This is a genomic window from Massilia putida (assembly GCF_001941825.1).
Classification (GTDB): domain Bacteria; phylum Pseudomonadota; class Gammaproteobacteria; order Burkholderiales; family Burkholderiaceae_D; genus Telluria; species Telluria putida.
Window position 1 is genome coordinate 3,604,608 of record NZ_CP019038.1, and the last position, 57,671, is coordinate 3,662,278.

The 57,671-nt window shown below is 62.4% G+C and carries 46 protein-coding genes, 4 tRNA genes and 6 rRNA genes (2 of these 56 cut by a window edge); 31 read left to right on the forward strand and 25 right to left on the reverse strand.

Translation table 11 applies throughout. The features are described from left to right. The 4 genes from BVG12_RS18235 to BVG12_RS18250 form a co-directional block, all read left to right on the forward strand. Nucleotides 1–597 carry the final stretch of a DUF5682 family protein gene (locus BVG12_RS18235; RefSeq protein ID WP_075793639.1) on the forward strand. It extends 1,614 nt beyond the left edge of the window, so only the last 597 of its 2,211 coding nucleotides appear in the window; the start codon falls outside the window, past its left edge; it ends in the stop codon at nucleotides 595–597. Continuing rightward, the gene (locus BVG12_RS18240) at nucleotides 587–1,729 is read left to right on the forward strand and encodes a VWA domain-containing protein (protein ID WP_075793640.1); all 1,143 of its coding nucleotides are present in this window, start codon (nucleotides 587–589) and stop codon (nucleotides 1,727–1,729) included. Before BVG12_RS18235 ends, BVG12_RS18240 begins: the two co-directional genes overlap by 11 nt. Before the next feature lie 60 nt (nucleotides 1,730–1,789). Continuing rightward, nucleotides 1,790–2,260, forward strand: a complete 471-nt coding sequence (locus tag BVG12_RS18245) for a DUF6328 family protein (RefSeq protein WP_075793641.1) — start codon at nucleotides 1,790–1,792, stop codon at nucleotides 2,258–2,260. A 334-nt stretch (nucleotides 2,261–2,594) separates the two neighbouring features. Then, the gene (locus tag BVG12_RS18250) at nucleotides 2,595–3,071 is read left to right on the forward strand and encodes a YbhB/YbcL family Raf kinase inhibitor-like protein (RefSeq protein WP_075793642.1); all 477 of its coding nucleotides are present in this window, start codon (nucleotides 2,595–2,597) and stop codon (nucleotides 3,069–3,071) included. On the opposite strand, the gene BVG12_RS18255 is transcribed toward BVG12_RS18250, so the two are convergent. After that, the gene (locus BVG12_RS18255; protein WP_075793643.1) at nucleotides 3,065–3,964 is read right to left on the reverse strand and encodes a LysR family transcriptional regulator; all 900 of its coding nucleotides are present in this window, start codon (nucleotides 3,962–3,964) and stop codon (nucleotides 3,065–3,067) included. The genes BVG12_RS18250 and BVG12_RS18255 overlap by 7 nt on opposite strands. Before the next feature lie 115 nt (nucleotides 3,965–4,079). On the opposite strand from BVG12_RS18255, the gene BVG12_RS18260 reads away from it, so the two are divergent. Further along, nucleotides 4,080–4,940 carry an aldo/keto reductase family oxidoreductase gene (locus BVG12_RS18260; protein WP_075793644.1) on the forward strand — a complete coding sequence of 287 codons (861 nt, stop codon included), beginning with the start codon at nucleotides 4,080–4,082 and terminating at the stop codon, nucleotides 4,938–4,940. A gap of 119 nt (nucleotides 4,941–5,059) precedes the next feature. Here BVG12_RS18260 and rrf (BVG12_RS18265) read toward each other — a convergent pair. The 8 genes from rrf (BVG12_RS18265) to BVG12_RS18300 form a co-directional block, all read right to left on the reverse strand. Beyond that, nucleotides 5,060–5,172, reverse strand: a 5S ribosomal RNA gene (rrf, locus tag BVG12_RS18265). Nucleotides 5,173–5,295: 123 nt separating this feature from the next. After that, nucleotides 5,296–8,188, reverse strand: a 23S ribosomal RNA gene (locus BVG12_RS18270). A 227-nt stretch (nucleotides 8,189–8,415) separates the two neighbouring features. Then, nucleotides 8,416–8,491 (reverse strand) — tRNA-Ala (locus tag BVG12_RS18275). Nucleotides 8,492–8,595: 104 nt separating this feature from the next. Then, nucleotides 8,596–8,672: transfer RNA gene (locus BVG12_RS18280), tRNA-Ile, on the reverse strand. A gap of 82 nt (nucleotides 8,673–8,754) precedes the next feature. Further along, nucleotides 8,755–10,283 (reverse strand): 16S ribosomal RNA (locus BVG12_RS18285). Together the 16S, 23S and 5S rRNA genes with 2 tRNA genes alongside form the textbook arrangement of a ribosomal RNA operon. A gap of 434 nt (nucleotides 10,284–10,717) precedes the next feature. After that, a complete protein-coding gene (ampC, locus tag BVG12_RS18290) occupies nucleotides 10,718–11,866 on the reverse strand; it encodes a class C beta-lactamase (protein WP_075793645.1) in 1,149 nt (382 codons plus the stop codon). An 88-nt stretch (nucleotides 11,867–11,954) separates the two neighbouring features. Then, nucleotides 11,955–12,716, reverse strand: a complete 762-nt coding sequence (locus tag BVG12_RS18295; protein ID WP_075793646.1) for a LytR/AlgR family response regulator transcription factor — start codon at nucleotides 12,714–12,716, stop codon at nucleotides 11,955–11,957. Nucleotides 12,717–12,719: 3 nt separating this feature from the next. Then, the gene (locus BVG12_RS18300) at nucleotides 12,720–13,826 is read right to left on the reverse strand and encodes a sensor histidine kinase (protein ID WP_075793647.1); all 1,107 of its coding nucleotides are present in this window, start codon (nucleotides 13,824–13,826) and stop codon (nucleotides 12,720–12,722) included. Between the two features lie 152 nt (nucleotides 13,827–13,978). Here BVG12_RS18300 and bla point away from each other — a divergent pair, with 152 nt between their 5' ends. Further along, the gene (gene bla, locus BVG12_RS18305) at nucleotides 13,979–14,845 is read left to right on the forward strand and encodes a subclass B3 metallo-beta-lactamase (protein WP_075793648.1); all 867 of its coding nucleotides are present in this window, start codon (nucleotides 13,979–13,981) and stop codon (nucleotides 14,843–14,845) included. Continuing rightward, nucleotides 14,842–15,738 (forward strand): alpha/beta hydrolase, encoded by an 897-nt coding sequence (locus BVG12_RS18310; RefSeq protein ID WP_075793649.1) that lies wholly within the window; start codon nucleotides 14,842–14,844, stop codon nucleotides 15,736–15,738. The genes bla and BVG12_RS18310 overlap by 4 nt, the downstream gene beginning before the upstream one ends. 120 nt (nucleotides 15,739–15,858) lie before the next feature. Here BVG12_RS18310 and rrf (BVG12_RS18315) read toward each other — a convergent pair. The 5 genes from rrf (BVG12_RS18315) to BVG12_RS18335 form a co-directional block, all read right to left on the reverse strand. Then, nucleotides 15,859–15,971, reverse strand: a 5S ribosomal RNA gene (gene rrf / locus BVG12_RS18315). 123 nt (nucleotides 15,972–16,094) lie between these two features. Then, nucleotides 16,095–18,987: ribosomal RNA gene (locus BVG12_RS18320) — 23S ribosomal RNA — on the reverse strand. A 227-nt stretch (nucleotides 18,988–19,214) separates the two neighbouring features. Beyond that, a tRNA-Ala gene (locus BVG12_RS18325) sits at nucleotides 19,215–19,290 on the reverse strand. 104 nt (nucleotides 19,291–19,394) lie between these two features. After that, nucleotides 19,395–19,471 (reverse strand) — tRNA-Ile (locus BVG12_RS18330). 81 nt (nucleotides 19,472–19,552) lie between these two features. Then, a 16S ribosomal RNA gene (locus tag BVG12_RS18335) occupies nucleotides 19,553–21,081 on the reverse strand. 412 nt (nucleotides 21,082–21,493) lie between these two features. Between BVG12_RS18335 and BVG12_RS18340 the strand changes: the two genes are divergently transcribed. The 11 genes from BVG12_RS18340 to BVG12_RS18390 all read left to right on the forward strand — a co-directional run bounded on the left by BVG12_RS18340 (nucleotide 21,494) and on the right by BVG12_RS18390 (nucleotide 31,506). Next, on the forward strand, nucleotides 21,494–22,984 hold the full coding sequence (locus BVG12_RS18340; RefSeq protein ID WP_075793650.1) for a B12-binding domain-containing radical SAM protein: 1,491 nt from the start codon (nucleotides 21,494–21,496) through the stop codon (nucleotides 22,982–22,984). A 97-nt stretch (nucleotides 22,985–23,081) separates the two neighbouring features. Continuing rightward, nucleotides 23,082–24,209 (forward strand): MlaE family ABC transporter permease, encoded by a 1,128-nt coding sequence (locus BVG12_RS18345; RefSeq protein WP_075793651.1) that lies wholly within the window; start codon nucleotides 23,082–23,084, stop codon nucleotides 24,207–24,209. Beyond that, nucleotides 24,209–25,096 (forward strand): ABC transporter ATP-binding protein, encoded by an 888-nt coding sequence (locus BVG12_RS18350; RefSeq protein ID WP_083685192.1) that lies wholly within the window; start codon nucleotides 24,209–24,211, stop codon nucleotides 25,094–25,096. Before BVG12_RS18345 ends, BVG12_RS18350 begins: the two co-directional genes overlap by 1 nt. 1 nt (nucleotide 25,097) lies before the next feature. Next, a complete protein-coding gene (locus BVG12_RS18355) occupies nucleotides 25,098–26,045 on the forward strand; it encodes an MlaD family protein (protein WP_075793652.1) in 948 nt (315 codons plus the stop codon). Nucleotides 26,046–26,059: 14 nt separating this feature from the next. Next, a complete protein-coding gene (locus BVG12_RS18360; RefSeq protein WP_229503649.1) occupies nucleotides 26,060–26,671 on the forward strand; it encodes an ABC-type transport auxiliary lipoprotein family protein in 612 nt (203 codons plus the stop codon). Then, a complete protein-coding gene (locus BVG12_RS18365; protein ID WP_075793654.1) occupies nucleotides 26,668–27,795 on the forward strand; it encodes a VanZ family protein in 1,128 nt (375 codons plus the stop codon). The genes BVG12_RS18360 and BVG12_RS18365 overlap by 4 nt, the downstream gene beginning before the upstream one ends. Before the next feature lie 54 nt (nucleotides 27,796–27,849). Beyond that, nucleotides 27,850–28,176 (forward strand): (2Fe-2S) ferredoxin domain-containing protein, encoded by a 327-nt coding sequence (locus tag BVG12_RS18370; protein WP_075793655.1) that lies wholly within the window; start codon nucleotides 27,850–27,852, stop codon nucleotides 28,174–28,176. A gap of 14 nt (nucleotides 28,177–28,190) precedes the next feature. Beyond that, on the forward strand, nucleotides 28,191–28,820 hold the full coding sequence (locus tag BVG12_RS18375) for an alpha/beta hydrolase (RefSeq protein ID WP_075793656.1): 630 nt from the start codon (nucleotides 28,191–28,193) through the stop codon (nucleotides 28,818–28,820). A 98-nt stretch (nucleotides 28,821–28,918) separates the two neighbouring features. Continuing rightward, a complete protein-coding gene (locus tag BVG12_RS18380) occupies nucleotides 28,919–30,067 on the forward strand; it encodes a D-alanyl-D-alanine carboxypeptidase family protein (RefSeq protein WP_075793657.1) in 1,149 nt (382 codons plus the stop codon). 187 nt (nucleotides 30,068–30,254) lie between these two features. Continuing rightward, nucleotides 30,255–31,184, forward strand: a complete 930-nt coding sequence (locus BVG12_RS18385) for an aldo/keto reductase (protein WP_075793658.1) — start codon at nucleotides 30,255–30,257, stop codon at nucleotides 31,182–31,184. Between the two features lie 13 nt (nucleotides 31,185–31,197). Further along, on the forward strand, nucleotides 31,198–31,506 hold the full coding sequence (locus BVG12_RS18390; RefSeq protein ID WP_075793659.1) for a metal-sensitive transcriptional regulator: 309 nt from the start codon (nucleotides 31,198–31,200) through the stop codon (nucleotides 31,504–31,506). A gap of 33 nt (nucleotides 31,507–31,539) precedes the next feature. On the opposite strand, the gene pssA is transcribed toward BVG12_RS18390, so the two are convergent. Continuing rightward, nucleotides 31,540–32,319 (reverse strand): CDP-diacylglycerol--serine O-phosphatidyltransferase, encoded by a 780-nt coding sequence (pssA, locus tag BVG12_RS18395; protein WP_075793660.1) that lies wholly within the window; start codon nucleotides 32,317–32,319, stop codon nucleotides 31,540–31,542. A gap of 146 nt (nucleotides 32,320–32,465) precedes the next feature. Between pssA and BVG12_RS18400 the strand changes: the two genes are divergently transcribed. Continuing rightward, nucleotides 32,466–33,449, forward strand: a complete 984-nt coding sequence (locus tag BVG12_RS18400) for a CAP domain-containing protein (RefSeq protein ID WP_307189075.1) — start codon at nucleotides 32,466–32,468, stop codon at nucleotides 33,447–33,449. A 6-nt stretch (nucleotides 33,450–33,455) separates the two neighbouring features. Next, entirely contained in the window at nucleotides 33,456–34,067 is a 612-nt protein-coding gene (locus BVG12_RS18405) for an Hpt domain-containing protein (RefSeq protein WP_083685195.1), read from the forward strand. 34 nt (nucleotides 34,068–34,101) lie between these two features. Here the strand turns inward: BVG12_RS18405 and BVG12_RS34105 are convergent, their stop codons facing one another. The 7 genes from BVG12_RS34105 to rpmH all read right to left on the reverse strand — a co-directional run bounded on the left by BVG12_RS34105 (nucleotide 34,102) and on the right by rpmH (nucleotide 39,387). Further along, entirely contained in the window at nucleotides 34,102–34,314 is a 213-nt protein-coding gene (locus BVG12_RS34105; protein ID WP_075793662.1) for a hypothetical protein, read from the reverse strand. 321 nt (nucleotides 34,315–34,635) lie between these two features. Further along, on the reverse strand, nucleotides 34,636–35,214 hold the full coding sequence (locus tag BVG12_RS18415) for a DUF1439 domain-containing protein (RefSeq protein WP_083685198.1): 579 nt from the start codon (nucleotides 35,212–35,214) through the stop codon (nucleotides 34,636–34,638). A gap of 63 nt (nucleotides 35,215–35,277) precedes the next feature. Then, nucleotides 35,278–36,657, reverse strand: coding sequence for a tRNA uridine-5-carboxymethylaminomethyl(34) synthesis GTPase MnmE (gene mnmE / locus BVG12_RS18420; RefSeq protein WP_075793663.1), 1,380 nt, complete (start codon nucleotides 36,655–36,657; stop codon nucleotides 35,278–35,280). A 184-nt stretch (nucleotides 36,658–36,841) separates the two neighbouring features. Continuing rightward, complete coding sequence (yidC, locus tag BVG12_RS18425; RefSeq protein ID WP_075793664.1) at nucleotides 36,842–38,497, reverse strand: membrane protein insertase YidC; 1,656 nt, start codon at nucleotides 38,495–38,497, stop codon at nucleotides 36,842–36,844. A gap of 9 nt (nucleotides 38,498–38,506) precedes the next feature. Beyond that, nucleotides 38,507–38,767 (reverse strand): membrane protein insertion efficiency factor YidD, encoded by a 261-nt coding sequence (yidD, locus tag BVG12_RS34725; protein ID WP_075793665.1) that lies wholly within the window; start codon nucleotides 38,765–38,767, stop codon nucleotides 38,507–38,509. Next, entirely contained in the window at nucleotides 38,764–39,219 is a 456-nt protein-coding gene (gene rnpA / locus BVG12_RS18435) for a ribonuclease P protein component (RefSeq protein ID WP_075793666.1), read from the reverse strand. The genes yidD and rnpA overlap by 4 nt, the downstream gene beginning before the upstream one ends. A gap of 33 nt (nucleotides 39,220–39,252) precedes the next feature. Continuing rightward, nucleotides 39,253–39,387 carry a 50S ribosomal protein L34 gene (gene rpmH / locus BVG12_RS18440; protein WP_075796440.1) on the reverse strand — a complete coding sequence of 45 codons (135 nt, stop codon included), beginning with the start codon at nucleotides 39,385–39,387 and terminating at the stop codon, nucleotides 39,253–39,255. Nucleotides 39,388–39,744: 357 nt separating this feature from the next. On the opposite strand from rpmH, the gene dnaA reads away from it, so the two are divergent. The 3 genes from dnaA (at nucleotide 39,745) to gyrB (ending at nucleotide 45,073) form a co-directional block, all read left to right on the forward strand. Next, entirely contained in the window at nucleotides 39,745–41,157 is a 1,413-nt protein-coding gene (dnaA, locus tag BVG12_RS18445) for a chromosomal replication initiator protein DnaA (protein WP_075793667.1), read from the forward strand. Nucleotides 41,158–41,248: 91 nt separating this feature from the next. Further along, the gene (gene dnaN / locus BVG12_RS18450; RefSeq protein WP_075793668.1) at nucleotides 41,249–42,355 is read left to right on the forward strand and encodes a DNA polymerase III subunit beta; all 1,107 of its coding nucleotides are present in this window, start codon (nucleotides 41,249–41,251) and stop codon (nucleotides 42,353–42,355) included. Nucleotides 42,356–42,568: 213 nt separating this feature from the next. Further along, nucleotides 42,569–45,073 carry a DNA topoisomerase (ATP-hydrolyzing) subunit B gene (gene gyrB / locus BVG12_RS18455; protein ID WP_075793669.1) on the forward strand — a complete coding sequence of 835 codons (2,505 nt, stop codon included), beginning with the start codon at nucleotides 42,569–42,571 and terminating at the stop codon, nucleotides 45,071–45,073. A gap of 62 nt (nucleotides 45,074–45,135) precedes the next feature. Here the strand turns inward: gyrB and BVG12_RS18460 are convergent, their stop codons facing one another. From BVG12_RS18460 to BVG12_RS18470, 3 genes are all read right to left on the reverse strand, one after another. Further along, the gene (locus BVG12_RS18460; protein ID WP_229503650.1) at nucleotides 45,136–45,705 is read right to left on the reverse strand and encodes an HNH endonuclease; all 570 of its coding nucleotides are present in this window, start codon (nucleotides 45,703–45,705) and stop codon (nucleotides 45,136–45,138) included. A gap of 47 nt (nucleotides 45,706–45,752) precedes the next feature. Next, nucleotides 45,753–46,871: an acyltransferase family protein gene (locus BVG12_RS18465; protein ID WP_075793670.1), complete on the reverse strand. Its 1,119-nt coding sequence runs from the start codon at nucleotides 46,869–46,871 to the stop codon at nucleotides 45,753–45,755. 267 nt (nucleotides 46,872–47,138) lie between these two features. Beyond that, nucleotides 47,139–48,350: an extracellular catalytic domain type 2 short-chain-length polyhydroxyalkanoate depolymerase gene (locus BVG12_RS18470; protein WP_075793671.1), complete on the reverse strand. Its 1,212-nt coding sequence runs from the start codon at nucleotides 48,348–48,350 to the stop codon at nucleotides 47,139–47,141. A 207-nt stretch (nucleotides 48,351–48,557) separates the two neighbouring features. Here BVG12_RS18470 and BVG12_RS18475 point away from each other — a divergent pair, with 207 nt between their 5' ends. From BVG12_RS18475 to BVG12_RS18510, 8 genes are all read left to right on the forward strand, one after another. Then, the gene (locus BVG12_RS18475) at nucleotides 48,558–50,951 is read left to right on the forward strand and encodes a TonB-dependent receptor (protein ID WP_075793672.1); all 2,394 of its coding nucleotides are present in this window, start codon (nucleotides 48,558–48,560) and stop codon (nucleotides 50,949–50,951) included. After that, nucleotides 50,951–52,075 (forward strand): glycerophosphodiester phosphodiesterase, encoded by a 1,125-nt coding sequence (locus tag BVG12_RS18480; protein ID WP_075793673.1) that lies wholly within the window; start codon nucleotides 50,951–50,953, stop codon nucleotides 52,073–52,075. Before BVG12_RS18475 ends, BVG12_RS18480 begins: the two co-directional genes overlap by 1 nt. 37 nt (nucleotides 52,076–52,112) lie before the next feature. Beyond that, nucleotides 52,113–52,745 carry an HAD hydrolase-like protein gene (locus BVG12_RS18485; protein WP_075793674.1) on the forward strand — a complete coding sequence of 211 codons (633 nt, stop codon included), beginning with the start codon at nucleotides 52,113–52,115 and terminating at the stop codon, nucleotides 52,743–52,745. 227 nt (nucleotides 52,746–52,972) lie between these two features. Next, nucleotides 52,973–53,425, forward strand: a complete 453-nt coding sequence (locus BVG12_RS18490) for a MarR family winged helix-turn-helix transcriptional regulator (protein ID WP_075793675.1) — start codon at nucleotides 52,973–52,975, stop codon at nucleotides 53,423–53,425. Beyond that, nucleotides 53,422–55,461: an FUSC family protein gene (locus BVG12_RS18495; protein WP_075793676.1), complete on the forward strand. Its 2,040-nt coding sequence runs from the start codon at nucleotides 53,422–53,424 to the stop codon at nucleotides 55,459–55,461. Before BVG12_RS18490 ends, BVG12_RS18495 begins: the two co-directional genes overlap by 4 nt. Before the next feature lie 11 nt (nucleotides 55,462–55,472). Next, a complete protein-coding gene (locus BVG12_RS18500; protein WP_075793677.1) occupies nucleotides 55,473–55,679 on the forward strand; it encodes a DUF1656 domain-containing protein in 207 nt (68 codons plus the stop codon). A gap of 7 nt (nucleotides 55,680–55,686) precedes the next feature. Next, entirely contained in the window at nucleotides 55,687–56,613 is a 927-nt protein-coding gene (locus BVG12_RS18505; RefSeq protein ID WP_229503651.1) for an efflux RND transporter periplasmic adaptor subunit, read from the forward strand. Between the two features lie 10 nt (nucleotides 56,614–56,623). Next, on the forward strand, nucleotides 56,624–57,671 hold the 5' portion of the coding sequence (locus BVG12_RS18510) for an efflux transporter outer membrane subunit (RefSeq protein WP_083685745.1). Its footprint extends 479 nt past the window's final position; the window shows 1,048 of its 1,527 coding nt (coding positions 1–1,048); its start codon is at nucleotides 56,624–56,626; its stop codon lies off the right edge, out of view.

Sequence of the window (57,671 nt, forward strand, 5' to 3'; positions counted from 1 at the left end):
CCGTACGGCTTGCGCGGCGTCGCCGACGATGCGGCGGCCGGCTTGCTCGGCCAGGTCATCGCGGCCGACCAGGCCGTACGCCTGCTGCAGAACGAGACGCATGCGGCGGCGTGGTTCGACGCGCTGGAAGCGGGCGCCACGAGCGATCTGTCGCATCCGCTGCTGGCGGGACGGTGCGGCCGCATCCTCACCGAACAGGGACGCTGGGATGCGGAGCGCGCCGCGCGCCAGCTGTCGTTGCGCTGCTCGCCGACCATCGCGCCGCTCGTCACGGCGCACTGGCTCGAAGGTTTTTTGCAAGGGAGCGGCGCGCTGCTCGCGCACAGCGACGCGCTGTGGACCATCGTGAACGGCTGGCTGCTCGCGCAGCCGGACCATGTCTTTACGGAGCTGCTGCCACTGCTGCGCCGCACGGTCGCCACGTTCAGTGGGCCGGAGCGGCGCGAGCTGGGCGAGCGTGCGGCGCAGGCGGGCGGCACGACCCCGAGCGCTGCGCCGGCAGCGGCCGTCGACCCGATCCGGGCACGGCGCGTGCTGCCGATCCTGCACACGTTGTTCGGCACCCGCGCCGCCCAGGAGACTATCCATGACGCATGAAAAAGAAGCGGCGCGGCGCTGGCGCCTCGTGCTGGGCCAGGACGCCAACCAATCGCTGTCGCTGGGCGCGCACGATGCCGCCATCGACGCCGCGCTGGACGCGTTGTATGGCGCCGGTCCCGATACGCGCGGCGGAAGCCTGGGCGGATCGGCGCCGCGCGTGGCGCGCTGGCTGGGCGACATCCGCCAGTATTTCCCGTCCAGCGTCGTACAGGTGATGCAGAAGGATGCGTTCGACCGCCTGGGTCTGCAGCAGATGTTGTGCGAGCCGGAAATGCTGGCGGCCGTCGAGCCGGACGTGCACCTCGTCGCCACGCTCCTCAGCCTGAACCGCGTGCTGCCGAACAAGACGCGCGCGACGGCCCGCGCCGTCGTGGCGAAAGTCGCCCTTGACCTGGAAAAGAAGCTGGCGACGCCGATGCGCCAGGCCGTCGCGGGCAGCCTGAATCGTGCCGCGCGCAACCTGCGGCCGCGCCACCAGGACATCGACTGGCTGCGTACCATCCGCGCCAACCTGCGGCATTATCAGCCGGACTACCGGACGATCATCCCGGAGACACGCATCGGCTACGGCCGGCGCGGGCGCTCGCTGCGCGACATCGTGCTGTGCGTGGACCAGAGCGGGTCGATGGCACCGTCCGTCGTATACGCGAGCGTGTTCGCGGCGGTCCTTGCCGGCATCAAGGCGGTGACGACGTCGGTGGTGGTGTTCGACACGGCCGTCGTCGACCTGACGCCGCTGCTGCACGATCCGGTCGAGGTCCTGTTCGGCACGCAGCTGGGCGGCGGCACCGACATCAACCGCGCGCTCGCCTATTGCCAGGGCCTCGTCACGCGGCCGCAGGACACGATCTTCGTCCTGATCAGCGACCTGTACGAGGGCGGTAACAATGCCGAGATGCTGAGGCGCGCGGCGAGCCTCGTCGGCAGCGGCGCGCAGGTGATCGCGCTGCTCGCACTGGACGACAGCGGCGCCCCTTCCTACGACCGCAACAATGCGGCGAAGCTGGCCGCGATGGGCATTCCCTGCTTTGCCTGCACGCCCGACCTGTTTCCCGACCTGATGGCGGCCGCGATCCAGCGGCACAGCCTCGAACAATGGGCATCAGCGGCCGGCATCGTACATGCGTGATGACAGACGTCAATCGTGCGCACAGTTGAACACAGCCGTAATTGGCGCTACTGTGACCCCATGGACGATCAAGCCTCTCAACAAGAAAAGAACCATCAGACAATGCGCGACATCATCGAAGAGGCGCGCTGCATTCTTCCTGGCCTGCAGGCGGTGTTCGGTTTCCAGACGATCGCCGTGTTCAACGAACGGTTCAACGACCTCGCGCTGTATGCACAGGCGTGTCACATGGTCGGCCTCGCCTTGATGGTCATTGCGATGGCCCTCCTGATGACGCCGGCCGTGTACTACCGCGCCCAGCATGGCTATGCGACATCGCTCATGGTCAAGGTGTCGCGCAGAGCCATCCGGGGTGCGCTGATGCCACTGGCTCTTGGCCTGTCGCTCGACATGTTGACGGTTGTGTCGCTTGCAACCGACACGCTGTCGCTCAGCATCGCTGCCGCAGTTGCTTCCCTCTTCCTGTTTGTGGGACTCTGGTATCTGATCCCGCGCCGTGATCCGATCCAGGTCAGCGAACCGCAATCCTGACGCCAACGTTGCCACGGCAGCGTTGTGTGAGGCGCCGAACAGATGAGGGCGCTTGCACCCGGATAATACCCTTGTGTTCACGGCATCGTGGACAAGGATTTTACGAACTGGGCGACACTGGCCTACCTTCAAGTTCCGATATCGGGGGGAGCACAGACGGTGGCGAGTGTTTGCCCAGCCGTTCATACAGCGGCGCCGCGATGGTCATGCGGCCGCTGTGACGGCTGGTGGCGGCCGGCGTGGCGGCGGGACACGAATACCCGCTCGCGCCGGCGCAACCCGCGTCGTTTGCCGATGTCCAAGCGTATGGGTTTCAGACGCAAAGGAGGCAAGCATGAGCCTGACCCTGACCTCGGCCGACTTCACGCCCGGCGGTCCCATCCCGGCCATTCACACCTGCGACGGTACAAACATATCGCCGGCGCTGTCCTGGTCCGGCGTCCCGCCCGACACCCGCAGCCTCGTCCTCATCGTGGACGACCCGGACGCGCCCGATCCCGCGGCCCCGAAAATGACCTGGGTCCACTGGGTTCTCTACAACCTTCCACCGCAAGCGAATCGTCTATCCGCCGGGATACGCGAAGCCGACCTGCCGCCGGGCACACAGGCTGGCCTGAACGACTTCAAGAACACGCGCTACGGCGGGCCCTGTCCGCCCGTGGGACGGCATCGCTACGTGCATAAACTGTACGCGCTCGACACGGTCCTGCCCGACCTGCGTCACCCGACCAAGGCACAGGTCGAAAAAGCGATGCAAGGTCATGTGAAGGCGCAGGCGGAGCTGATCGGCACGTACCAGCGCGGTCACTGATCCGCGCGGATGAAATCGACGAACGCGCGCAGGGGCGCCGGAACGAGTCTGCGCCCCGGATAGTAGAGATATGGGCCGGAAAAACGCGGCCACCACGGTTCCAGAACGGGCTCGAGCTGGCCGCGCTCGATGTACGGGCGCAGCCAGTCCTCGAACAGGTAGACGATGCCTGTGCCGGCGACGGCCGCGTCGATCTTCAGGTCGAGGGCGCCGCCGACCTGGACCAGCAATTGTCCGGGCGGATCGATCGTCACCGTCTCACCGTCGCACTCGAACGTCCAGCGGATGACCGCACCGCTGGCGAAGCGGGCGCGCATGCAGGCGTGGTCCAGCAAGTCGCGGGGATGTTGCGGCCGGCCGCGCCGGTCGAGGTAAGCCGGCGCCGCCGCTGCCGCCATGCGCTGGACTCTCGGCCCGATCGGCACGGCGATCATGTCCTGCTCGAGCTTTTCTTCATAGCGGATGCCGGCATCACAACCGGCCGCGAGCACGTCGACGAAGCTCTCGTCCGCGATCACCTCGAGACGGATCTCCGGATACGCGGCGAGAAAGCGCGGCACGATGGACGGCAGGACGAGCCGCGCCGCGCTCATCGGCACGTTCAAGCGCAGCGTGCCGGTGGGCGTGTCGCGAAAACCGTTGACGACGTCCAGTGCGCTCTCGACTTCGTTGAGCACCGGGTCGAGCCGCGCGAGCAGGCTGCGGCCCGCTTCCGTCGGCACGACGCTGCGCGTGGTGCGGTTGAGCAGCCGGACGCCGAGCTTTGTTTCGAGACGCCGCACCGCATCGCTGAGACCGGACGCGCTGCCGCTCGTGGCCCGCGCCGCATCGCGGAAACCGCCGGCACGCGCGACGGCGACGAAGGCCGACAGGTCGCCGAGATCGACTTTCATGTGTTTTCCATTGTCCGTTCAGACGTACAACCCATGCGGATTATGCCGGATTGTACTGGGATTGTTGCCGGCTTATCGTGGATGCACTGTTCACTATTTATCAAAGGAGAACCTCATGTCCAGTATCGATCGCGCCGGCACCTATCAGCTCGGCGACCGCACCGTCCGGCGCCTCGGCTATGGCGCGATGCAATTGGCCGGTCCCGGTGTGTTCGGGCCACCCCGGGATCCCGACGCCGCCCGCGCCGTGCTGCGCGAAGCGGTGGCGCTCGGCGTCAATCACATCGACACGTCGGATTTCTACGGGCCGCACGTCACGAACCAGTTGATCCAGGAGGCGCTGCAACCGTATCCCGACGATCTCGTCATCGTCACCAAGATCGGTGCGCGGCGTGATGCGCAAGGTGGCTGGCTGCCGGCTGTCTCGGCGCAGGAGTTGCGACAGGCCGTGCACGACAATCTGCGCAATCTCGGCCTGGACGTGCTCGAGGTCGTGAATTTCCGCAGCATGTTGGATGTGCATGGTCCGGCGGAAGGATCGCTTGAGGCGCAGGTGACGGCGCTGGCGGAATTAAGGGAAGAAGGGCTGATCAAACACGTCGGCCTGAGCAACGTGACGATGAAGCAGGTCGAGGACGCGCGGCGCATCGTACCGGTCGCGTGCGTGCAAAACATGTACAACCTCGTCCACCGTAATGACGACGACATGATCGATGCGTTGGCGCGTGACGGCATTCCTTATGTGCCGTTTTTTCCGCTGGGCGGTTTTTCGCCGCTACAGTCGGAGACGTTGTCGGCCGTCGCGGCCGGGCTGGATGCGACACCGATGCGGGTGGCGATCGCGTGGCTGTTGCGACGTTCGCCGAACATCCTGCTGATTCCTGGGACGTCCTCGGTTGCGCATCTGCGCGAGAACATGGCGGCGGCGGCGCTCGTGTTGCCGGACGAGGTGATGGCGAAGCTGGAGCGGATGTAAGAAGCACGAAGCCCGCTCAGGCAAGGATGGGTGGTGCCGATCCGGCCGGGCGGGTTTCGTGTTACCGAAAGCAAAAAGCCCGCTCAGACTGAACTGAGCGGGCTTCTGCGGAATAACTAGCCTGACGATAACCTACTTTCACACTGGTTGCAGCACTATCATCGGCGCAAAGTCGTTTCACGGTCCTGTTCGGGATGGGAAGGGGTGGTACCGACTTGCTATGGTCATCAGGCATAACTTGTACGAGTGCCGCAGCTTGAATGCATGCGTCACTCTGAATCTGGAAGAAGTGGTTTTAATCTGTTGTGTCAACAAACAGCTGAACCCTTGCATTGGCAATGACTGCCAAGGTTATAGGGACAAGCCGTACGGGCAATTAGTATCGGTTAGCTTAATGCATTACTGCACTTCCACACCCGACCTATCAACGTCCTGGTCTCGAACGACCCTTCAAGGAGCTCAAGGCTCCGGGAAATCTCATCTCAAGGCGAGTTTCCCGCTTAGATGCTTTCAGCGGTTATCTCTTCCGAACTTAGCTACCCGGCAATGCCACTGGCGTGACAACCGGTACACCAGAGGTTCGTCCACTCCGGTCCTCTCGTACTAGGAGCAGCCCCCTTCAAATTTCCAACGCCCACGGCAGATAGGGACCAAACTGTCTCACGACGTTTTAAACCCAGCTCACGTACCACTTTAAATGGCGAACAGCCATACCCTTGGGACCGGCTACAGCCCCAGGATGTGATGAGCCGACATCGAGGTGCCAAACTCCCCCGTCGATATGAACTCTTGGGAGGAATCAGCCTGTTATCCCCAGAGTACCTTTTATCCGTTGAGCGATGGCCCTTCCATACAGAACCACCGGATCACTATGTCCTACTTTCGTACCTGCTCGACTTGTCGGTCTCGCAGTTAAGCACGCTTATGCCATTGCACTATTAGCACGATGTCCGACCGTACCTAGCGTACCTTCGAACTCCTCCGTTACACTTTAGGAGGAGACCGCCCCAGTCAAACTGCCTACCATGCACTGTCCCCGACCCGGATCACGGGCCAAGGTTAGAACCTCAAACGAACCAGGGTGGTATTTCAAGGTTGGCTCCACGAGAACTGGCGTCCCCGCTTCAAAGCCTCCCACCTATCCTACACAGATTGGTTCAAAGTCCAATGCAAAGCTACAGTAAAGGTTCATGGGGTCTTTCCGTCTAGCCGCGGGTAGATTGCATCATCACAAACATTTCAACTTCGCTGAGTCTCGGGAGGAGACAGTGTGGCCATCGTTACGCCATTCGTGCAGGTCGGAACTTACCCGACAAGGAATTTCGCTACCTTAGGACCGTTATAGTTACGGCCGCCGTTTACTGGGACTTCAATCAAGAGCTTGCACCCCATCATTTAATCTTCCAGCACCGGGCAGGCGTCACACCCTATACGTCCACTTTCGTGTTTGCAGAGTGCTGTGTTTTTATTAAACAGTCGCAGCCACCAGTTTATTGCAACCCTTTCACCCTCATGGAGTAAACCATTCAAGCTACCGGGGCGTACCTTATCCCGAAGTTACGGTACCAATTTGCCGAGTTCCTTCTCCCGAGTTCTCTCAAGCGCCTTAGAATACTCATCTCGCCCACCTGTGTCGGTTTGCGGTACGGTCTCGTATGACTGAAGCTTAGAGGCTTTTCTTGGAACCACTTCCGATTGCTTCGTGTCACAAGGACACCCGTCTCGACCCCTTGAATTACGCGCCCGGATTTGCCTAAGCGCCTTCTATGAGTCAAAAACCAGCTATTCCAACAGCTGGACAACCTTCCGCGATCCGTCCCCCCATCGCATCATACGACGGTGCAGGAATATTAACCTGCTTCCCATCAGCTACGCATCTCTGCCTCGCCTTAGGGGCCGACTCACCCTGCTCCGATGAACGTTGAACAGGAAACCTTGGGCTTTCGGCGAGAGGGCTTTTCACCCTCTTTATCGCTACTCATGTCAGCATTCGCACTTCCGATACCTCCAGCATCCTTTACAAGACACCTTCTCAGGCTTACGGAACGCTCTCCTACCATATGGATCAAAGTATAAATACTAAGAAACATATCCGCAGCTTCGGTGACTGGCTTAGCCCCGTTACATCTTCCGCGCAGGACGACTCGATCAGTGAGCTATTACGCTTTCTTTAAATGATGGCTGCTTCTAAGCCAACATCCTGACTGTTTTAGCCTTCCCACTTCGTTTTCCACTTAGCCAATCTTTGGGACCTTAGCTGGCGGTCTGGGTTGTTTCCCTCTTGACGCCGGACGTTAGCACCCGACGTCTGTCTCCCAAGCTCGCACTCATCGGTATTCGGAGTTTGCAATGGTTTGGTAAGTCGCAATGACCCCCTAGCCATAACAGTGCTCTACCCCCGATGGTGATACTTGAGGCACTACCTAAATAGTTTTCGGAGAGAACCAGCTATTTCCAGGTTTGTTTAGCCTTTCACCCCTACCCACAGCTCATCCCCTAATTTTTCAACATTAGTGGGTTCGGACCTCCAGGGCGTGTTACCGCACCTTCATCCTGGCCATGGGTAGATCACCTGGTTTCGGGTCTACACCCAGCGACTGTCGCCCTGTTCGGACTCGATTTCTCTACGGCTCCCCTATTCGGTTAACCTCGCCACTGAATGTAAGTCGCTGACCCATTATACAAAAGGTACGCCGTCACCCCACGAAGAGGCTCCGACTGTTTGTATGCACACGGTTTCAGGATCTATTTCACTCCCCTCCCGGGGTTCTTTTCGCCTTTCCCTCACGGTACTGGTTCACTATCGGTCGATTACGAGTATTTAGCCTTGGAGGATGGTCCCCCCATCTTCAGACAGGATTTCTCGTGTCCCGCCCTACTTGTCGTACGCTTAGTATCACCGTTCGGATTTCGTGTACGGGGCTATCACCCGCTATGGCCGCCGTTTCCAAGGCGTTCCACTATCCGATCGACTATCACGTACAAGGCTCATCCCATTTCGCTCGCCACTACTTTGGGAATCTCGGTTGATTTCTTTTCCTGCAGCTACTTAGATGTTTCAGTTCGCCGCGTTCGCTTCGCATACCTATGTATTCAGTATGCGATGACCTAAAAGGCCGGGTTTCCCCATTCGGAAATCTGCGGATCAAAGTGTGTTTGCTCACTCCCCGCAGCTTATCGCAAGCTACTACGTCCTTCATCGCCTGTAATCGCCAAGGCATCCACCATGTGCACTTATTCGCTTGTCCCTATAACGTTGGCCCCTGCATGAGTGTCAGGGAACGTCATATCGACAAGGATTCAGCTTACTTTGTTTGTTGATACATACAGATTACTACCCTAAGTGTTCGATACATTTTTCAACGTATTGAACGCTTAAAGAAAACTTTACTTCTTCCAGATTGTTAAAGAACGAGAACTACACTTATCGAAACTCAGTGTTGCCAAGCTTTGATAAATGCAGTGAACAGAGAGTTGGTGGAGGATGACGGGATCGAACCGACGACCCCCTGCTTGCAAAGCAGGTGCTCTCCCAGCTGAGCTAATCCCCCAGAATCATCACAAAAAAGTACACATCTACTTTTTTGTGGATCGAGGTAAAAATCCCTGGCAGAGCCAGATGATTTTTACAGACTAAACCCGACGATGATAACCATGGTGGGTCTGGTTGGATTCGAACCAACGACCCCCGCGTTATCAACACGGTGCTCTAACCGACTGAGCTACAGACCCGAACTGTTCTCGTTTAACTTTATTAACAGCCGATAAGCGTAGGCGCTTGATGACCGAGCTTGCGCTCGTGGTGCCACTCTAGAAAGGAGGTGATCCAGCCGCACCTTCCGATACGGCTACCTTGTTACGACTTCACCCCAGTCACGAATCCTACCGTGGTAAGCGCCCTCCTTGCGGTTAAGCTACCTACTTCTGGTAAAACCCGCTCCCATGGTGTGACGGGCGGTGTGTACAAGACCCGGGAACGTATTCACCGCGGCATGCTGATCCGCGATTACTAGCGATTCCAACTTCACGCAGTCGAGTTGCAGACTGCGATCCGGACTACGATACACTTTCTGGGATTAGCTCCCCCTCGCGGGTTGGCGGCCCTCTGTATGTACCATTGTATGACGTGTGAAGCCCTACCCATAAGGGCCATGAGGACTTGACGTCATCCCCACCTTCCTCCGGTTTGTCACCGGCAGTCTCATTAGAGTGCCCTTTCGTAGCAACTAATGACAAGGGTTGCGCTCGTTGCGGGACTTAACCCAACATCTCACGACACGAGCTGACGACAGCCATGCAGCACCTGTGTTCAGGCTCCCTTTCGGGCACCCTCCAATCTCTCGGAGGTTCCTGACATGTCAAGGGTAGGTAAGGTTTTTCGCGTTGCATCGAATTAATCCACATCATCCACCGCTTGTGCGGGTCCCCGTCAATTCCTTTGAGTTTTAATCTTGCGACCGTACTCCCCAGGCGGTCTACTTCACGCGTTAGCTGCGTTACCAAGTCAATTAAGACCCGACAACTAGTAGACATCGTTTAGGGCGTGGACTACCAGGGTATCTAATCCTGTTTGCTCCCCACGCTTTCGTGCATGAGCGTCAGTCTTGACCCAGGGGGCTGCCTTCGCCATCGGTGTTCCTCCACATCTCTACGCATTTCACTGCTACACGTGGAATTCTACCCCCCTCTGCCAGACTCCAGCCTTGCAGTCTCCAACGCAATTCCCAGGTTAAGCCCGGGGATTTCACGTCAGACTTACAAAACCGCCTGCGCACGCTTTACGCCCAGTAATTCCGATTAACGCTTGCACCCTACGTATTACCGCGGCTGCTGGCACGTAGTTAGCCGGTGCTTATTCTTCAGGTACCGTCATTAGAGTCGGATATTAGCCGACCCCGTTTCTTCCCTGACAAAAGAGCTTTACAACCCGAAGGCCTTCTTCACTCACGCGGCATTGCTGGATCAGGCTTGCGCCCATTGTCCAAAATTCCCCACTGCTGCCTCCCGTAGGAGTCTGGGCCGTGTCTCAGTCCCAGTGTGGCTGGTCGTCCTCTCAGACCAGCTACTGATCGTCGCCTTGGTGAGCCTTTACCTCACCAACTAGCTAATCAGATATCGGCCGCTCCAGGAGCATGAGGTCCGAAGATCCCCCACTTTCATCCGTAGATCGTATGCGGTATTAGCGTAACTTTCGCTACGTTATCCCCCACTCTTGGGTACGTTCCGATATATTACTCACCCGTTCGCCACTCGCCGCCAGGTTGCCCCGCGCTGCCGTTCGACTTGCATGTGTAAAGCATGCCGCCAGCGTTCAATCTGAGCCAGGATCAAACTCTTCAGTTTAATCTCTGTTTTGACACTTTCGTGTCATGTCGCTCACTCAAAATACTGACCGTTACTCATTGCTGAGCAACGTATTTCTTTTGCGTGAACATTTGATAATTTAAGCATTCAGTATCGCCGAAGCGATACTGGCACCTCATCAAACGCCCACACTTATCGACTGTTGATTGTTAAAGAACTTCGTGTTCGGTACTGCCTTGCTGTGCCTGCGAATCGTTGTGTTCGTCAGCAGCAGAGAAGTGAGATTATGCAGTGTTTCGCTTAACTCGTCAACCCCCATTTTTCTGCAACACAAGCGGCGTTATCAATCTACCTATCTCAACTGTTTGATTTAGCTGAACTTTTCTTGCGCTGCAGAAGCAGGACGCGAACTATAGCAAAACCCCTGGCCATCGCGCAAGTGGCGTTTGTCGTATTCGTGCGTATTGACGGCATCACGGCGCCAGCTGTCCAAGGATCGAATAAGCGGCCTGAACCCGGGCCGGAATCGGGTAATTCTTATTGGCCAGCATGACGATCCCGACGCGTTGTTCCGGCACGAACAGCACATAAGCGCCGAACCCGCGCGTGGCACCGGTCTTGTTGAACAGCGTCCCGGGCGGAGGCGCCTGCGGCGGCTGCAGCCGGGTGGCCGGATTCGGCTGGGCGCTCATCGTCGTCGAATTCCCCGCCTGCAGGGCGGCCAGCGTCACCGGTGCGCGATACTGCTCCCATCCGAGTCCCTGCACCGTGTCGCCGATGCGGTAGTAACCCGTGTGCGTGCAATCGATGGCGCGCCGCATCGACGCCGGCAGGCCGTCCGCGTCGATGTTCTCCTGGACGAAGCGGATCATGTCGGCGCTACTGGCCTTGACGCCGTACGTTTCCGCATCGAACATGCCCGGGCTGACGCGCACCGGCCGATCGGTCTTGTCGTAGCCCCAGGCATAATCGCCCATCGCGGCGGACGGTACGCGGATATAACTGTGCTTCAGACCCAACGCGGGGAACAGCCGGCCTTCGACCGCGTCGGCAAAATCGACGCCCAACGCGCGCGCCGTCACATGCCCGAACAGGCCCAGGCTCGGATTCGAATACCGGCGCTGCGTGCCGGGTGCAGCGTCGGGCCGCCACGCGCGGAAGTAGGCGATCATCTGCGCATCCGTCTCGACTTCATCCGGAAATTGCAACGGCAGTCCGCCCGGCGTATAAGTGCCCAGTTCAAGCACGCTCGCGCGGTCGATCCGGCTTCCCTTCAACTGCGGCATGTAGGTGCCGGGATGGTCGTCGAACGACAGCTTGCCGAGGCCCTGCGCATAACAGGCCAGCGTCGCCGTGACGGTCTTGCTGACGGAGCCCAGTTCGAACAGGGTATTCTCGGTGACGGGCACGTGCCCCTCTTTCGACGCCTCGCCGTAATTGAAGAACATCGCGTGGCCATCGACGGTGACGGCGACCGCCATCCCGGGCACGTCGTGCTGCGCCATCAACGGTCGGATGGCGCCGTCGACGGCCATACGCACGGCGGCTTCATCGACGGCACCCGCCGTCAACGGCGGCAGAGACAGGCATGCGAGGGCAATGGAGCGAAACAGAATGGACAAAGCGTTCTCCGGTTCATGGTGACCGAGCCAGTATAGGCAGGCGCTCCCGCCGCAAACAGTGCAGCCGTCCCGGCAAAACGGCACTTCGTCACATCGCCGACTTCAGCGCACTCAGATAACGTTCGCTGACGGCGACCGCGGCACCGCAACGCAATGTGAGCCGGTAGCCGCCGTCGCCGACCGTATCCAGGCGCGCGATCTCGCCGCGTCTGACGATCACGCCGCGGTGCACGCGGAGGAACTCGTCGGGCGCGAGCAGCGTCTCGAGGCGGTTGAGCGTGATGCGATGCAGGACCGTGCGCCCCGCCAGGTGCAGCTCGACGTAATTCCCGGCCGATTCGATCCACAGGATATCCGCCACGAGGATCTGTTCGATGCGGCCGACGGAGCGCACGTTGATCCGCTCCAGGGCCGCCTTGTCCGGGTTCGCGCCGGCGTCGACATAATCGCGCAAGGCCGCACCATAGGCTTCACGCTGACGGTGTCCCAGCATCGCGCCGATGCGCTCGACGGTCTGGCCGAGGCGTGCATCGTTCAAGGGCTTGAGCAGATAGTCGAGCGCGTGGACCTCGAACGCGTCGACGGCGTGTTCGCTATAGGCCGTCACGAAGACGATCAGCGGCGGCGCGGATACGCGGCTGATCTCGCGCGCGAGCACGAGCCCCGATTCGGCCGGCATCTGAATGTCGAGGAAGATGACGTCGACTTCCTGCGCGGCCAACGCCGCGCGCGCTACCGCGGTGCCATCGCATTCGGCCACGAGCCGCCAGTCGGGATGCGCGGCCAGGGCCAGGCGCAGATTGGCGCGGCTGGGCAGCTCGTCGTCGACGATCAGGTAACGCACCGTCATCGCTTACTCCCGCTCCAGCGGCAGGCGCACTTCGGCCACGAAGCGGCCGTCCTGCAGGTTCGTGCGCAGCGACGCGGTGGGATGCATGAGGCGCAGCCGCTCGCGCGTGTTCGCCAGCCCAAGGCCCGCGCCGGGATTGGGGGAAGCGTGCCCGCCGGTGGGATTCGTGACCCGGATCGTGAGCGCCTCCTCATCGGGCACGAAGGACAGGCGGATATCGCTCGGGCCATCGTGGCAATCGAGGTCGTGGCGCAGCGCGTTCTCGATCAGCGGTTGCAGCAGCAGCGGCGGACAATCGACGTCGTGCAGCAGCCTGTCTTCGCCATCGATGCGCACCTGCAGCCGCGCGCCGTAACGCAGGCGCTGCAGGTCGAGGTAATCGCGCACGAACTGCAGCTCGGCGGCGACCGTGACCGTGTTGCGCACGCTGGCCGACAGCGCATAGCGCAGCAGATCGCTCAGGCGCCCGATGCCGCCGAGGGCCAGCGTGCGGTCGCCTTCGCGCACCAGCGCGCTGATCGCATTCAACGCATTGAACAGGAAGTGAGGCTCGAACTGCGCGCGCAGGGCCAGCATGCGCTGTTCTTCCAGCGCGAGACGCAGGTTGAGCATGTCGGTCTGGCTGCGCTGCCAGGCCAGTTCGCGCTCGCGCGCCTGGCGCCAGTAATGGATGGCGAGGATCGCTGCAAACGTGCCAGTGGTCGAGAACCAGCCGACGAGCAGCATCTTCATCAGGATCCGGCGTGCGTCGTCGAGACTCGCGATGTGCAGGTAGCCGCGCAGCCACGCCATATACGTCCATTGCGCGGGCTGGAACACGAGCACGAGACCGACGAAGAGCAGGAACACGTTGTGCGGACGGGCGATCAATGCGGGCCAGCGCGCGAGCGTCATGCTCAGGCCCGCGCTCAGGACGATCAGCGGCACCGCGTACTCGACGAACCACGTCACCAGCAGGGATGGATAGTGGCTGTCGACGCCGAGGCGCAGGTTGTCGCTGTAGGTCTGCAATGCGCCGAGGGCGCTGATCGCGGTCCACAGCAGTACGACGATGACGACGGTCCTGGCCGCGGGCGGTATCGATGGCGGAGAGATGGCGTGCTGCTTCATCGGAAAAGTATAGCAGCGGGCCTGCCAGCCGATGGCCGGCGGACAGCCGCTTCGTCACGTGGAAGCGGCGATTCGTCACGCAGGCCAAGCCGTGGCGCCGGACCGGTTGCAGAATCGTCGACGCATCATCTTTATCAACTCACCAGCTACCCATGAAAAACACGATACGCCTTGCCGCCGCGCTCCTGTTCGGCGGCGTCTCCGCTACCGCCACCGCAGGCATGGATGAGTGGCTCGCGCCGCAGGATCCATTCGCCCTTTACGGCAACACCTATTACGTCGGCACACACGGCATCAGCGCCGTGCTGATCACGTCGCCGGCGGGCCACATCCTCATCGACGGCGGACCGCCTGATGCGGCCGGCCAGATCGCGGCGCACATCCGCGCGCTCGGCTTCAAGGTCGAGGACATCCGCTACATCCTGAGTGGACACGAGCACTTCGACCACGCCGGCGGCATCGCCGCATTGCAGAAGATGAGCGGCGCCGTCGTGCTGGGCAGTCCGGCGTCCGTCGCCGTGTTGCGCACCGGGCAGCCGGACAAACGTGACGCGCAGTATCCTAGCCTCGTGCCGATGGTCCCCGTCGCCAACACGCGCCCCGTGCGCGATGGCGACGTGGTCAAGCTTGGGCCGCTCGCGGTCACCGCGCATTTCACGCCCGGGCACACGCCCGGGGCGACCAGCTGGACCTGGCAATCGAGCGAAGGCGGCAAGACGATGCACATGGTGTACGCGGACAGCCTCACCGCCATCGCCGCCGATCACCGCAGTTTCAGCAGGAACCCGCTGTATCCGGACGCGCGGGCGGACGTCGAGCGTTCGATCGCCGCGGTCGACGGCCTGGAATGCGACGTGCTCGTGAGCGCACATCCGGAATTTGCTGACTTGTGGGAGAGGAAGGCCCGGCAACCCGAATTCGGAAACGAGGCCTTCGTGGATCGCGACGCATGCCACAAGTACGCAACGGCCGCGCGTGCGTGGCTGGCGAAGACGCTGGCGGCCGAGGCGCAGCCATGACGGTGATGCGCGGGCTGCTGTTGGCATGCTGTTTCGCATCCAGCCTGGCCATGGCCGCGGTGCCGATGTCGTATGTGCTCGACGACACGGAGGTGCGCGACGTGCACGCGCGCGCGCTGAACCGCGACTATCAGGTATTCGTTGCGCTGCCGGATTCTTATCGTTCATCGAACCGGCGCTACCCCGTGTTGTTCGTCACCGATGCCAATTACGCGTTCCCGGTCGCACGCGGCATCGCGCAACGTCTGGCCAAGCATGCGGGCATGGAAGACGTCATTGTGGTCGGCCTGTCGTATTCGAAAGGCGACAGCCCGGTGTACAGCCGTCGCCGCGATTACACGCCGGCCGTGCCGCGGCGCCAGGACTATGTCTCCGATATGGCGGGACGCACGCCGGCGTTCGGCGAGGCGCAAGCCTATGGCCGATTCATCGCCGCCGACGTGTTCCCGCTGATCGCTGCGAACTATCGCGCCGACATGAACCGCAAGATCTTTGTCGGCCATTCATATGGCAGCCTGCTCGGTCTGCAATTGCTGCTGAGCGAGCCGCGTACATTCGACCATTACATTCTCGGCAGCCCTTCGCTGTGGTTCGACCAGGGCGTGATGTTCGATCGCGAACTGGCGTACGCAAACGGGCACAAGGACATGCCAGCCTCCGTGTTTTTCGGGATCGGTGGACGGGAGACACTGCCCAAGGACCGGACACGGTCGCGGACGGAAGAGAATGCGGACATGGTCGCGGATTTATGCGACTTCGATGCGGCGCTCAAATCGCACCATTATCCGAACCTGAAGAGCAGGCTCGAGGTGTTTGCGGACGAGGACCATGCGAGCGTCTTTCCGCTGGTGCTGACCCATGGGTTGCGCGGATATCTGAAGAGGGTGCGCTAGAAAAGCACAAAGCCCGCTCAGGCAAGGATGGGCGGTGCCGATCCGGCCGGGCGGGCTTCGTGTTACCGAAAGCAAAAAGCCCGCTCAGATTGAACTGAGCGGGCTTTTGCGGAATAACTAGCCTGACGATAACCTACTTTCACACTGGTTGCAGCACTATCATCGGCGCAAAGTCGTTTCACGGTCCTGTTCGGGATGGGAAGGGGTGGTACCGACTTGCTATGGTCATCAGGCATAACTTGTACGAGTGCCGCAGCTTGAATGCATGCGTCACTCTGAATCTGGAAGAAGTGGTTTTAATCTGTTGTGTCAACAAACAGCCGAACCCTTGCATTGGCAATGACTGCCAAGGTTATAGGGACAAGCCGTACGGGCAATTAGTATCGGTTAGCTTAATGCATTACTGCACTTCCACACCCGACCTATCAACGTCCTGGTCTCGAACGACCCTTCAAGGAGCTCAAGGCTCCGGGAAATCTCATCTCAAGGCGAGTTTCCCGCTTAGATGCTTTCAGCGGTTATCTCTTCCGAACTTAGCTACCCGGCAATGCCACTGGCGTGACAACCGGTACACCAGAGGTTCGTCCACTCCGGTCCTCTCGTACTAGGAGCAGCCCCCTTCAAATTTCCAACGCCCACGGCAGATAGGGACCAAACTGTCTCACGACGTTTTAAACCCAGCTCACGTACCACTTTAAATGGCGAACAGCCATACCCTTGGGACCGGCTACAGCCCCAGGATGTGATGAGCCGACATCGAGGTGCCAAACTCCCCCGTCGATATGAACTCTTGGGAGGAATCAGCCTGTTATCCCCAGAGTACCTTTTATCCGTTGAGCGATGGCCCTTCCATACAGAACCACCGGATCACTATGTCCTACTTTCGTACCTGCTCGACTTGTCGGTCTCGCAGTTAAGCACGCTTATGCCATTGCACTATTAGCACGATGTCCGACCGTACCTAGCGTACCTTCGAACTCCTCCGTTACACTTTAGGAGGAGACCGCCCCAGTCAAACTGCCTACCATGCACTGTCCCCGACCCGGATCACGGGCCAAGGTTAGAACCTCAAACGAACCAGGGTGGTATTTCAAGGTTGGCTCCACGAGAACTGGCGTCCCCGCTTCAAAGCCTCCCACCTATCCTACACAGATTGGTTCAAAGTCCAATGCAAAGCTACAGTAAAGGTTCATGGGGTCTTTCCGTCTAGCCGCGGGTAGATTGCATCATCACAAACATTTCAACTTCGCTGAGTCTCGGGAGGAGACAGTGTGGCCATCGTTACGCCATTCGTGCAGGTCGGAACTTACCCGACAAGGAATTTCGCTACCTTAGGACCGTTATAGTTACGGCCGCCGTTTACTGGGACTTCAATCAAGAGCTTGCACCCCATCATTTAATCTTCCAGCACCGGGCAGGCGTCACACCCTATACGTCCACTTTCGTGTTTGCAGAGTGCTGTGTTTTTATTAAACAGTCGCAGCCACCAGTTTATTGCAACCCTTTCACCCTCATGGAGTAAACCATTCAAGCTACCGGGGCGTACCTTATCCCGAAGTTACGGTACCAATTTGCCGAGTTCCTTCTCCCGAGTTCTCTCAAGCGCCTTAGAATACTCATCTCGCCCACCTGTGTCGGTTTGCGGTACGGTCTCGTATGACTGAAGCTTAGAGGCTTTTCTTGGAACCACTTCCGATTGCTTCGTGTCGCAAGGACACCCGTCTCGACCCCTTGAATTACGCGCCCGGATTTGCCTAAGCGCCTTCTATGAGTCAAAAACCAGCTATTCCAACAGCTGGACAACCTTCCGCGATCCGTCCCCCCATCGCATCATACGACGGTGCAGGAATATTAACCTGCTTCCCATCAGCTACGCATCTCTGCCTCGCCTTAGGGGCCGACTCACCCTGCTCCGATGAACGTTGAACAGGAAACCTTGGGCTTTCGGCGAGAGGGCTTTTCACCCTCTTTATCGCTACTCATGTCAGCATTCGCACTTCCGATACCTCCAGCATCCTTTACAAGACACCTTCTCAGGCTTACGGAACGCTCTCCTACCATATGGATCAAAGTATAAATACTAAGAAACATATCCGCAGCTTCGGTGACTGGCTTAGCCCCGTTACATCTTCCGCGCAGGACGACTCGATCAGTGAGCTATTACGCTTTCTTTAAATGATGGCTGCTTCTAAGCCAACATCCTGACTGTTTTAGCCTTCCCACTTCGTTTTCCACTTAGCCAATCTTTGGGACCTTAGCTGGCGGTCTGGGTTGTTTCCCTCTTGACGCCGGACGTTAGCACCCGACGTCTGTCTCCCAAGCTCGCACTCATCGGTATTCGGAGTTTGCAATGGTTTGGTAAGTCGCAATGACCCCCTAGCCATAACAGTGCTCTACCCCCGATGGTGATACTTGAGGCACTACCTAAATAGTTTTCGGAGAGAACCAGCTATTTCCAGGTTTGTTTAGCCTTTCACCCCTACCCACAGCTCATCCCCTAATTTTTCAACATTAGTGGGTTCGGACCTCCAGGGCGTGTTACCGCACCTTCATCCTGGCCATGGGTAGATCACCTGGTTTCGGGTCTACACCCAGCGACTGTCGCCCTGTTCGGACTCGATTTCTCTACGGCTCCCCTATTCGGTTAACCTCGCCACTGAATGTAAGTCGCTGACCCATTATACAAAAGGTACGCCGTCACCCCACGAAGAGGCTCCGACTGTTTGTATGCACACGGTTTCAGGATCTATTTCACTCCCCTCCCGGGGTTCTTTTCGCCTTTCCCTCACGGTACTGGTTCACTATCGGTCGATTACGAGTATTTAGCCTTGGAGGATGGTCCCCCCATCTTCAGACAGGATTTCTCGTGTCCCGCCCTACTTGTCGTACGCTTAGTATCACCGTTCGGATTTCGTGTACGGGGCTATCACCCGCTATGGCCGCCGTTTCCAAGGCGTTCCACTATCCGATCGACTATCACGTACAAGGCTCATCCCATTTCGCTCGCCACTACTTTGGGAATCTCGGTTGATTTCTTTTCCTGCAGCTACTTAGATGTTTCAGTTCGCCGCGTTCGCTTCGCATACCTATGTATTCAGTATGCGATGACCTAAAAGGCCGGGTTTCCCCATTCGGAAATCTGCGGATCAAAGTGTGTTTGCTCACTCCCCGCAGCTTATCGCAAGCTACTACGTCCTTCATCGCCTGTAATCGCCAAGGCATCCACCATGTGCACTTATTCGCTTGTCCCTATAACGTTGGCCCCTGCATGAGTGTCAGGGAACGTCATATCGACAAGGATTCAGCTTACTTTGTTTGTTGATACATACAGATTACTACCCTAAGTGTTCGATACATTTTTCAACGTATTGAACGCTTAAAGAAAACTTTACTTCTTCCAGATTGTTAAAGAACGAGAACTACACTTATCGAAACTCAGTGTTGCCAAGCTTTGATAAATGCAGTGAACAGAGAGTTGGTGGAGGATGACGGGATCGAACCGACGACCCCCTGCTTGCAAAGCAGGTGCTCTCCCAGCTGAGCTAATCCCCCAGAATCATCACAAAAAAGTACACATCTACTTTTTTGTGGATCGAGGTAAAAATCCCTGGCAGAGCCAGATGATTTTTACAGACTAAACCCGACGATGATAACCATGGTGGGTCTGGTTGGATTCGAACCAACGACCCCCGCGTTATCAACACGGTGCTCTAACCGACTGAGCTACAGACCCGAACTGTTCTCGTTTAACTTTATAACAGCCGATAAGCGTAGGCGCTTGATGACCGAGCTTGCGCTCGCGGTGCCACTCTAGAAAGGAGGTGATCCAGCCGCACCTTCCGATACGGCTACCTTGTTACGACTTCACCCCAGTCACGAATCCTACCGTGGTAAGCGCCCTCCTTGCGGTTAAGCTACCTACTTCTGGTAAAACCCGCTCCCATGGTGTGACGGGCGGTGTGTACAAGACCCGGGAACGTATTCACCGCGGCATGCTGATCCGCGATTACTAGCGATTCCAACTTCACGCAGTCGAGTTGCAGACTGCGATCCGGACTACGATACACTTTCTGGGATTAGCTCCCCCTCGCGGGTTGGCGGCCCTCTGTATGTACCATTGTATGACGTGTGAAGCCCTACCCATAAGGGCCATGAGGACTTGACGTCATCCCCACCTTCCTCCGGTTTGTCACCGGCAGTCTCATTAGAGTGCCCTTTCGTAGCAACTAATGACAAGGGTTGCGCTCGTTGCGGGACTTAACCCAACATCTCACGACACGAGCTGACGACAGCCATGCAGCACCTGTGTTCAGGCTCCCTTTCGGGCACCCTCCAATCTCTCGGAGGTTCCTGACATGTCAAGGGTAGGTAAGGTTTTTCGCGTTGCATCGAATTAATCCACATCATCCACCGCTTGTGCGGGTCCCCGTCAATTCCTTTGAGTTTTAATCTTGCGACCGTACTCCCCAGGCGGTCTACTTCACGCGTTAGCTGCGTTACCAAGTCAATTAAGACCCGACAACTAGTAGACATCGTTTAGGGCGTGGACTACCAGGGTATCTAATCCTGTTTGCTCCCCACGCTTTCGTGCATGAGCGTCAGTCTTGACCCAGGGGGCTGCCTTCGCCATCGGTGTTCCTCCACATCTCTACGCATTTCACTGCTACACGTGGAATTCTACCCCCCTCTGCCAGACTCCAGCCTTGCAGTCTCCAACGCAATTCCCAGGTTAAGCCCGGGGATTTCACGTCAGACTTACAAAACCGCCTGCGCACGCTTTACGCCCAGTAATTCCGATTAACGCTTGCACCCTACGTATTACCGCGGCTGCTGGCACGTAGTTAGCCGGTGCTTATTCTTCAGGTACCGTCATTAGAGTCGGATATTAGCCGACCCCGTTTCTTCCCTGACAAAAGAGCTTTACAACCCGAAGGCCTTCTTCACTCACGCGGCATTGCTGGATCAGGCTTGCGCCCATTGTCCAAAATTCCCCACTGCTGCCTCCCGTAGGAGTCTGGGCCGTGTCTCAGTCCCAGTGTGGCTGGTCGTCCTCTCAGACCAGCTACTGATCGTCGCCTTGGTGAGCCTTTACCTCACCAACTAGCTAATCAGATATCGGCCGCTCCAGGAGCATGAGGTCTTGCGATCCCCCACTTTCATCCGTAGATCGTATGCGGTATTAGCGTAACTTTCGCTACGTTATCCCCCACTCTTGGGTACGTTCCGATATATTACTCACCCGTTCGCCACTCGCCGCCAGGTTGCCCCGCGCTGCCGTTCGACTTGCATGTGTAAAGCATGCCGCCAGCGTTCAATCTGAGCCAGGATCAAACTCTTCAGTTTAATCTCTGTTTTGACACTTTCGTGTCATGTCGCTCACTCAAAATACTGACCGTTACTCATTGCTGAGCAACGTATTTCTTTTGCGTGAACATTTGATAATTTAAGCATTCAGTATCGCCGAAGCGATACTGGCACCTCATCAAACGCCCACACTTATCGACTGTTGATTGTTAAAGAACTTCGTGTTCGGTACTGCCTTGCTGCGCCTGCGAATCGTTTTGTTCGTCAGCAGCAGAGAAGCGAGATTATGCAGTGTTTCGCGATGATCGTCAACTTCTTTTTTCGCCCCACCGAAGCGTTCAGAGCCGTTTAAAGGCCTGTCGTTTGCGACGAGGGACCGAATGATACCAGCGTCGCAAACGGCCCGCAAGTCCCGCTACAATGTGCGCTTTGCCGTTCTCCCCGCACCGCCATGACCATCCTGCTCGCCACCCTCAACGCCCGCTATGCCCACGCTTCGCTCGGGCTGCGCTACCTCTTGGCCAATATGGGAGCGCTGCAGGAGCAGACGAGCCTGATGGAATTCGTCATCGGCGCCAAAACGGTGGAGGTCGTGGAACGCCTGCTGGCAAAGCAGCCGCGCATCGTCGGCTTCGGCATCTATATATGGAACGTCGAGGAGACGACGAAGGTCGTCGCGATGCTCAAGCGTGTCGCGCCCGAGGTGACGGTCGTACTGGGCGGGCCGGAAGTCTCGCACGAGACCGGCGAACAAGAGATCGTGCGCCTGGCCGACTACGTCGTCACCGGCTGGGGCGACATCACCTTCCCCAAGCTGTGCGGCGAGATCCTGCACGGACCCAAGCCGATCATGAAGGTGCATGCGGGCGTCCAGCCGCCGATGGCCGACATCGCGCTGCCCTACTCTTTATATAGCGACGAGGACATCGCCCACCGCACCATCTACGTGGAAGCGTCGCGCGGCTGTCCGTTCAAATGCGAGTTCTGCCTGTCGTCGCTGGACAAGACGGCGTGGCCGTTCGGGATCGACACCTTCCTGGCGGAGATGGAGACGCTGTACCAGCGCGGCGCCCGGCTCTTCAAATTCGTCGACCGCACGTTCAACCTGAACGTCAAGACGAGCCAGCGCATCATGCAGTTCTTCCTCGATAAGATCGCGGCCCATCCGGACGACCCGGTCTACGCCCACTTCGAGCTGGTGCCCGACCACCTGCCGGAAGCGCTGAAGGCGACGATCGCGCAGTTCCCGCCCGGCGCGCTGCAGTTCGAGATCGGCATCCAGAGCTTCAACCCGGACGTGCAGACGCTCGTGAGCCGGCGCCAGGACAATGCCAAGGCCGCGGACAACATCCGCTGGCTGACGACGCACTCGCACGCGCACATGCACGTGGACCTGATCGCCGGCCTGCCGGGCGAAGACGTGGAGTCGTTCGCGCGCGGCTTCGACCAGCTCGTGGCCCTCGGCCCGCACGAGATCCAGTTCGGCATCCTCAAGCGCCTGCGCGGCACGCCGATCATCCGCCACACGGAACCGTACAAGATGGTGTACGACCCGTATCCGCCGTACACCGTGCTGGCCACGGACCGCATCGACTTTCCCACCATGCAGCGGCTCGTGCGCTTTGCGCGCTACTGGGACCTGGTCGCGAACTCGGGCCGTTTCGCCCATACGATCAAGGTGCTGCTGGGCGACAGCCCGTTCGCCAACTTCATGGCCTTTTCGGACTGGATCTACACGCAGCTCGATGCGACCCACCGCATCGCGCTCGATCGCCTGGCCAAACTGGTGCAGGCCTGGCTGCAGCGCCAGGGCATGCCGGCTTTCGAGGCCGCGGCCCTCGTCGCGAGCGACTACGCGGGCAGCTCGCACAAGCCGGCCGAGAAGACGGCGCAAGCCAAAGCGGCCGCGCCCGAGCGCCAGGTCCGCCATCTGGCCGCGTAAACACGGAACTCGACGGCAATGTGCGCCACCGAACGCTCCACGGCACGCTAGCGTCGCGCTGGTGGCGGCAGTCGCGAATCTCTTTTACACTGCCGCAATGCAGATTGAAAATGCGCCAACATTAACCATCGAGCATCCGAACGCCGGCGCGGAGCAATCCGTGGTGGCGCGCGGCGTATGGCAAGTCCACGCATTCTCGCGGCGCGGTTTCAAGGACATCGAAAAGACGATGACGTCCCTCGTGGGCAAGCCGGTCGCGTGGGACTTGTCGGAGATCGTCAGCCTCGATCACATCGGCGCCCAATTGTTCTGGAGTTCCTGGGGCAAGCGCCGCCCCGAGCATTTGAAACTCGACCCGCGCCAGGAAGAGCTGTTCGACCGCATCGAAAAATCCGGCCACATCGATCTGCCGCGCGCCCGCAAGAGCCGCCTGCAATGGGTGATCACGCTGGGCAGCGGCGTGCTCTCGTTCTTCGAACACCTGCGCGGCGCGATCACCCTGATCGGCCAGGTCGTGCAGGACATCGGCCGCTTCATCCGCCATCCGCTGTCCGGACCGTGGCGCGAGATCTCGGCCAACATCTACCACTCCGGGTTCCAGGCGCTGGGCATCACGGCGCTCGTGGGCTTCCTGATCGGCGTCGTGCTGTCGTACCTGTCGGCGCAGCAGCTGCGCATGTTCGGCGGCGACATCTACCTCGTCAACATCCTCGGCATGAGCATCATCCGCGAACTGGGCCCGCTGCTGGCGGCGATCCTCGTCGCGGGCCGCTCCGGTTCCTCGATCACGGCGCAGCTGGGCGTGATGCGCGTGACGGAGGAACTCGACGCGATGCTCGTGATGGGCATCTCGCACGGCTACCGCCTGATCATGCCCAAAGTGGTCGCGCTCGCGCTGGCGATGCCGCTGCTGGTCGTGTGGACGGATGCGATGGCCCTGATCGGCGGCATGGTCTCCGCGAAGATCGAACTGGGCCTGACGATGCGCTACTTCGTGCAGAAGCTGCCGTCGGCCGTGCCGATCGTGAACTACACCATCGGCCTGGGCAAGGGCGTCGCGTTCGGCATGCTGATCACGCTCGTCTCGTGCCACTTCGGCCTGCGCATCAAGCCGAACACGGAAAGCCTCGGGCGCGGCACGACGACGTCGGTCGTCACCGCGATCACCGTCGTGATCCTGGCCGACGCCGTGTTCGCGATCGTCTTCTCCGGGGTGGGCTTCTGATGGAGAACCCGGCCCAAAAATCAGGCCCGCAGCCCGCTGCGAAAGGCGAGCGCCCGCCGCAGCAGCTGAACCGCAAGCCGGACGAAGACGTCGGGCCGCCGGTCGTCCAGATCCGCAACCTGTGGACGCGCTTCGGCCGCACCGTCGTGCACCAGGACCTGAACCTCGACATCTACTCGGGCGAGATCCTGTCCATCGTCGGCGGTTCCGGCACCGGCAAGACCGTGCTGCTGCGCCAGATGCTCGGGCTGGAGCGCCCGTCCAGCGGCTGCGTCAGGGTGTTCGGCGAGGACGTCAGCAGCGCCAGCCCGGAACAGCTGCAGCGCATGCGCAACCACTGGGGCATGCTGTTCCAGCAGGGCGCGCTGTATTCGGCGCTGACCGTGTTCGACAACATCGCCCTGCCGCTGCGCGAGCTGCGCGCCCTGCCCGAGGAGGTCGTGCGCGACGCCGTGCTGCTCAAGATGGACATGGTGGGACTCGGTCCCGGCGACGCGAACAAGATGCCGTCCGACCTGTCGGGCGGGATGATCAAGCGGGCGGCCCTCGCGCGCGCGCTCGCGCTCGAACCGCAGCTGCTGTTTCTCGACGAGCCCACGGCGGGCCTCGACCCCGACCTGTCGGACTCCTTCGTGGCGCTGATCCAGACCCTGCACAGCGAGCTGCACCTGACCGTCGTGATGGTCACGCACGACCTGGACACGCTGTTCGCCCTGTCCTCGCGCATCGCCGTGCTGGCGGAAAAACACGTGATCGCGGTGGGCCCGTCGTGCGACGTGCTGCGCGTGCAGCATCCCTTCATCAAACACTTTTTCCTGGGGCCGCGCGGCCAGCGGGCGCTGGAAGTGCTGGAAGAGCGCATCGCAAGAAAGGAGTCGGAAGACTGACATGGAAAACAGATCGTATGCCCTCATGACGGGCTTCTTCACGGTCGCGCTGCTGGTGGCCGCCATCCTGATCGGCCTGTGGCTGAACCGCGACCGCACCGAGACGCACCCGTACGAAATCGTCACCACGCAGACCATCCCCGGCCTGAATCCGCAGGCGACCGTGCGTTACCGCGGCCTGGAAGTCGGGCGCGTGGACGACATCGTGTTCGACCCGCGCGTGACGGGCCAGATCCTCATCAAGCTCTCCATCGACGAAGGCGCGCCCGTCACGACGACGACGTTCGCCTCGCTCGGCTACCAGGGCGTGACCGGCATCGCGTTCATCCAGCTGGACGACGACCGCACGGGCTCCCCGCTGCTGAAAAGCGAGAAGGGCCACGTGGCGCGCATCCCGCTGCGTCCCGGCCTGCTCGACCAGCTCGAGAAGCGCGGCCTCGCGATCCTGGAAAAGACGGAACGGATCACGGACAGCCTGAACAACATCCTCAGCCAAGACAACCAGGACAAGCTCACGGGCGCCTTCGACAGCATCAACAAGGCCGCCGCCGCGTATGCCGACATCCCGGCCCAGCTGCAGCCGACGCTGGCCCGCCTGCCCGCGCTGACGGATAAACTCGACCGCACGATGGGCTCAGTGCACGACTTGTCGACCAGCGCCACCGCCGCCGCGCGCAACTACGACCGCCTCGCGACGAGCCTGCAGGCGCCGGGCGGTCCGCTCGAACGCGCCAGCACCGCCATCGATTCGCTGGGCGGCGTGACGTCCGACCTCGAGCTGCAGACGCTGCCGCACGTGGTCGACATGGCCGACGAGGCGAAGACGTCGCTGCGCGCCGTGCGCCGCACCGTGACGAGCCTGGGCGACCGCCCGCAAAGCATCCTGTTCGGCGCCCCGGCGGCCGACCCCGGCCCGGGCGAACCCGGTTTCGTCCCCCCGACCAAATGAGGAATCCAGCGACCATGCATCCGACCCGCTTCATTCTCGCCGCGGCCCTGGCCCTGATCCTGTCCGGCTGCGCTTCGCAAAAAGGCCAGCCGACGACGCAATTCGACTTCGGCCCGGCCGCGCCGGCATCGGCTCAAACGCAGGCGCCCCGCGCGCTCGGTCCGGTGGTCGTCACCGACGTCACCGGCTCGAGCGCCCTGGACAACGAACGCATGTTCTACCGCCTGACCTATGCCGACCCGCTGCAGGCGCGCACCTATGCGAACAGCCGCTGGACGGCGAATCCGCTGCAATTGCTGACCCAGCGCTTCAAGACGCGGCTCGCGCAGGCGGGCGCGCGGGTGCTGTCGGAGACCGACGCCTCCATCGGCATCCCGCTGCTGCGCATCGACGTCGACGAATTCGTCCAGGACTTCGGCGGCGTGAGCCAGAGCACGGGCACCGTCGCCGTGCGCGCCTCCGTGTTCCGGGGCCATACGCTCGTCGACCAGCGCAGCTTCCGCCAGGCCGTCCGCGCAACCAGCGCCGACGCGGCAGGCGGCGCGCGGGCGCTGGCAGCCAGCACCGACGCCATCGCGGCCGACATCGTGACCTGGCTGGGTACCTTGAATACCGAGCGACGATGACCGATACGGAAGACGAGGCCAGCTCCCGCGCCTCGCCGGTGGCGCGCGCGGCGCTGCTGGCTTATTTTCTGCTGATCGTCTACGCCAGCTGGTATCCGCTGTCCGGCTGGCGCAGCAACGGGCTGTCGCCGTTCGCCTTCCTCAACCTGCAGATGCCGCGCTGGTGGACCGGCTTCGACGTGATGGTCAACATCGTCGGCTACATGCCGTTCGGCGCCCTGATCGTGCTGGCGCTGCATCCGCGCGTGCGCGGCATGTGGGCCGTGGTCGTCGCGGCCGTCGTCGGCCTGCTCGTGTCGGGGACGATGGAAACCGTGCAGAACTACCTGCCCAGCCGCGTGCCGTCGAACCTCGACCTGCTGACCAATGCCGCCGGCTGCCTCGCCGGGGCGCTGCTCGGCGCCTGGTTCGCGCCCATGCTGCTGGACCGCAGCCGTTTATACCTGCTGCGGCAGCGCTGGTTCGCGGCGCACGCGAGCCAGGGACTGGTACTCGTCGCCCTGTGGCCGCTGGCCCAGGTCTATCCGCAGAACTACCTGTTCGGCAACGGCCAAGTGCTGCCGCTGCTGTCGGAATGGCTGTCCGAATGGCTTGACACGGACATCGACCTCGTGACCATGCTGCGCGGCGACGTGCCGATGAGCGTGGAGCAGTACTGGCTGTCCGAGACCATCATCACCGCGTGCGGCATGACGGGCGCCGCCCTCACCCTGCTGTGCCTCACGCGCCGCAACGCGCCCCGGCTGCCGCTGATGCTGGCGCTGGTCGGGGCCGGCATCGTCGTCAAGACGCTCGCGAGTTCGCTGTTCTTCGCGCCGGACAATGCGTTCGTCTGGGTCACGCCGGGCGCCGAGGGCGGCTTTCTGATCGGCCTGATCATGCTGGCGGGTCTGGCGTTCGCGCCCGAGGTCGCGCAGCGCCGGCTGGCCGTCGTGACGCTCGTGCTGTCGCTCATCGTCGTCAACACAATCCCGGCCAACCCGTATTTCGTCTCGACGCTGCAAGCCTGGCAGCAGGGTAAATTCCTGAATTTTAACGGGGCCGCCCAGTTCCTCGGCATGGCCTGGCCGTTCATCGCGGTGTGGTTCCTGCTGCTGCCCTCGCACCGGCTGAACCGGCCCTGAATTGGCCCCGATAACGGCGTATCATAGTAAGGATACAGCCCATCCGGAATCGACATGAACGACGACAAACCCTTTTATCGACATCACGTGTTCTTCTGCCTGAACGAACGCGAAGGCAAGGACTGCCGCCCCAGCTGCGGCAAGAGCGGCGCCGAAGCCGCGCAGCAGCACGCGAAGAAACGCGTCAAGGAACTGGGCCTCTCCGGCCCGGGCCAGGTGCGCATCAACAAGGCCGGTTGCCTGGACCGCTGCGAGGAAGGCCCCGTCGTGGTGATCTACCCGCAGGGCACGTGGTACACCTACGTGGACAACACCGACATCGACGAAATCATCGACCGCCACCTCGTCAAGGGCGAGGTGGTCGAGCGCCTGAAGATCTGAGGCCGACGCACGCAATGAACAAGAATTCGCACAAGTTTTACCTGACCGGCCCCGCCGGCAAGATGGAATGCCTGCTGGACGAACCGGAGGGCGCGCCGCGCGGCATCGCCCTCGTCGCGCATCCGCACCCGCTGTACGGCGGCACCATGGACAATAAAGTCGCGCAGACGCTGGCCCGCGCCTTCGTCGGTCTCGGCTACGTGACGGCACGCTTCAACTTCCGCGGCGTGGGCGAGTCCGAAGGCGTGCACGACGAAGGCCGCGGCGAAGTGGACGACATGGAAGTCATGCTCGACCACATGATCGAACAGTATCCGGGCCTGCCGTACGCGCTGTCCGGCTTCTCGTTCGGCACCTTCGTCCAGGCCCAGCTGCAGCAGCGCCTCATCGCCCAGGGCCGCCCGGCCGAGCGCCTCGCGCTGGTCGGCACGGCTGCCGGCAAATGGCCGATGCCGGCGGTCCCGGCCGACACGATCCTGATCCACGGCGAACTTGACGATACGATACCGCTCACGCACGTGTTCGACTGGGCGCGCCCGCTCGACATTCCCGTCACCGTGATTCCCGGCGCCGACCACTTCTTCCACCGCAAGCTCGTCCACATTAAAAATCTTGTCGCGCAATTGTGGCGGCGTGACATTTGAGCCGAACGCTGGCCTATAATGATGCGATCTTCTTTTAAGGCAATGCTTACGGGCATTGCCATCGCGTCATCTCACAGTTCACCTCGAGTTTGCTTCCCATGAAAAAGTTAATCGCGGCCTTCGCCGCCAGTGCCCTCCTGATGTCGGCCGCCCAAGCGCAGCAGGTGCCGGCCCCGCAAATCGCCGCCCGTTCGTGGCTCCTGCTGGATGCCACCAGCGGCCAGGTCATCGCTTCGCAGGATCCGGACATGCGCATCGAGCCGGCCTCGCTCACGAAGGTCATGACCGCCTACGTCGTCTTCGAAGCCCTGCGCGACAAGAAGATCACGCTGGACCAGATGGTCAACGTCTCGGTGCATGCATGGAAGGTCGACGGCAGCAGCTCGAAGATGTTCATCGACCCGGCCACGCCGGTGAAAATCCAGGACCTGCTGTACGGCCTGATGATCCAGTCCGGCAATGACGCCGCGGTGGCGCTGGCCGAAGCCGTGGCCGGCGACGAAGCGACCTTCGTCACCTTGATGAACCGCGAAGCCCAGCGCATGGGCATGAAGAACACCCACTTCGCCAACCCGCACGGCCTGCCCAGCCCCGAGAACTACTCGACGGCGCGCGACCTGTCGATCCTGGCCTCGCACGAAATCCAGGACTTCCCGCAGTTCTACAAGATCGACTCGATCAAGGAATTCACGTACAACAAGATCAAGCAGCAGAACCGCAACCGCCTGCTGTGGCTGGACCCGACCGTCGACGGCCTCAAGACGGGCCACACCGAAGCCTCGGGCTATTCGATGATCGCATCGGCACACCGCCCGAACGGCCCGGCCGGCGAGCGCCGCCTGATCTCGGTGCTGTCCGGCGCGACGTCGGACGGCAACCGCACGGCGGAAAGCCAGAAGCTCTTGAACTGGGGCTTCCAGAACTTCGACACCGTCAAGCTGTATACGAAAGGCCAGGCGATCCTCACGCCGGAAATCTGGAAGGGCTCCCAGTCGACCGTGAAGATCGGCTTCCCCAACGACGTGTGGGTGACCGTGCCGAAGGGCGTGGCCCAGAAGATGAAGCCGGTCCTGGAACGCAAGGATCCGCTGGTTGCGCCGCTGGCCCTGAACAGCCGCGTCGGCACGCTGAAGATGAACGTCGACGGCAAGCCGCTGCTGGCGCTGCCGGTGGTGGCGCTGGAAGAAGTGCGCGAAGCGTCGATCTTCGGCCGTGCGTGGGATTCGATGCGGTTGTGGATGAAGTAATTCCGGCTTAATCGACTACTCAAAACGCCGTCGCTCCCGGCATTGCCGGAACCGACTTCCCGCGCAGGCGGGAACCCATACTGAGCATCCTCGTTCACGTCAGCATGGGTTCCCGCTTTCGCGGGAACGACGTTTTTGCAGGGTTGCTTTCGCTATAATCATCTAATTATCAACCTGGAAAACCGCAATGACCCCAGCCCTCCCCCGCGACCTGTCCTGTCCGCGCATCGCCACCCGCAAGACCGGCGGCCTCGAACTGTCCCGCATCGTCGCCGGCATGTGGCGCATGGTCGAATGGGGCATGACGGTGGAGCAGCGCATTGCCTTCATCGAGCAATGCATCGCGCTGGGCGTCACGTCGTTCGATCATGCGGACATCTACGGCAACTACGGCGTCGAAGGCCTGTTCGGCGAAGCTCTGCGCGCCCAGCCGTCGCTGCGCGACCGCATGCAGCTGATCAGCAAGTGCGGCATCAAGCTGCTGTCGAATAAACGCCCGCAGCACGCCATCCAGCACTACGACACGAGCGCCGCGCACATCGTCGCATCCGCCGAGGAATCGCTGCGCCAGCTGCACACCGACCGCCTGGACCTGCTGCTGATCCACCGTCCCGACCCGCTGATGGACTTCGACGAGATCGCGCAAGCCTTCACGCGCCTGAAGCAGGACGGCAAGGTGCTGCACTTCGGCGTGTCGAATTTCAGCCGCCACCAGTTCGAGGCACTGAACCGCCGCATCGAGCTGTCGACGAACCAGGTGGAATTCTCGCCGCTGCACGTGGCGCCGATGTTCGACGAGACCTTCGACGGCCTGCAGGACAAAGGCGTCGCGCCGATGATCTGGTCGCCGCTGGCCGGTGGCCGCCTGTTCACGGCCAACGACGCGAACGCCGAGAACCTGCGCCTCGTGATCAAGGACATCGCCGACCGCCTGCACCAGCCGTTCGCCAGCGTGGTGTTCGCGTGGATCATGCAGCTGCCGTCGCGCCCCATTCCGCTGACGGGCAGTGGCCGCATCGAGGCGGTCTCGGTCGCCGTCGCCGGCACGACGTTCCAGCTGTCGCGCGCGGACTGGTTCGCGATCCTGCGCGCCGCGCGCGGGCACGAGGTCGCATAGGCGACGCGCCGCCATGGCCGAACCGCTCAAGATCGTCGAAGGCCGCGCCCTGACGGCGCAGCAGAAGAAGGATCTGCTGAACCGCCTCGCGCGCGTGGAGGGTCAGCTGCGCGGGGTCCAAAAGCTGATCGCGCTGGCCGACGGGCCGTCCGATTGCGACGCCGTGGCCCAGCAGATGGCGGCCGCGCGCAAGGCGCTGGACCGCTCGTTCGTGCAGCTGCTCACCGCCAGCATCGTGACCCATACGGGCAATGCGGGCGACGTCGAGGAAGCGAAGGTGGCGGCCGCGCATCTGGCCGCGCTGTTCGACAAGTTCGCGTAGGGTGGACGGGTTCTCCCGTCCGCCCTACGTAAATCATTCGTCGTCGTACACCTTCGGCGGCGCGATCTTCGTCCACCCACTCTTCCACGCGATGTTCAGCAGCAGCGTCGCGCCAATATAAAACACGAAGAACAGCGCAAAGAAGCGCGTCTGCAGCAGCGCCAGCAACACGACGCAGACACCCAGCGCGACGAAGGTCGCCTTTTTCGGCTGCTTGGAGCTGGGGAAGCGGATCGTCGACACCATCAGCGTCCCGACCGCGATCATCAGGAGCATGACGAGGAAGGCGCCGACCATGTCCGCCACCGGGTCGGGCCAGGCGACCACCACCGAGGCCACGCAGGCCGCGCCGGCCGTGATCGGCATGCCGACGAAATAGCGCGGGTCGGTCTTCCCGACCATCACGTTGAAGCGCGCCAGGCGCAGCGCGCCGCAAGCGACGAACACGAAGCAGGCCAGGCCGCCCATGCGCACGAGGGTCGGGTGCGCGGCACCCATCTGGGCGAAGCCGTAGCAGTACAACAGCAGGCCGGGGGCGCAGCCGAAATTCATCACGTCGGCGATCGAATCCAGTTGCACGCCGAACGCCGACTGCGTATTGGTGGCGCGGGCGACGAAGCCGTCGAGGGCGTCGAACACGCCGGCCAGCACCAGCAGGATCGCGGCCAGGCGATAGTCGGACGGATCGCCCACGGGGGCATTGTCGACCGAGATCACGATGCTGCCGAAACCGCAGGCGATCGACAGCAGGGTCACGAAACTGGGCAGGGCAAACTTGGCGCGCGCAAGGCGCTGCTGGCGGGTAGCGTTCACTAGGATACGTTAAAAGCGGAAGAAGGGCTTATTTTACATGGGCTTATGCTGAGGCCGCGATTGTCGGTGCGATCGTCACCAGGCGCCGATTTCGCCTAGAATGGAAGCTCTTTGTACTCCGGTCCGGCCGACGTTGGGAGTTTTACATGATGAATAAAATACATCGGGTGCGGCAAATTGCTCTCGCCTGCACCGCGGCGTGGGTGCTGGTCGCCTGCGGCGGCGGTGGTGGCGGTGGCGGCGGCGGCAGCGGCGGCAACACTGCCGGCGCCTCGAACGGCGCGCCGTCCACTGGGTTCTCGGGACAGGACGCCTCGGCGCCCGTCGCGACCAACAACATCGCCACCGACGGCCTGAACTGGATTAACTACCGGCGCAGCCAGATCGGCATGCCGGCCCTCGCACACAACGGCGTCATCGACGTCGCGGCCCAGGGCCATTCGGACTACCAGCGCATCAACAACACCGTGACCCACACCCAGACGGCCGGCAAGCAAGGCTTCACGGGCGTGGACCTGGAGGCGCGCCTGAAGGCCGCCGGCTACACGTTCAGCGGCAGCAACGCGATCGGCGAGGTCATCTCGGCGACCTCGAACGGTTCCGGCTTCTACATGGCGGAGGAATTGATCACGGCGATTTATCACCGCTTCGTGATCTTCGAGCCCGTGTTCAAGGAAATCGGCACCGGCGCGGCGGCGACGTCGAACAACTACAATTATTTCACCGCCGACTTCGTCACCAACAACGGCTACGGCAGCGGCATCCCCGCCGCCACGATCGTGACGTGGCCATTCAACGGCCAGACGCAGGTGCCGGCCACTTTCAACAGCGATTACGAGGAGCCGGATCCGGTGCCCGACCGCAGCGTGGTCGGCTACCCGGTCAGCGTGCACACGAACCTCACGCGCAAGCTGACGGTCCAGAGCTTCACGATCCGCGCGCACGGTGCCGGCACCGACCTGTCGACGCGCCTGCTGGCCCAGGGCCAGGATGCGAACACGACCACCCAGTCGGCGGCGGCGATCGTCCCGCTGGCCCCGCTGGCGGCGGCCACGACCTACGACGTCACCTTCACCGGTGCCGTCGACGGAACGCCGGTCACCCGCGGCTGGTCGTTTACGACAAAATAAGGCCTGATGAACAGTCCCGACCAACGCCCCCTGCCGGATGCAGCCAATGGCCCCGCGGTGAATCACGCGGGCGGCGTCGCACGCCTGATGGGCGACGGCGCGTTGTTCGGGCGCGTCCTGGCGCGCTTTCGCAACGAGTACCGCCAGGCCGCGGCCGGCATCCGCGCCGCGCACGACCAGGGCGACACCGTGCTGGCGCTGCGCCTCGTGCACACCCTCAAGGGCGCCGCCGGCATGATCGAGGCGGTGCCGCTGCGGCGCCAGGCGGATGTCGTGGAACGGATGCTGCACGCGGGCACGGGCGACGTGCACGGCAGCCTCGTGCGCCTGCAGGACGAACTGGAGCGGGTGCTGCGCGAACTGGACATCCTGGCCAGCACCCTGCCCGAACGCCATCCCGCGGCACCGGCACAGCGCGATCACGGCGACACCGTCGACCGTCTGATGCTGCTGCTCGATGAAGGCAATGGCGATGCGGTCGACCTCGTGCGCGAGGCCGGGAGCGCACTGGCGGCACAACTGGGGGAAGACCATTACCACCAGGTGGCGGGTCTGGTCGAAGGGTTCGATTTCGACGGTGCCCTGGCGCTGCTGCGCGCACGGGCCGACGGCGGCTGACCGGAGGCGCGACCGCGGTGCGCGGTGCCGCGGCTCAGCGGTTGTATTCCGCTTCTTCGTCGAACGAGTCGGCGCAGGATTTGCCGCAGAAACGGCGGACGCTGTCGAGCGGCTTTTCGCAATACCAGCACGAGCCCTTGGGCGGCAGGCTCTGACGGGTCGGCACCGACGTCGTGCCCATGGATGCCGCGACCATCGGCTCGACAGGCACGCTCTTGTCCGGAACACTTTCCTGTATCGTTTCCAAGATTACCCCCTTACCGGCAGCACGTCAGTAACGCAGAGATTACTTTAGTGGAACACCATGTGCATGAGAAAGCGCAAGCGCGCTTGTGCCCGCTTCTGCGGTACGTGCCGTTGCCAACTTTCAAACCAGTGTGCGCCGTTTGCGCTACCTCTGCAACGCCTGCTGCCGCACAGTTTTAAAGAAACAACAGTCACAGTGCCCCGACGTCATCGTCACCGATGCCGGACCATCCAACTGCCCGAAATAATAGCAGTATCGGCAACCCGTGCACGGGGCCGTTCAATCGTGCGAGGCTGTCGTGTCGGATTTGCGACGTGGGGATCAGCGCTCTGGTTCCAGCGTGACGAACAGGGCGCCGGGCGCCGTCTCGAGGCGCGTCGGGATAAATTGCACCCCCGCATAACGCAGGTCTTCGGGGTGGAAACTGTAGACCGGCATATCGCGCATCAGTTGATTCACGAGCAGGTCGGCCGCGCGGCCCAGGTCGCGCACGCGGTTGCTGTCCATGCCCTCCACGTCGAAGCTGTCGACGTGCGTCGAGGACAGGACGACGGCGTTGCGCACATTGTCCAGCACCAGGTGGCCGGACAGCGCCAGCGTACCGTTCCACGACTGACGCAGGAACGGCGGAGACACGGACACGTCCAGCGTGAGGCCGACGCGGTCGGTGTCCGGCATGATCGCCAGGCGCGGACGGTACAATTGCACGTCGAACAGCTCGAGCATGCGGTTACGCAGCGGGAAGCGGCGTTCCAGGCCCGCCTGCAGGCGGCCTTGCGACAGCTCGATACGGCGCGGTCCGATCATGCTTGCGCAGGAGGCCAGCAGGCCGCCGGCGGCCAGCGCCAGTGCCGCCTTGCCGAAGCGCCGTCTCGTCATCCCGTCTTGCTTCACTGCCATGGTTGCCTCATTCGTCAATGGATGGGGCAAGCCTAGCACATCCGCGGCGGACGTCATTTGCCGTTACTTCCCGATACAGAACCGACTGAAGATCACCCCGAGTAAGTCATCCGGCGTGAACAGCCCGGTGATGCTGGACAGCTGATCCTGCGCGAGCCGCAGCTCTTCGGCGAACAGGTCGAGCGACTGGTCGTCCTGCGCCGCGTGCTCGGCCGCGAAACGCAGATGCTCGCGCGCATTGCGCAGTGCGACGAGGTGGCGTTCGCGCGCGAGGTACAGCGACTCGCCCGTCTGCTGCCAGCCGGCGATGCGCAGGAGTTCGGCGCGCAGCAGGTCGATGCCGATCTTTTCGTGCGCGGACAGATAGATGTTGACCGCGTCGGCGCCCTGCGCGACGCTCGGCTGGTGGCCGGACAGGTCGATCTTGTTCCAGATGCGCACGACCGGCACGCCGGCCGGGAACGCGGCGACGATGTCCTCGTCGGCCTTGGCCGGGCCCAGGCTCGCGTCGAGCAGGTGCAGGATCACGTCCGCCTTGCCGACCTCGCCCCACGTGCGCTCGATGCCGATGCGCTCGACGACGTCGACGTGGTCCCCGATGGCACGGATGCCGGCCGTGTCGACGATGTTCAGCGGGATGCCCTCGACCTGGATCGTCTCGCTGACTTTATCGCGCGTCGTGCCCGCGATCGGCGTGACGATGGCGACGTCCGACCCGGCCAGCGCATTCAGCAGCGACGATTTACCGACGTTCGGCTGGCCGACGAGTACCACGTTCAGGCCCTCGCGCAGCAGCGCGCCCTGGGCGGCCTGGCGGAACACGGCCTCCAGCGCATCGACGATGCCCTTCAACTGGCCACGCGCATTCGATTTCTCGAGGAAGTCGATCTCTTCCTCCGGAAAGTCGAGCGTGGCCTCGACGAGCATGCGCAGGTTGATCGTCTTGTCGACCAGCTCGTGCACGACTTTCGAGAACGCGCCGGACAGCGATTGCGACGCCGATTTCGCGGCGGCCTCGGTGGACGCGTCGATCAGGTCGGCGACGGCCTCCGCCTGGGCGAGGTCGAGCTTATCGTTGAGGAAGGCGCGGCGCGTGAATTCGCCCGGCTCCGCGAGGCGCAGGCCGGCATCGCGGCCCGCTTCCAGCACGCGCGCGAGCAGCATGCGCAGCACGACGGGGCCGCCATGGCCCTGCAGTTCCAGCACGTCCTCGCCGGTGTACGAGTGCGGGGCCTTGAAGTACAGCGCGAGGCCCTCGTCGATGACGGCGCCCGCGGCGTCCTTGAACGGCAGGTAAGTCGCGTGGCGGGCCGCCAGCGTCGTACCGGGGAACAGCGCGTCCACGAGCGGAGACAGGTCCTTGCCGGAGGCGCGCACCACGCCGATGCCGCCGCGTCCAGGGGCGGTGGCGATGGCGGCGATGGGGGAGGTGTCGAGTTTCATGGGGTGGGATTGTAGTTTATTAGTCGGACTGATGCCCTAAGCCGCCGTCCCGGCGCAGGCGGGGACCCAGTTTTGCATGCGTTGCGTCGACGCGAGCAGTACTGGGGTTCCCGGCTGCGCGGGAACGACGTGCAGAAACAAAAAAGCCCGTGCGGGCACGGGCTTTTCGCTCACCAGGCCAGGTTTATTTGGCCGGCGCGAACTTCTTGGTGATGACGTACTGCTGCGCCATCGAGATCAGGTTGTTCACCACCCAGTACAGCACGAGGCCGGACGGGAAGAACAGGAAGATCACGGAGAACGCCAGCGGCATGAACATCATCATCTTCGCCTGCACCGGGTCGGCCGGTTGCGGGTTCAGACGCTGCGTGATGAACATCGAGATCGCGTACAGGATCGGCAGGATGAAGTACGGGTCCGGTGCCGTCAGGTCGTGGATCCAGCCCACCCACGGTGCGCCGCGCATCTCGACCGCGGCCTGCAGCACCCAGTACAGGGCCAGGAACACCGGCATCTGCACGAGGATCGGCAGGCAGCCGCCCAGCGGGTTGATCTTCTCGGCCTTGTACAGCTCCATCGTGGCCTGCTGCATCTTGACCGGATCGTTTTTGAAACGCTCGCGGATCGCCTGCATCTTTGGCGTCACCGTCTTCATCTTGGCCATGCTGCGGTAGCCGGCCGCCGACAGCGGGAAGAACAGCAGCTTGATCAGGATCGTGAAGGCGATGATGGTCCAGCCCCAGTTGCCGATCATCGAGTGCAGCCAGTTCATGGTGGCGAAGATCGGCTTGGCGATGATCGCGGCCCACGCGTAGTCGCGCACCAGGTCCAGGCCCGGCGTCACTTTTTCCAGCAGGCTCTGCACTTGCGGACCCGAGTACAGGCGCGCGGCGTTCGACACGGTCGCGCCCGGTGCCACGGTGCCCAGCGGCTCGACGGCGCCGATGGCGAACACGTTGTTGCCCAAGGCCTTCGTGTAGATGTCGCGCTGGGTGTTCGCCGGCGGGATGAAGGCCGAGACGAAGAAGTGCTGCGAGATCGCGATCCAGCCGTCGTTCGCCTTCTTCGCGTAGTCGGCCGAGCCCTTGGCGATCTTGTCGAAGGTCAGCTTCTGGTAGTGCTCGTCCGGCGTCCACAGGGTCGGGCCCGTGTAGCTGCTGTTGAAGTAGGTGTCGCCTTCCGGCTTCAGGCCGTCATGCTCGAGCTGGAAGTACAGCGACGGCGCGATCGGCGCCTGGGTCAGGTTGGTCACGTCGTGGCGCACGTCGATCACGTAGTCGTTGCGCTTGAACGTGAAGGTCTTGGTCAGGCGCACGCCGCCCTGCTCGGCGTCCAGCACGACCTGCACCTGGTTGTTGCTGTCCAGCGTGCGCGGGCCCGGACGGACCGTGAACGGGGTGTTGTGGTTCGGCAGGACGCCGGCCGGGCTGGTGCCCGTCAGGCCGGTCTGGGCCAGGTAGACGCGCGGGCCGTTGGCCTGGAACAGCACCTGGTTCTTGGTCGGGTCGACCTTGTCGCGGTACTTCAGCAGCTCCAGGCGGCGGATCACGCCGCCGGCCGTGTCGATGTCGACTTTATAGACGTCGGTGGTGACGGTGACGACCTGGGTCTGCACAGGCGCGGCGGCCGCGGGCGTGCCCGGGACGGCGCCGGCCGGCGTCGGCGTTGCCGCCGTCGGCAGATCATTCGGCTTGGCCGGATTCGGTGCCTGCGCGACCTTGGCCGGCGGCTGCGCCGAGAACATCGACTGCTTGCCGTTGGCCACCATCCAGTCGTTCCACAGGACGACCAGTGCGACGGCGAACACGATCCACAGGATGGTACGTTTATTGATTTCCATTGGTCTTATTCAGGAATGCTTGCAACCGCAAGCGGTTGGTGAGGAATGCTGCTCCCCGGGACGCGGTACCAGGTCGACGCCGCCCTCGTTCCACGGATGGCAACGGCAGATGCGGCGGGCTGCCAGCCAGCCGCCGCGCGCGGCGCCGTGGATCTTGACGGCCTCGATCGCGTAATTGGAACAGGTCGGATAGAAACGGCAGTTCTGTCCGAGCATCGGAGACACCAGCAACTGGTAACCGCGCAACAGCCAGACAAGCAACCGGTTCATGATAGTCCCGGTTGCGAGGCTGAGGGCGCAACGCTCGCCGCCTGTGGAGCGGCTTCGTTGGTCTTGCCACCTTTGCGCGGACGCGGCAACTGCGACGCGAACAGGCGCGCCAGTTCGACGCGCAGCTGCGCCTTCAGGGCGGACGTCGTGGCCGGACCGTCCTTGCCGTTGACGGGACGCGCCAGACGGACGATGCAGTCGAGCGCCGGCAACGGCGTCGTGCGGAACAGTTCGCGCGTGACGCGTTTGATGGTGTTGCGCGTGACCGCGCGCGGCGCAAAACGTTTGGCCGCGACGACGCCCAGCCGCGCATGAGGCAGGGCATTCGGTCGGGTATAGAGCACGAAATGCGCGGTTTTTTGTGCAGGGCGCAAACGAAAAACGGATGAAAACTCATCCGTTTTTACGATACGCCGAACGCGCGCAAAGTCGTGCGAACCTTCGCCTGACATAGGTCGTCGGCGCGGTGATGCGGCTTTCCGGGCTTAGACGGCCAGGCGCTTGCGGCCCTTGGCGCGGCGAGCGTTCAGGACCAGACGGCCACCACGGGTAGCCATGCGTGCGCGGAAGCCGTGCGTGCGCTTGCGACGAACGACGGAAGGTTGGTAAGTACGTTTCATGGTGGTCTCGCTTAAAGCAAAATAGAGTGCAAAAATCGGGGCTGAGCTCATGCTGAGTCAGCATTGCGCCAATGACATTTCGCAGTTGTTAAGCCAGCGTCACGCCTCAGCAAAGCTTGTCGCCTGTGTGCTAATTGTTGGATTAACAAAGCGTACGGGCGGGGAACCCTGAATTAGACTCTATTTGGTACCCGACTGTCAAGGCAACCGTTGTGTCAAGACCGCGCCATGGTGCGCCGCAACCCGTGGCGGGTGCGTGTCAGGCGGCTCTGTTTCGGTGGAAAATTCCTGTATCGCCTGTGGATAACTTGCGAGAACACAGGTAAAATAGAGTGTTACGCTTAACTTAGTCGATGTATGGATAACTTTTGGCAGACCTGTTCCAACCAGTTGGAGCTCGAGCTGACACCGCAGCAATATACCGCGTGGATCAAACCACTTGTCGCCCTCGACTACGAGGACGGCAAGCTGCGCATTGCGGCGCCCAATCGCTTCAAGCTCGACTGGGTGAAGTCGCAATTCGCCAACCGCATCACCGCGCTCGCGTCCGAGCATTATCAGCGGCCGGTCGACGTGCAGTTCGTGCTCGACCCGAAGAACAGCCTGCCGAAGAAAGCGGTGTCCTCCGCCCCTGCCCCGATGCCGTCCAGCAGCGGTGCGCTGGGCATCAACGCCGCGGCCGACAAGACCGTGCCGGAGATGCCTGTCGTCACGCCGGACAACGTCATCGCGAACAATCCGCGCCGCGAACAGAGCCGCGTCAATCCCGACCTCACGTTCGAGAACTTCGTGACTGGTAAGGCGAACCAGCTGGCGCGCGCCGCCGCGATCCAGGTCGCCAACAACCCGGGCGTGTCGTACAACCCGCTGTTCTTCTACGGCGGCGTGGGCCTCGGTAAGACTCACTTGATCCACGCGATCGGCAACCAGGTGATGGCCGACCAGCCGGGCGCGCGCATCCGCTATATCCACGCGGAACAGTACGTGCGCGACGTCGTGACGGCCTATCAACGTAAAGGCTTCGATGACTTCAAGCATTACTACCACTCGCTGGACATGCTGCTCATCGACGATATTCAATTCTTCGGCGGCAAGAGCCGCACGCAGGAAGAATTCTTCTATGCGTTCGAAGCGCTGATCGCTGCGAAGAAACAGATCATCATCACGTCGGATACCTATCCTAAAGAGATCACCGGCATGGACGACCGCCTGATCTCGCGCTTCGACTCCGGCCTGACGGTCGCGATCGAACCGCCGGAACTGGAAATGCGCGTGGCGATCCTGATGAAGAAGGCGGAATCGGAAGGCGTCATGCTGAACGACGACGTCGCCTTCTTCGTCGCGAAACACCTGCGCTCGAACGTGCGCGAACTGGAAGGCGCGCTGAGGAAAATCCTCGCGTACTCGCGCTTCCACGGCAAGGACATCACGATCGACGTCGTGAAGGAAGCGCTGAAGGATCTGCTGTCGGTGCAGAACCGCCAGATCTCCGTGGAAAATATCCAGAAGACCGTGGCCGACTTTTTCAACATCAAGGTCGCGGACATGTATTCGAAGCGCCGCCCGGCCAACATCGCGCGTCCGCGCCAGATCGCGATGTACCTGGCGAAAGAGCTGACGCAGAAGAGTCTGCCGGAGATCGGCGAACTGTTCGGCGGCCGCGACCATACGACGGTGCTGCATGCGGTCCGCAAGATCGCACAGGACCGCGCCAAAAACGCCGAGTGCAACCACGAATTGCACGTGCTGGAGCAGACCCTGAAAGGCTGATGCGTGAAAGGGGGGAAAAGGCTGTGCCCCCCATGATTTCTGGCAAAATATTGCGCGAACAACATTTTTACCCCTAACACCGAGGATATCTATGCAACTGGTCAAATCCACCCGAGACACGCTTCTCCGGCCACTGCAGATCGTGAGTGGTATTGTCGAGCGTCGGCACACCATGCCGATTCTGGCCAATATCCTCATCCGCAAGAATGGCGAAAGCGTCTCGTTCCTGTCGACCGACACCGAGGTGCAGATCACGACCCTGGCCAACATCGGTTCGGGTCCTGAAGAAGCCGGCACGACCGTCGCGGCGCGCAAGCTCCTCGACATCCTGCGCGCGCTGCCGGAATCGGGCGACGTCACGATGACCCTGCTGAACAAGCGCCTGACCGTGCAAAGCGGCAAGTCGCGCTTCGCGCTGCAGACCTTGGCGGCCGAGGAATTCCCGACCGTCTCCGTGGCCGACAGCTACAACGCGACCGTCACGCTGCCGCAAAAGACGCTGAAGCACCTGTTCAACATGGTGCACTTCGCGATGGCCCAGCAAGACATCCGCTACTACCTGAACGGCCTGCTGCTGGTGCTGGACGGTAACAACATCATCGCCGTTGCCACCGACGGTCACCGCCTCGCGTTCGCGCAAGTGACCGCCGAACAGCAATTCGAGCGCCAGGAAGTGATCATCCCGCGCAAGACCATCCTGGAATTGCAGCGCCTGTTGGAAGAAAGCGACGACACCGTCCGCCTGGACATCGCCGCCTCGCAAGTCAAGCTGACCTTCGCCGACATCGAACTCGTGTCGAAGCTGGTGGAAGGCAAATTCCCGGATTACACCCGTGTGATCCCGAAGGGCTACAAGAACGACTTCACGATCAGCCGCGAAGAACTGCTGCGTTCGCTGCAGCGCGCGGCGATCATGACGAGCGATAAATTCAAGGGCGTGCGCTGCATGATTTCTCCGGGCTCGATGAAGATCAGCTCCACCAACGCCGACCAGGAAGAAGCGGTGGAAGAACTGGAAATCGACTACGGCGGCGACACGATCGACATCGGTTTCAACGTCACGTACCTGCTGGACGTATTGAACAACCTGAAGTGCGACCAGGTGAACATCGCGCTGGGTGATTCGAATTCGTCGGCCCTGATGTCGATTCCCGACAATGGCGACTTCAAGTACGTCGTCATGCCGATGCGTATTTAATTTGGGCAAAGCGCCCATATATTTGTCTATTGCCGCCTGCTTTTTATGGCGGCAGCGGCTGCGGTGGAATGCTTGCAAGGCCACTTCGCTTGATGGTCCAGGCTGAACCAATCAACACCGGCATCGCAAACGTCCCGCCGCACCAACCGACGACGCAAGACAGCCGGCCAAGAGCCCGTCCGTCTGATTCACACGTTATTTGAGAAAGCAGTCATGTCCGAGAACACTCAAGCAGTTTTGGAATCCTCCCTTGCCAAGGCGGAAGAGTACGGCGCCTCGTCGATCCAGATCCTGGAAGGCCTGGAAGCCGTACGCAAGCGTCCGGGCATGTACATCGGCGACACGTCGGATGGCACCGGCCTGCATCACCTGGTGTTCGAGGTGCTCGATAACTCGATCGACGAGGCGCTCGCGGGCTACTGCACCGAAATCCACGTCACCATCCACTCCGACAACTCGGTCTCGATCACCGACAACGGCCGCGGCATCCCGACCGGCATCAAGATGGACGACAAGCACGAGCCGAAGCGCTCGGCGACCGAGATCGCGCTGACGGAATTGCACGCCGGCGGCAAGTTCAACCAGAACGCCTATAAAGTGTCCGGCGGCCTGCACGGCGTCGGCGTGTCCTGCGTGAACGCACTGTCGAAGCTGCTGCGTGTGACCGTCCGCCAGAACGGCAAAGTGCACCAGATGGAATTCGAGCGCGGCGTTCCGCTGAACCGCGAAATCGAAATCCGCGACGGCGTGGAAGTCTCGCCGATCAAGGTCATCGGCGAAACCGACAAGCGCGGCACGGAAGTCCATTTCTGGGCCGACGAGGAAATCTTCTCGCACGTCGAGTTCCACTACGAGATCTTGTCCAAGCGCATCCGTGAACTCTCGTTCCTGAACAACGGCGTCAACATCAAGCTGACCGACCAGCGCACCGGCAAGGAAGAAGTGTTCGCCTTCGAGGGCGGCACCCGCGGCTTCGTCGAGTACATCAACAAGTCCAAGACCGTCCTGCACCCGACCGTGTTCCAGGCGACCGGCGAACGCCTGTCGGAAAACGGCACCAATATCTCGGTGGACGTGTCCATGCAGTGGAACGACGCCTACAACGAGCAGGTGCTGTGCTTCACGAACAATATCCCGCAGCGGGACGGCGGTACCCACCTGACCGGCCTGCGCGCGGCGATGACGCGCGTGATCAACAAATACATCGACGAGAACGACTTCGCGAAAAAGGCCAAGGTCGAAATCTCGGGCGACGACATGCGAGAGGGTCTCACCTGCGTGCTGTCCGTGAAAGTGCCTGAGCCGAAGTTCTCGTCGCAAACGAAAGACAAGCTCGTGTCGTCGGAAGTGCGTGGCCCGGTCGAAGAGATCGTGGCGAAGACGCTCACCGACTTCCTGATGGAAAAGCCGAACGACGCCAAGATCATCTGCGGCAAGATCGTGGAAGCCGCACGCGCGCGCGAAGCGGCCCGCAAGGCCCGCGACCTCACCCGCCGCAAGGGCGTGATGGACGGCCTGGGCCTGTCGTCGAAGCTGGCCGACTGCCAGGAACGCGACCCGGCGCTGGCCGAGCTGTACATCGTCGAGGGTGACTCCGCAGGCGGTTCCGCCAAGCAGGGTCGCGACCGTAAGTTCCAGGCCATCCTGCCGCTGCGCGGCAAGGTGCTGAACGTGGAAAAGGCGCGCTTCGAAAAGATGCTGTCGTCGGAACAGATCACGACCCTGATCGCGACCCTCGGCACGTCGATCGGCCCGGACGAGTTCAACGTCGACAAGCTGCGCTACCACCGCATCATCATCATGACCGACGCGGACGTCGACGGCGCCCACATCCGCACCCTGCTGCTGACCTTGTTCTACCGCCAGATGCCGCAGCTGGTCGAGCGCGGCCACATCTACATCGCGCAACCGCCGCTGTACAAGGTGAAAGCCGGCCGCGACGAGCGCTACCTCAAGGATGACGTCGAGGAAGCGAGCTACATGATGCGCGTCGCCCTGAACGGCGCCGCGCTGCTGCCGAAGGAAGGCGCGGAGCCGGTCACCGACGGCGCGCTGGGCGACCTGGTCGACAAGTACAACAGGGCCAACGCGATCATGATGCGCCTGTCGCGCGTGATCGACCGCGCCGCCCTGTCCGCCATCATGACCGGCGTGAAGCTGGACCTGTCGACCCAGGAAGCGGCCGAGAAATCGGCACAGGCCCTGGCGAACGCGATCCACGACCCGAGCGTGAAAGTGGGCGTGCGCTCCGACGAGCTGTCGGACAAGCACAGCCTGCGCATCGAACGCATCCACTACGGCAACGTGCAAGTGACGTCGATCGACGCCGACTTCGTCGCCGGCGCCGACTACAAGACGCTGGAGAACTCGGCCGAGACGTTCCAGGGTCTGATGGGCGAAGGCGCCATCATCCGCCGCGGCGAAGGCGACAAGATGAAGGAATTCGCCGTGCGCGACTTCCAGCAGGCCATGGAATGGCTGCGCGACGAAGCGGAACGTGGCGTCTCCAAGCAGCGTTACAAGGGTCTGGGCGAGATGAATCCCGAGCAGTTGTGGGAAACGACCATGGACCCGACGGTGCGTCACCTGTTGAAGGTGCAGATCGAGGATGCCATCGCGGCGGACCAGATCTTTACGACGCTGATGGGTGATGAAGTCGAGCCGCGCCGGAACTTCATTGAATCGAATGCGCTGCAGGCGGGGAATATCGACGTCTGACGCTTCTGCATTCCAAACGAAACGGCCAATCCGAAAAGGTTGGCCGTTTTACGTTGAGGCCATCAATTCAATAGCCGGCTATGCTTCGGCAACTGCGCCGCCAGATACTCGTGCTGGTCAGCAAGAATATTCCGCCCGCTCAGCAGGTAATGCTCCGCGCGGCACGGGACGTACGGCACATAGATCAGCGGACGGAATTGCTCGACCAGCAAATTGCCTTTCTCCTGATTGCAACGCTTGCAGGCGGTCACGCAATTCATCCACGTATCCTTGCCGCCGCGCGACCTCGGCAAGATATGGTCACGCGACAGTTCCTTGTGCGCGAAGCGGTTGCCGCAGTAGGCGCAGGTGTAACGGTCGCGCTTGAACAGTAAATCGTTCTGGTGCGTCAGCGGCAGGCCCGTCCGGAACATGCGCGTCATGATTTCGCTGCCAACGATCGCAATGATCGGCTTGACGGCAATTTTCGACTGTACGCCCGAACGGGAATAGCCGCCGCGGAAAATGAACTCACGGTCGCCCAATTCCCAGGCCACTTTGCCGAGTGCGTAGTACAGGATGGCGTCCTCTGGTGGAATCCAGTCGAACGGATTACCTGCGATATCGAGTGCCAGGATCTGCGTGTTCATCATGTCACCTTCGTTTCGTAGTGACAGCGTAGCTTGAACACAAATAAAAGTCAGCAATCGAGTGCTGACTTTCGCTCTAGCCGCGCAATCTCACGGGCTTGGCGCCGAACGGCTGGACCACGACCGGCTTCGCCAACCCGGCCAGGAAACGGCCCAGCGGCGCTTCGACCCAGCGATAAAACACCGCCCCGGACGCCACGCTGGCCGCCCACGCCCACACGACACCCGCCCCTTTGCAAGTATGCATCGTCCGGCACGAACCGCGTAAACGCCGCGTTCACGACCAGGCACACCGGAAAATGCACGAGGAAAATCGAATACGAAATCTTGCCGAGGTAGTTGACGACCGACCACCCCGAGTTCGCATACGTGCTCAGCCGCGTGCGGCCGAACAGGAACAGGACGCAGGCCACGGCGGCGGCCACCGCGATGCGGATGCGGAAATCCAGTCCCAGCGCCAGCACGGTCGGCACGATCATCATCAGCAGCAACGCGAACGTCGCAACGAATGGCCGGCGCGGATCGCCCGCCCACCATGCCAGGACGCCCAGGCCATAGCTGCCGAAGAAATAGGGCGCCCACACGTCGAACCCGGCGTCGCGGTTGACGTACAGCAGGGAGATGCTCACGCCCAGCGTCACCAGCAGGGGCATCAGCCAGGCCGTGCGACGGTTGCCGGCGATGCGTCCGCCCAGCCACAGCAGGCCGGTGATCAGCGCATACAGCTGGAAGTCGATCGCGACATACCAGGCGCCGGCGGACAGCGATTCATAGCCCAGCACGCTTTGCAGCAGGAAAACGTGCGCGGCCAGTTGGGACAGATTGGGCGGCGCCGAAATCGAATCGTGGACCATCCACGTGCGCGCGAGCGCGGAGGCACCGATCGCCAGGAACATGGCTACGATGAAAGGCGGGGCCAGCTTGATGTAGCGGCGCCAGATCGTGCCCAGCGGGTTGCCGATGCCGGGCAGGCCGGACGGCGACAGGGATTTCGCGACGAGGAAGCCGCTCATGACGAGGAACGCCTGGACGGCGATGCGGCCATTGTGGTCGAGCCAGTCGATGAGCGACGGCATCAGCGGCCGTGCCGCGTCGGCCATCGGGCCGTAGAACGCCAGGTGGTGCAGGACGATCAGTTGCGCCGCACCGGCCTTCAAGAGGTTGATCAAACCAAAGTGTTTTTGGACCGTTGCGTTCGGTCCGGATACTCCCGAATCTTTCATAGTCAGCCCAGCCATTCAATGTTGCCCAGTGTCAGTCAAGCAACAATGTTGCATAAACAGCTGAGCGGGTCGCCATCATAGCCGAGCTGAATCGTGCGGGACCACGCTTTACACCTCGTAAAGCTTGTTACATAAAGATGCAAATTAATCTGAACACGATGGCCGGTATCGCGTTTTGCGGATGATCCCGGCCTCGCACGATGGATTGGTACGTCAGGAACAACTCCCATACGCGTAATACCCCGCCGCCGTCTGCCTGACATCCGTATACGCCGTCGCCATGTAATACCCCAGGTACTGGTTCGAATTCTTCGCATACACCTGCCCGTCCGCACCGATATACGCCCGGCCGGCCGACACATGCGACACATTGCTGGCATACCAGTGACTGCACGTGAACGGCGCCGCCGCGTTGCCGCTGACGATCTTGTCGATCATGGTCTTGATGGCGACCATCTGCCCGCCGCTCTTGGCCGGGAAATTCACATCCTCGTACCCCCACCAGTCCCAGCATCCGCCCGGATTGTTCGCGGTGATGATCGTTTGCGGATACAGCACGATGATGTTGTTCGTATCGGCCCAGCGGTTATAGCCCGCATTCTGATAAAACGCCGTGCCGACGACGGAGGCGCTTTGCAGGCAGCCGTGGAATGCCACGTGCAGCCGGCACGATTGGCCCGCCGCGCAGTTCGCCGGCACGTAGGCGTAGCCGCTGCTGGCCATGCTGTAGGTGTTCGGGTTGAAGTTGCCCCAGAAAACAGACTGGTCGAAGTTGATGAAGCTACCGCTTAATACCCCCGTGTTCTTGGGATTCAGCGGTCCATAAATCCATTTCAGGATCTCTCCCGCCGTATCGAAGTTGCAGTTGTCGACGTAGGGGCTGCCGTTGACCGCGCAGCCGTTGCCGAAGAAATCCGTCGGGATCGAATGCTCGGCCGCGAGATTGTTCTTGTAATAGATGTTGGCCGCCGGGAGATACGAACCGTACATCGTTTTGAGGTCGTCCATGACGGGCTGGCGCACCGTCGAATCGATCGTCCCCGACAGCAAATACACCTTCGATGCCGACATATTGCTGGTCGGGTCGATATAGCCATTGCCCGACCATGTATTCACCACCGAAATCAGATACGGCAGGTTGCGCGAGCCGGTATCGGCCATGCACGGGCCGGTCGCGATCGCCGCATTACCTTGCGAGCAGTAATAAGGCCCGCCGGCGATGACGCCCGCTCCCTTTTTGATCGTCTTCGAATACGCGAAATGCATCTGCACGGCCATGTCGGCACCGGACGAAAAGCCGGACACCGACACATCGTTCACGCTGACGTTGTACTTCGGTAAAGCGACGACCGCCGCGAAGGCGCTCGTGCCGAGAAAGCCAATGAGGATGCCGGCAAGATGTCTTGCCCTGGTCAGGATTGCCATGCTGTCTCCGATATTGTTGTGGGATTGACCCGAATCAGATTAGATGAGGTAGACAGATGTGCAAGCGCAAAGCAATGTGCGCGGTTGATCAGGCGGCTGTGCAAAAACGCCCGCCGTGCGTCATCAACCGGTCACGCAACCGTAATCACGTAGTCATTTCACAAAGTTAATCTCCGGACCACTTTTAACCTCCCGGCAGCTTGACTGATGACCCCGACCCGCACCGCCCGCCTTGTTCCCTCCCTGATCGCCATCGCCGCCGCCACGCTGTGCGCATCGCTGGCCCACGCCGCCGCCGCCGACGGCCTCCCGGCGGCCGCAGCCGATGCTCCCGGCATCCAGGACACGCCCCCCACCGGCGCCATCGCCACCGTCGAGATCTCGACTCGCAAGACGCGCTCGTCGGTCGCCCTGTCCGGTGCGGAGATGCAGAAGGTGCTGCCCGGCGTGAATCCGCTGAAGGCCTTGCAGACGCTGCCGGGCGTGAGCTTCCAGACGGCCGACCCGTGGGGTAACAACGAGCAGAACTTGTCGCTGTTCATCCACGGTTTCAACGGCCAGCAGCTCGGCTACACGATGGACGGCGTGCCGCTGGGCGACCAGCAGTACGGCAACTACAACGGCCTCGCGCCGCAGCGCGCGCTCACCAGCGAGAACGTGAAGAGCGTTGTGCTGTCGACGGGCGCGGGCGACCTCGGTACGCCGTCGACGAGCAATCTGGGCGGCACCATCGAGACCTATTCGCGCGACCCGTCCGCCAGCCGCAACCTCAATGTGCAGCAGACGCTGGGCAGCCACGGCGCCACCCGCACGTTCATCCGCTTCGACTCGGGCGACCTCGGTAACGGCAACAGCCTTTATCTCTCCGGCCTGCACCACGAGGCGAAGGCATGGGATTTCAACGGCCGCCAGAGCAACGACCAGTTCAACGCGAAACTCGTGCACCAGGGCGATGCCGGCAAGTTGACGCTGTTCGTCGACTGGTCCGACAAGACGGAGCCGAACGAGGATTCGACGCTGCACAAGGCCGGCACGCCGGCGCCTTACACCCGGCCTTTCCTGTACCCGGACTTCGCCGGCGCCCTCGCCTACCTGAGTTCGCAGGAAAACAAGGATGCCAAGGAAAACTTCCGCAATTACTACAGCGACGCCCAGCGTACCGACAAGCTGGCCTACGTGAAATACGAGGCTTACCTGAGCGACAGCCTCACTTGGTCGAACCAGTACTACTTCCACCACAACGATGGCGTCGGGGTCGTTGCCGGCCCCATCCAGCAAGCCGGCTTGCCGGGCCTGTTCGCGGTGTACTTCCCGAACCAGAACCTCAAATCGGTGTTCGGCAATTCGGGCTACGCCACGCGCACGACCGAGTACAAGATCAATCGCCAGGGCTGGCTGTCGAACGTGCGCTGGGATCTCGGCGCGCACCTCGTGCAGGGCGGCCTCTGGTTCGAGCACAATAATTCGGGCGCGTACCGCCGCTGGTATGCGCTGGACGTGAACAATCCGAGCACGCCGTACGAGCGGCCGAGCAATCCCTTGATCACGCAGTACGGCAGCGACATCGACAACAAGGTCGTGCAGTTGTACCTGCAGGACGAGTGGAAGATGCGGCCCGACGTCACGCTGCTGGGCGGCTTCAAATCGAGCCTGCAGTTCGCCGACGGCCGCTTCCCCGTCAATGAACTGCCGGCCGCGATCAGCAGCACGGCGACGGGCGGTCTGCCGGAAGGGAAGATCGATACGAAAAAATGGTTCCTGCCGCAGATCGGCGCGCGCTGGGACGTGTCGTCGACCGACCAGCTGTTCGCCAACATCCAGAAGAATATGCGCCAGTACGTGACGTACGGCGGCGGCGGGAATTCGCCGTGGAGCCTGTCGTCGCAGGCCGCGTTCGATTATTTCAAGGCGAACGCCAAGCCGGAGACGTCGGTCACGGTTGAAGCGGGCCTGCGCGATTCGCGCAACCTGAACGTGGGCCCGCTCACCGCGTTCGACGGCCAGGTCGCGCTGTACCACGTGACCTTCCGCGACCGCCAGCTGGCCATCAGCTCGAACCCGATCATCACGTCGTTCGCGGGCGGCACGACGATCCTGTCGAACGTCGGCACGGTCAAGACGGACGGCGTCGACCTGGCGGGCACCTTCCACTTCGGCCGCGCGTTCTCGTTCTACGACGGCATCTCGTACAACCGCTCGAAGTACGAGGACAGCTACCTCTCCGGCACGACCGTCGTCCCGACCGCCGGCAAGACCGTGCCCAACACGCCGGAGTGGATGAACAAATTCGTCGCCACCGCGAAGTTCGGCGGCCCGGCCGACGTCGAGGCGCAGCTGTCGGGCGATTACGTCGGCAAGCGCTACGCCACCTACACGAACGACCTGAGCATACCCGGCTACTTCCTCATGGGCCTGTCCGTCTCGGGTAAAGTGCCGCTGTCGATCGCGTACCTGAAAAGCCTGCGCTGGTCGTTCAGCGTGACCAATCTGCTGAACCGCGAAGGCCCGCTGCAACCGGTCGTCGGCCAGGCAAGCGGCAGCTACGCGACGTATCCGATCCCGCCGCGCATGGGCTTCTTCACTTTAAAGGCTGACATCTGATGACGCACACGATCCTCCTGCCGCTTGCTCCGCGCCGGCGCTTCCTCAAGGCGGCCGCTCTCGGCACCGCACTGGCCGCCCTGCCGCCGCTGACATTGGCCCAGCGGGCGAAACCGACCTTGTACGCCCACCGCGGCGCCAGCGCCCTGCGGCCCGAGCACACGCTGGGGTCGTACGCGAAGGCCATCGCGGACGGCGCGGACTTCGTCGAGCCGGACCTCGTCGCCACCAAAGACGGCGTGCTGGTGGCGCGCCACGAAAATGCGATCACGGACACGACCGACATCGCCACGCGGCCCGAGTTCGCCTCGCGCAAGACCCGCAAGATCATCGACGGCGAAGCGCATGAAGGCTGGTTCGTCTCCGACTTCACGTTCGCGGAATTGAAAACGCTGCGCGCCATCGAGCGCCTGCCGAAGATGCGCGGTACCGCGTACGACGGCCAGTTCCAGATCGTGAGTTTCGACGAGATCATCGACTTCGTGGCGGCGGAAGCGGCCGCGCGCGGGCGCACGATCGGCCTGATCCCGGAACTGAAACACTCGACGTGGTTCGCGCAGGCGGGCCTGCCGCTGGAAGACCGCTTCGTCGCCACCTTGAAGGCGCACGAGTACACGCGGCGCGCGCCGGTCGTCGTGCAGTCGTTCGAGGTCGCCAATCTGAAGGCGCTGCGCAAGGGTCTCGGCAAGCCGTCCAACGTGACGCTGGCCCAGCTGGTCATCGTCGGCGGCGCTTACGACAAGGCGAGTCCGGCCGACGTCGCCGCGAGCGGCGGCAGCCTGACGTATGGCGACATGGTCACCGCGCGCGGCCTGCGCGACATCGCCGCGTATGCCGACATCGTCGCGCCGAACACGCGCGCCGTCATCCCGCTGGCGAAGGACGAACGCCTGGCCGCGCCGACGGCGCTCGTGGCGGATGCGCACAAGGCGGGATTGCAGGTCGTCGTCTGGACCTTCCGGCCTGAGAACGCCTTCCTTGCGGCCGACTTCCGCAACGGCGACGGCTTGAACGCGCGCAATGACGCGGGGTCGGTCGCGGAGATCCGGCGCTATCTGGAGACGGGCATCGACGGGCTGTTCTCGGACGATTCCGCGCTCGCGCGCAAGGCGATCGACGCTTGACAATGGCAGGCAGCGGCGCGGCGTGTACCATGTGCGCATGACCTACCGCCTCGCCATCTTCGACTTCGACGGCACGCTGGCCGACTCGTTCCCGTTCTTCCTCGGCGTCTTCAACACGATCGCCGACCGCCACGGCTTTTCCCGCATCGACGTCGAACGCGCCGGCGAGCTGCGCCACTACAGCATGCGCCAGATGATGGACCATGTGGGCCTGCCGGCCTGGAAGCTGCCGCTGGCCTCGAAAACCTTCATGGCCATGATGCAGGAGAACGCCCACATGATTCCCCTGTTCGACGGCATCGCCGCCGCGCTGCGCCATCTGCACGAGCGCGGCGTGCTGTTGACCGTCGTCTCGTCGAATTCTGAGCACAACGTGCGCACGGTGCTGGGCCCGGAGCTGGCGGCGCTGATCCGGCGTTTCGATTGCGGCATGTCCGTCTTCGGCAAGGCAAGCCGCATCCGCGCCGTGCTCAAAGCGTGCGGCGTGGCGCCCGTCGATGCCCTCTACATCGGCGACCAGGCCCTCGACGCCGAAGCCGCGCGCAAGGCCGGCGTGGCGTTCGGGGCCGTGCATTGGGGTTACGCGGCCATCGAAGTCTTGCGGACGCAGGCATGCGCCACCGAGTTCGTCACGCCGGCGGACCTGCGCCGGATCGCTCCGGCATCGTAATCAGTAGGGTGGGCACTGCGTGCCCACGCGTCCAACCGGCATATGCATTGCCGCGACATTGCTTGAATCCGGCCAACACGGTGCATGCGTCACGCGTGGGCAGCGCATACCGCGCGTTCATGCCGCCGCTATCGGCGGAGCTGCCCACCTACGTTGCGCCAAAATACTTCGCATGCTAAACTTTCGTATATCAACAGTACTCAATCAAAGTATTTACGCGAACCGATATGCGCCTGACCGACCAGACCCTGAGCAGTCTCACCGCCGCGCTGACCCATGCGTCGCGCGCCTACCGTGCCGCCGCCGACAAGGTCGCGTCCGATTTCGGCCTGTCGCAGGCGACCGGACTGCCGGTGCTGGTCATCCACCGCTTCGGAGAAAATGGCGTGCGGCCGGGCATCCTGGCCGAGACGCTGAGCCTGGAAGCGTCGTCGCTCGTGCGCGTCGTCGACCACCTGATCGAATCCGGCCTGGTCGAGCGCCATGAGGATCCGCAAGACCGCCGCGCCAAGATTCTGCGCCTGACCGGCGAGGGCCTGAAAACGGCCCACCTGATGGACCAGGCGCTGACGCCCTTCCGCCGCAAGCTGTTCGGGGAGTTCGATGCGGCCGACGTCGAGGCGACCTTGCGCGTCCTGTCCGGTCTGCCGACCGCCATCGCCGCCATCCAGGCCGCATGAACCCGCCAACCCGGTCGGAGATCCTGTTCTCCGTCAAGTCTTTCGCGGCAGCGATGCTCTCGGTATATCTATCGATGCGCATCGGACTGCCGCGACCATTTTGGGCGATGATGACGGCGTACGTCTGCGCCGCGCCGTTCGCCGGTCCGACCCGCTCCAAGGGCCTGTACCGCGCGGGCGGCACCGTCCTGGGCGCGATTGCCGTCACGTTCGTCGTGCCGCGCCTGATCAACTCGCCTGAATTGCTGTCGCTGACGCTCGCACTGTGGATCGCCGGCTGCCTGTATTTCTCGCTGCTCGACCGCACACCGCGTTCCTACATGCTGATGTTGGGCGGCTACACCGCCGGCCTCATCGCCTTCCCTGCCGTGAACGAGCCGGGCGCCATCTTCGACATCGCCCTCGCCCGCGTCGAGGAAATCCTGCTCGGCATTACGTGCGCGACCGTCGTGCACAGCCTCGTGCTGCCGCAACCGTTCGGCCCGATGTTGCTGGCGCGCCTGGACAATGCCGTGCGCGACGCCCACCACTGGATCCGCGACGCGCTGAATCCGGCCGGCGACGCGCGCTCCGCCTCCGACCGCCGCAAGCTCGCCGGCGACATCACGGAGATGCGCCTGATGACCACGCACCTGCCGTTCGACACGTCGCACCTGCGCTGGACGGAACAAGCGGTGAACGCGCTGCAGGAACGCCTGGCAGCATTCGTGCCCATCGTGTCTGGCATCGAAGACCGCCTGACCGCGCTGCGCGACATGGGGGCAACGAGCGTGTCGGAGCGCTGGAGCGCGCTGCTCAAGGATGTCGTCGCCCTCGTCGAGAGCCCCAAGAGCGTGGCGATCGATGCCCAAGGCGCCGCTTTGCGCCGGCGCATCGATGCGCTCGAACCGGCGGTCGACAGGACACTCGGCTGGGCCGGCATGATCGAAGTGAATCTCGCCGCGCGCCTGCGCCGCCTGATCGAGATCTGCGTCGAGACGCGCGCCCTGCGCCAGCACATCGACGCCGGCGTGCATGGCCGCCTGCCCGAGGCCGTGCGCCACCTGCCGGGCGTGCCGGTGAGCGCGCTGCACCTGGACCGCGGCATGGCCGTGCTGTCCGCCTTTGCCGCCATGGTCGCCGTGCTGGCCTGCTGCGCGTTCTGGATCCTGACCGGCTGGCCGTCCGGCGCGGCCGCGCCGATGATGACCGCCGTGCTGTGCTGCTTCTTCTCCACGCAGGACAATCCGGTGCCCTTCATCAAGAGCTTCATGTGGTATTCGATCTATTCGATCCCGGTGTCGGCCCTCTACCTGCTGGGCATTCTGCCGGCCGTGCACGGCTTCGAGACGTTCATCCTCGCCTGCGCCCCGACCTTCCTCGTGCTGGGCGTGCTGCTGGCGCGGCCGTCGACGTTCGGACGCGCCATTCCCTTCCTGTTCGGCATCTGTGGCACCCTGGCGATGATCGATACGCACAACGCCGACATGGTGTCCTTCCTGAACAGCACGCTGTCGCAGGTCGTCGGCTATGTCGCGGCCGCCGTCACGACGAGCGTGTTCCGCCGCGTCGGTGCCGGCTGGACCGCGCGCCGCCTGCTCAAGGCGGGCTGGAGCGAGCTGGCGCGCCTGGGCAGCGGCGAGCGCGTCCCGTCGCTGCCGGAGTTCTCGGCCAGGATGGTCGACCGCGTCGGCATGCTGACCCCGCGCCTGGCGCTGGCCAAGGACCAGGACCTGCAAGCCGTCGATGCCCTGCGCGACCTGCGCATCGGCTTGAACATGACCCTGCTGCACAGCGTGCGTGCCCAGTTGGGCCGCGGCGACGCGGCCGTCGGCCCGCTGATGAAACAGTTATCGCGCCATTTCGCGCTGCGCCCAAAGGTCGACGCCGGTTGCGAACGCAGCCTGCTGGACACGCTCGACAACGCTTTGCGCGCCATCTGCGCCGGCCCGCGCGATAACGCCCAGCGCGAGGCCCTCGCCGCCCTCACCGGCATGCGCCGCGACCTGTTCCCCAAGGCGGCGGCCTATGCGCCGTCGCTCGTTCCTGCAATCTGAAAGGAGATCCGATGACCGGCGAAGTCAGCATCTACGGCCTCTACGTTCCTCCGCTCCTGCTGCTCACGCTGGCGGCGTTGGCGGTATCGCGGCTGTGCAATCTGGTCCTGGCGAAGACGGGCTTCTACCGCCTCGTCTGGCACCCGGCCCTGTTCGATTTTTCCCTGTTCGTCATCGTGCTCGGCGCACTGACGTATTACACACGCAACTGGTCCTGACATGGCTATGAAAACTATTTTGTCGGCCATCGGCCGGGTAAGTCTCACGGCGGTGGTGACCGCGGGCGCGGTCTATGCGGGCTGGCAGCTGTGGCGCCACTACGAGGTCGAACCCTGGACGCGCGACGGCCGCGTGAAAGCCTATGTCGTGCAGGTCGCGCCCGACGTGACGGGCCAGGTGACCAAGGTCTACGTCCACGACAACCAGCAGGTGAAGGCGGGCGAGCCGCTGTTCGAGATCGACCGTGCCCGCTTCGAACTGGCCCTGCGCCAGGCCGACGCCCAGGTGACGGCGGCCGAAGCCGCGCTGGCCCAGGCGCAGCGCGAAAACAAGCGCAACACCCAGCTCGACGACCTCGTGTCGCAGGAAATCCGGGAACAGGGCCAGACCCGCACCGACCAGGCCCGCGCCGCGCTGGCGCAAGCCATCGTCAACCGCGACACGGCCAAGTTGAACCTCGAGCGCACGCACGTGGTGTCGAGCGTGACCGGCATCGTGACGAACCTCGACCTGCGCGAAGGCGCCTACGCCACCGCGGCGCATCCGGTGATGGCCGTCGTCGACAGCGGCTCGTTCTACGTCGAAGGCTATTTCGAGGAAACGAAGCTGCCCGGCATCCAGCTCGGCGACCGGGTCGACGTCACGTTGATGGGCACGCGCCAGCCGATCCACGGCCACGTCGAAAGCATCGCCGAAGGCATTGCCGACCGCGACCGCAGCACGGGCGCCAACATGCTGCCGAACGTGAATCCGACGTTCAACTGGGTCCGCCTGGCGCAGCGCGTCCCGGTACGCATCGCCCTCGATCCGGTGCCGGCCAACGTACGGCTCGTCGCCGGGCAGACGGCCACCGTGAAGGTGCTGCCGGCCGCCGCGCAGGCAGCACCGGCCGGCGCCGTGGCGTCGAATACGGCCGCGGCCACCACGCATTGAAGCAATGACCATGAACCTTTACCGCTCAACCGCCAAGAAAGCATTCGCGCTGACGCTGCTGGCGGCGGCACTGGCCGCCTGCACCACGGTCGGCCCCGACTACCACGTGCCGAAAGAGGCCGTGATCAAGCGCGACGCGGCCAATGCCCCGTTCATGGGCGCGGCCGAACAGCCTTTCAAATCCGACCCGCTGCCGGCCGACTGGTGGCATCTGTACCAGGACCCGCTGCTCGACAAGCTGATCGCCAAGGCCTTCGCCAACAACACCGACTTGCGCGTGGCCGCCGCCAACCTGCAGCGCGCGCACGGCGTGCTGGAAGAGGTCGAGGAAAAGAAACGGCCCGAAATCGAGGCGAGCGTCGCCCCGCTGTACGGCCGCATCGCCGGCGCGCAGCTGGGTATCCCCGAACAATTGCCTACCGACGGCTTGTACGACGGCGACGTCAAGATCCACTACACGCTCGACCTGTGGGGCCGCATCCGCCGCGCCGTCGAAGCGTCGGAGGCGGACGTCGAAGCCGCGCAAGCCGCCAGCGACCTCACCCACGTGATCGTTGCGGCCGACACGACCCGCGCCTATGCGGAAGCGTGCTCGGCCGGCTATCAGCTGAAGGTGGCGCAGCAATCGGTGGACCTGCAGGCAAAGTTTGCCAAGCTCACGGCCGAACGCGTCCAGCGCGGCCGCGGCATCGCCATCGACAATACCCGTGCGCAAGCCCAGCTCGACCAGCTGCGCGCGAACTTGCCGCCGCTGGAAGCCCGCCGCCGCACGGCGCTCTACCGCCTTGCCGTTTTGACCGGCGAAGTGCCGAGCCAGTTCCCGGCCGAGGTCGCGCAATGCGCCACGCCGCCGCGCGTCGCCTCAAAGATCCCGGTCGGCGATGGCGCCGCCCTGCTGCGCCGCCGTCCGGACGTGCGCCAGGCCGAACGCCAGCTGGCCGGCGCGACCGCGCGCATCGGCGTGGCGACGGCCGAGCTGTACCCGAACATCACGCTGGGCGCGTCGGTCGGCGCGGTCGGCATGATGAGCCAGTTCAACGATGCGAACACGTGGAAGT

What these genes read in the sequence shown, in the direction of transcription:
- BVG12_RS18240 (WP_075793640.1), top strand. Translation starts at nt 587, where the DNA reads ATGACGCATGAAAAAGAAGCGGCGCGGCGCTGGCGCCTCGTGCTGGGC.
- BVG12_RS18245 (WP_075793641.1), top strand. Translation starts at nt 1,790, where the DNA reads ATGGACGATCAAGCCTCTCAACAAGAAAAGAACCATCAGACAATGCGC.
- BVG12_RS18250 (WP_075793642.1), top strand. Translation starts at nt 2,595, where the DNA reads ATGAGCCTGACCCTGACCTCGGCCGACTTCACGCCCGGCGGTCCCATC.
- BVG12_RS18255 (WP_075793643.1), bottom strand. Translation starts at nt 3,964, where the DNA reads ATGAAAGTCGATCTCGGCGACCTGTCGGCCTTCGTCGCCGTCGCGCGT.
- BVG12_RS18260 (WP_075793644.1), top strand. Translation starts at nt 4,080, where the DNA reads ATGTCCAGTATCGATCGCGCCGGCACCTATCAGCTCGGCGACCGCACC.
- BVG12_RS18295 (WP_075793646.1), bottom strand. Translation starts at nt 12,716, where the DNA reads ATGACGGTGCGTTACCTGATCGTCGACGACGAGCTGCCCAGCCGCGCC.
- BVG12_RS18300 (WP_075793647.1), bottom strand. Translation starts at nt 13,826, where the DNA reads ATGAAGCAGCACGCCATCTCTCCGCCATCGATACCGCCCGCGGCCAGG.
- bla (WP_075793648.1), top strand. Translation starts at nt 13,979, where the DNA reads ATGAAAAACACGATACGCCTTGCCGCCGCGCTCCTGTTCGGCGGCGTC.
- BVG12_RS18310 (WP_075793649.1), top strand. Translation starts at nt 14,842, where the DNA reads ATGACGGTGATGCGCGGGCTGCTGTTGGCATGCTGTTTCGCATCCAGC.
- BVG12_RS18340 (WP_075793650.1), top strand. Translation starts at nt 21,494, where the DNA reads ATGACCATCCTGCTCGCCACCCTCAACGCCCGCTATGCCCACGCTTCG.
- BVG12_RS18345 (WP_075793651.1), top strand. Translation starts at nt 23,082, where the DNA reads ATGCAGATTGAAAATGCGCCAACATTAACCATCGAGCATCCGAACGCC.
- BVG12_RS18350 (WP_083685192.1), top strand. Translation starts at nt 24,209, where the DNA reads ATGGAGAACCCGGCCCAAAAATCAGGCCCGCAGCCCGCTGCGAAAGGC.
- BVG12_RS18355 (WP_075793652.1), top strand. Translation starts at nt 25,098, where the DNA reads ATGGAAAACAGATCGTATGCCCTCATGACGGGCTTCTTCACGGTCGCG.
- BVG12_RS18360 (WP_229503649.1), top strand. Translation starts at nt 26,060, where the DNA reads ATGCATCCGACCCGCTTCATTCTCGCCGCGGCCCTGGCCCTGATCCTG.
- BVG12_RS18365 (WP_075793654.1), top strand. Translation starts at nt 26,668, where the DNA reads ATGACCGATACGGAAGACGAGGCCAGCTCCCGCGCCTCGCCGGTGGCG.
- BVG12_RS18370 (WP_075793655.1), top strand. Translation starts at nt 27,850, where the DNA reads ATGAACGACGACAAACCCTTTTATCGACATCACGTGTTCTTCTGCCTG.
- BVG12_RS18375 (WP_075793656.1), top strand. Translation starts at nt 28,191, where the DNA reads ATGAACAAGAATTCGCACAAGTTTTACCTGACCGGCCCCGCCGGCAAG.
- BVG12_RS18380 (WP_075793657.1), top strand. Translation starts at nt 28,919, where the DNA reads ATGAAAAAGTTAATCGCGGCCTTCGCCGCCAGTGCCCTCCTGATGTCG.
- BVG12_RS18385 (WP_075793658.1), top strand. Translation starts at nt 30,255, where the DNA reads ATGACCCCAGCCCTCCCCCGCGACCTGTCCTGTCCGCGCATCGCCACC.
- BVG12_RS18390 (WP_075793659.1), top strand. Translation starts at nt 31,198, where the DNA reads ATGGCCGAACCGCTCAAGATCGTCGAAGGCCGCGCCCTGACGGCGCAG.
- BVG12_RS18400 (WP_307189075.1), top strand. Translation starts at nt 32,466, where the DNA reads ATGATGAATAAAATACATCGGGTGCGGCAAATTGCTCTCGCCTGCACC.
- BVG12_RS18405 (WP_083685195.1), top strand. Translation starts at nt 33,456, where the DNA reads ATGAACAGTCCCGACCAACGCCCCCTGCCGGATGCAGCCAATGGCCCC.
- BVG12_RS18415 (WP_083685198.1), bottom strand. Translation starts at nt 35,214, where the DNA reads ATGGCAGTGAAGCAAGACGGGATGACGAGACGGCGCTTCGGCAAGGCG.
- mnmE (WP_075793663.1), bottom strand. Translation starts at nt 36,657, where the DNA reads ATGAAACTCGACACCTCCCCCATCGCCGCCATCGCCACCGCCCCTGGA.
- yidC (WP_075793664.1), bottom strand. Translation starts at nt 38,497, where the DNA reads ATGGAAATCAATAAACGTACCATCCTGTGGATCGTGTTCGCCGTCGCA.
- yidD (WP_075793665.1), bottom strand. Translation starts at nt 38,767, where the DNA reads ATGAACCGGTTGCTTGTCTGGCTGTTGCGCGGTTACCAGTTGCTGGTG.
- rnpA (WP_075793666.1), bottom strand. Translation starts at nt 39,219, where the DNA reads ATGTCAGGCGAAGGTTCGCACGACTTTGCGCGCGTTCGGCGTATCGTA.
- rpmH (WP_075796440.1), bottom strand. Translation starts at nt 39,387, where the DNA reads ATGAAACGTACTTACCAACCTTCCGTCGTTCGTCGCAAGCGCACGCAC.
- dnaA (WP_075793667.1), top strand. Translation starts at nt 39,745, where the DNA reads ATGGATAACTTTTGGCAGACCTGTTCCAACCAGTTGGAGCTCGAGCTG.
- dnaN (WP_075793668.1), top strand. Translation starts at nt 41,249, where the DNA reads ATGCAACTGGTCAAATCCACCCGAGACACGCTTCTCCGGCCACTGCAG.
- gyrB (WP_075793669.1), top strand. Translation starts at nt 42,569, where the DNA reads ATGTCCGAGAACACTCAAGCAGTTTTGGAATCCTCCCTTGCCAAGGCG.
- BVG12_RS18460 (WP_229503650.1), bottom strand. Translation starts at nt 45,705, where the DNA reads ATGATGAACACGCAGATCCTGGCACTCGATATCGCAGGTAATCCGTTC.
- BVG12_RS18470 (WP_075793671.1), bottom strand. Translation starts at nt 48,350, where the DNA reads ATGGCAATCCTGACCAGGGCAAGACATCTTGCCGGCATCCTCATTGGC.
- BVG12_RS18475 (WP_075793672.1), top strand. Translation starts at nt 48,558, where the DNA reads ATGACCCCGACCCGCACCGCCCGCCTTGTTCCCTCCCTGATCGCCATC.
- BVG12_RS18480 (WP_075793673.1), top strand. Translation starts at nt 50,951, where the DNA reads ATGACGCACACGATCCTCCTGCCGCTTGCTCCGCGCCGGCGCTTCCTC.
- BVG12_RS18485 (WP_075793674.1), top strand. Translation starts at nt 52,113, where the DNA reads ATGACCTACCGCCTCGCCATCTTCGACTTCGACGGCACGCTGGCCGAC.
- BVG12_RS18490 (WP_075793675.1), top strand. Translation starts at nt 52,973, where the DNA reads ATGCGCCTGACCGACCAGACCCTGAGCAGTCTCACCGCCGCGCTGACC.
- BVG12_RS18495 (WP_075793676.1), top strand. Translation starts at nt 53,422, where the DNA reads ATGAACCCGCCAACCCGGTCGGAGATCCTGTTCTCCGTCAAGTCTTTC.
- BVG12_RS18500 (WP_075793677.1), top strand. Translation starts at nt 55,473, where the DNA reads ATGACCGGCGAAGTCAGCATCTACGGCCTCTACGTTCCTCCGCTCCTG.
- BVG12_RS18505 (WP_229503651.1), top strand. Translation starts at nt 55,687, where the DNA reads ATGAAAACTATTTTGTCGGCCATCGGCCGGGTAAGTCTCACGGCGGTG.